Annotated in this window: 52 protein-coding genes and 1 pseudogene (2 of these 53 cut by a window edge); 21 read left to right on the forward strand and 32 right to left on the reverse strand. The window is 71.5% G+C overall.

Annotated features, from left to right (window positions below; all coding sequences use genetic code 11):
• Together ACGFR9_RS11890 and ACGFR9_RS11895 are read left to right on the forward strand one after the other, a co-directional pair.
• Positions 1-443, forward strand: the 3' portion of a protein-coding gene (locus ACGFR9_RS11890; protein WP_393205961.1) for a hypothetical protein. The gene continues 94 nt to the left of window position 1, outside the view; the window shows 443 of its 537 coding nt (coding positions 95-537); its start codon lies off the left edge, out of view; its stop codon occupies positions 441-443.
• A gap of 117 nt (positions 444-560) precedes the next feature.
• On the forward strand, positions 561-1,202 hold the full coding sequence (locus tag ACGFR9_RS11895; RefSeq protein WP_393205964.1) for a class F sortase: 642 nt from the start codon (positions 561-563) through the stop codon (positions 1,200-1,202).
• Between the two features lie 184 nt (positions 1,203-1,386).
• Here the strand turns inward: ACGFR9_RS11895 and ACGFR9_RS11900 are convergent, their stop codons facing one another.
• Together ACGFR9_RS11900 and ACGFR9_RS11905 are read right to left on the reverse strand one after the other, a co-directional pair.
• Positions 1,387-2,952 carry a PQQ-binding-like beta-propeller repeat protein gene (locus tag ACGFR9_RS11900; RefSeq protein ID WP_393205967.1) on the reverse strand — a complete coding sequence of 522 codons (1,566 nt, stop codon included), beginning with the start codon at positions 2,950-2,952 and terminating at the stop codon, positions 1,387-1,389.
• A 111-nt stretch (positions 2,953-3,063) separates the two neighbouring features.
• Entirely contained in the window at positions 3,064-3,846 is a 783-nt protein-coding gene (locus ACGFR9_RS11905) for a sulfite exporter TauE/SafE family protein (protein WP_393205970.1), read from the reverse strand.
• Positions 3,847-4,017: 171 nt separating this feature from the next.
• Between ACGFR9_RS11905 and ACGFR9_RS11910 the strand changes: the two genes are divergently transcribed.
• The 4 genes from ACGFR9_RS11910 (at position 4,018) to ACGFR9_RS11925 (ending at position 8,776) form a co-directional block, all read left to right on the forward strand.
• A complete protein-coding gene (locus tag ACGFR9_RS11910) occupies positions 4,018-5,235 on the forward strand; it encodes an NAD(P)/FAD-dependent oxidoreductase (protein ID WP_393205973.1) in 1,218 nt (405 codons plus the stop codon).
• Entirely contained in the window at positions 5,235-7,832 is a 2,598-nt protein-coding gene (gene nirB, locus ACGFR9_RS11915) for a nitrite reductase large subunit NirB (RefSeq protein ID WP_393205976.1), read from the forward strand. Before ACGFR9_RS11910 ends, nirB begins: the two co-directional genes overlap by 1 nt.
• Positions 7,829-8,179 carry a nitrite reductase small subunit NirD gene (gene nirD, locus ACGFR9_RS11920; RefSeq protein ID WP_393205979.1) on the forward strand — a complete coding sequence of 117 codons (351 nt, stop codon included), beginning with the start codon at positions 7,829-7,831 and terminating at the stop codon, positions 8,177-8,179. Before nirB ends, nirD begins: the two co-directional genes overlap by 4 nt.
• 159 nt (positions 8,180-8,338) lie before the next feature.
• Positions 8,339-8,776 (forward strand): LAETG motif-containing sortase-dependent surface protein, encoded by a 438-nt coding sequence (locus ACGFR9_RS11925; protein ID WP_393205982.1) that lies wholly within the window; start codon positions 8,339-8,341, stop codon positions 8,774-8,776.
• 31 nt (positions 8,777-8,807) lie between these two features.
• On the opposite strand, the gene ACGFR9_RS11930 is transcribed toward ACGFR9_RS11925, so the two are convergent.
• Positions 8,808-9,473 (reverse strand): hypothetical protein, encoded by a 666-nt coding sequence (locus tag ACGFR9_RS11930; protein ID WP_393205984.1) that lies wholly within the window; start codon positions 9,471-9,473, stop codon positions 8,808-8,810.
• A gap of 175 nt (positions 9,474-9,648) precedes the next feature.
• On the reverse strand, positions 9,649-12,369 hold the full coding sequence (ppdK, locus tag ACGFR9_RS11935; protein ID WP_393205987.1) for a pyruvate, phosphate dikinase: 2,721 nt from the start codon (positions 12,367-12,369) through the stop codon (positions 9,649-9,651).
• A 509-nt stretch (positions 12,370-12,878) separates the two neighbouring features.
• Between ppdK and ACGFR9_RS11940 the strand changes: the two genes are divergently transcribed.
• Positions 12,879-14,597, forward strand: coding sequence for a CDP-alcohol phosphatidyltransferase (locus ACGFR9_RS11940; protein WP_393205990.1), 1,719 nt, complete (start codon positions 12,879-12,881; stop codon positions 14,595-14,597).
• On the opposite strand, the gene dusB is transcribed toward ACGFR9_RS11940, so the two are convergent.
• Positions 14,598-15,830, reverse strand: coding sequence for a tRNA dihydrouridine synthase DusB (gene dusB, locus ACGFR9_RS11945; RefSeq protein ID WP_393205993.1), 1,233 nt, complete (start codon positions 15,828-15,830; stop codon positions 14,598-14,600).
• Positions 15,831-15,908: 78 nt separating this feature from the next.
• On the opposite strand from dusB, the gene ACGFR9_RS11950 reads away from it, so the two are divergent.
• Positions 15,909-17,354 (forward strand): MFS transporter, encoded by a 1,446-nt coding sequence (locus ACGFR9_RS11950; protein ID WP_393205996.1) that lies wholly within the window; start codon positions 15,909-15,911, stop codon positions 17,352-17,354.
• Here the strand turns inward: ACGFR9_RS11950 and ACGFR9_RS11955 are convergent, their stop codons facing one another.
• Entirely contained in the window at positions 17,355-17,822 is a 468-nt protein-coding gene (locus tag ACGFR9_RS11955; RefSeq protein WP_393205999.1) for a hypothetical protein, read from the reverse strand. It abuts the gene before it with no gap.
• A gap of 117 nt (positions 17,823-17,939) precedes the next feature.
• Between ACGFR9_RS11955 and ACGFR9_RS11960 the strand changes: the two genes are divergently transcribed.
• A complete protein-coding gene (locus tag ACGFR9_RS11960) occupies positions 17,940-18,143 on the forward strand; it encodes a hypothetical protein (RefSeq protein WP_393206002.1) in 204 nt (67 codons plus the stop codon).
• Between the two features lie 441 nt (positions 18,144-18,584).
• On the opposite strand, the gene ACGFR9_RS11965 is transcribed toward ACGFR9_RS11960, so the two are convergent.
• Complete coding sequence (locus ACGFR9_RS11965; protein WP_393206006.1) at positions 18,585-19,967, reverse strand: glycine--tRNA ligase; 1,383 nt, start codon at positions 19,965-19,967, stop codon at positions 18,585-18,587.
• Positions 19,968-20,185: 218 nt separating this feature from the next.
• On the opposite strand from ACGFR9_RS11965, the gene ACGFR9_RS11970 reads away from it, so the two are divergent.
• The 4 genes from ACGFR9_RS11970 to ACGFR9_RS11985 all read left to right on the forward strand — a co-directional run bounded on the left by ACGFR9_RS11970 (position 20,186) and on the right by ACGFR9_RS11985 (position 23,357).
• The gene (locus ACGFR9_RS11970; RefSeq protein WP_393206009.1) at positions 20,186-21,172 is read left to right on the forward strand and encodes a metal ABC transporter substrate-binding protein; all 987 of its coding nucleotides are present in this window, start codon (positions 20,186-20,188) and stop codon (positions 21,170-21,172) included.
• Between the two features lie 23 nt (positions 21,173-21,195).
• Positions 21,196-21,966 carry a metal ABC transporter ATP-binding protein gene (locus ACGFR9_RS11975; RefSeq protein WP_393206012.1) on the forward strand — a complete coding sequence of 257 codons (771 nt, stop codon included), beginning with the start codon at positions 21,196-21,198 and terminating at the stop codon, positions 21,964-21,966.
• 5 nt (positions 21,967-21,971) lie between these two features.
• On the forward strand, positions 21,972-22,874 hold the full coding sequence (locus ACGFR9_RS11980) for a metal ABC transporter permease (protein WP_393206015.1): 903 nt from the start codon (positions 21,972-21,974) through the stop codon (positions 22,872-22,874).
• A 63-nt stretch (positions 22,875-22,937) separates the two neighbouring features.
• Positions 22,938-23,357 (forward strand): Fur family transcriptional regulator, encoded by a 420-nt coding sequence (locus ACGFR9_RS11985; RefSeq protein WP_393206018.1) that lies wholly within the window; start codon positions 22,938-22,940, stop codon positions 23,355-23,357.
• Between the two features lie 79 nt (positions 23,358-23,436).
• Here ACGFR9_RS11985 and ACGFR9_RS11990 read toward each other — a convergent pair whose 3' ends face one another.
• The 4 genes from ACGFR9_RS11990 to ACGFR9_RS12005 form a co-directional block, all read right to left on the reverse strand.
• Positions 23,437-23,829, reverse strand: coding sequence for a hypothetical protein (locus ACGFR9_RS11990; RefSeq protein WP_311641261.1), 393 nt, complete (start codon positions 23,827-23,829; stop codon positions 23,437-23,439).
• A gap of 499 nt (positions 23,830-24,328) precedes the next feature.
• Complete coding sequence (locus tag ACGFR9_RS11995; protein ID WP_393206022.1) at positions 24,329-25,180, reverse strand: isoprenyl transferase; 852 nt, start codon at positions 25,178-25,180, stop codon at positions 24,329-24,331.
• A gap of 21 nt (positions 25,181-25,201) precedes the next feature.
• Positions 25,202-25,948, reverse strand: a complete 747-nt coding sequence (recO, locus tag ACGFR9_RS12000) for a DNA repair protein RecO (RefSeq protein ID WP_030218006.1) — start codon at positions 25,946-25,948, stop codon at positions 25,202-25,204.
• Positions 25,949-25,969: 21 nt separating this feature from the next.
• Positions 25,970-26,185 (reverse strand): hypothetical protein, encoded by a 216-nt coding sequence (locus tag ACGFR9_RS12005; protein ID WP_393206025.1) that lies wholly within the window; start codon positions 26,183-26,185, stop codon positions 25,970-25,972.
• An 805-nt stretch (positions 26,186-26,990) separates the two neighbouring features.
• Between ACGFR9_RS12005 and ACGFR9_RS12010 the strand changes: the two genes are divergently transcribed.
• Positions 26,991-27,701: a DUF4328 domain-containing protein gene (locus ACGFR9_RS12010; protein ID WP_393206028.1), complete on the forward strand. Its 711-nt coding sequence runs from the start codon at positions 26,991-26,993 to the stop codon at positions 27,699-27,701.
• A gap of 163 nt (positions 27,702-27,864) precedes the next feature.
• Positions 27,865-28,101, forward strand: coding sequence for a hypothetical protein (locus ACGFR9_RS12015; RefSeq protein ID WP_393206031.1), 237 nt, complete (start codon positions 27,865-27,867; stop codon positions 28,099-28,101).
• Between the two features lie 6 nt (positions 28,102-28,107).
• On the opposite strand, the gene ACGFR9_RS12020 is transcribed toward ACGFR9_RS12015, so the two are convergent.
• From ACGFR9_RS12020 to ACGFR9_RS12060, 9 genes are all read right to left on the reverse strand, one after another.
• Positions 28,108-28,770, reverse strand: a complete 663-nt coding sequence (locus ACGFR9_RS12020; RefSeq protein WP_393206034.1) for a response regulator — start codon at positions 28,768-28,770, stop codon at positions 28,108-28,110.
• Entirely contained in the window at positions 28,767-29,954 is a 1,188-nt protein-coding gene (locus ACGFR9_RS12025) for a sensor histidine kinase (RefSeq protein WP_393206322.1), read from the reverse strand. Before ACGFR9_RS12025 ends, ACGFR9_RS12020 begins: the two co-directional genes overlap by 4 nt.
• Positions 29,955-30,082: 128 nt before the next feature.
• Positions 30,083-32,164 carry an MMPL family transporter gene (locus ACGFR9_RS12030; protein WP_393206037.1) on the reverse strand — a complete coding sequence of 694 codons (2,082 nt, stop codon included), beginning with the start codon at positions 32,162-32,164 and terminating at the stop codon, positions 30,083-30,085.
• Positions 32,165-32,311: 147 nt separating this feature from the next.
• Positions 32,312-33,427: a hypothetical protein gene (locus ACGFR9_RS12035; protein WP_393206040.1), complete on the reverse strand. Its 1,116-nt coding sequence runs from the start codon at positions 33,425-33,427 to the stop codon at positions 32,312-32,314.
• Positions 33,428-33,508: 81 nt separating this feature from the next.
• Positions 33,509-34,519: an SCO2521 family protein gene (locus tag ACGFR9_RS12040; protein WP_393206043.1), complete on the reverse strand. Its 1,011-nt coding sequence runs from the start codon at positions 34,517-34,519 to the stop codon at positions 33,509-33,511.
• A 1-nt stretch (position 34,520) separates the two neighbouring features.
• Positions 34,521-35,480 (reverse strand): SCO2522 family protein, encoded by a 960-nt coding sequence (locus ACGFR9_RS12045; RefSeq protein ID WP_393206045.1) that lies wholly within the window; start codon positions 35,478-35,480, stop codon positions 34,521-34,523.
• Entirely contained in the window at positions 35,477-36,394 is a 918-nt protein-coding gene (locus tag ACGFR9_RS12050; protein ID WP_393206325.1) for an SCO2523 family variant P-loop protein, read from the reverse strand. Before ACGFR9_RS12050 ends, ACGFR9_RS12045 begins: the two co-directional genes overlap by 4 nt.
• 2 nt (positions 36,395-36,396) lie before the next feature.
• Entirely contained in the window at positions 36,397-38,238 is a 1,842-nt protein-coding gene (locus ACGFR9_RS12055) for an SCO2524 family protein (RefSeq protein ID WP_393206048.1), read from the reverse strand.
• Between the two features lie 55 nt (positions 38,239-38,293).
• Positions 38,294-39,046: an SCO2525 family SAM-dependent methyltransferase gene (locus ACGFR9_RS12060; protein WP_393206051.1), complete on the reverse strand. Its 753-nt coding sequence runs from the start codon at positions 39,044-39,046 to the stop codon at positions 38,294-38,296.
• A gap of 335 nt (positions 39,047-39,381) precedes the next feature.
• Here ACGFR9_RS12060 and ACGFR9_RS12065 point away from each other — a divergent pair, with 335 nt between their 5' ends.
• Positions 39,382-39,927 (forward strand): GNAT family N-acetyltransferase, encoded by a 546-nt coding sequence (locus tag ACGFR9_RS12065; RefSeq protein WP_393206054.1) that lies wholly within the window; start codon positions 39,382-39,384, stop codon positions 39,925-39,927.
• 13 nt (positions 39,928-39,940) lie between these two features.
• Here ACGFR9_RS12065 and ACGFR9_RS12070 read toward each other — a convergent pair whose 3' ends face one another.
• Complete coding sequence (locus ACGFR9_RS12070) at positions 39,941-40,642, reverse strand: TerB family tellurite resistance protein (RefSeq protein ID WP_393206057.1); 702 nt, start codon at positions 40,640-40,642, stop codon at positions 39,941-39,943.
• 186 nt (positions 40,643-40,828) lie between these two features.
• Complete coding sequence (gene leuA, locus ACGFR9_RS12075) at positions 40,829-42,550, reverse strand: 2-isopropylmalate synthase (RefSeq protein WP_393206060.1); 1,722 nt, start codon at positions 42,548-42,550, stop codon at positions 40,829-40,831.
• 357 nt (positions 42,551-42,907) lie between these two features.
• On the opposite strand from leuA, the gene ACGFR9_RS12080 reads away from it, so the two are divergent.
• The 3 genes from ACGFR9_RS12080 (at position 42,908) to era (ending at position 45,329) form a co-directional block, all read left to right on the forward strand.
• Complete coding sequence (locus tag ACGFR9_RS12080) at positions 42,908-43,978, forward strand: M4 family metallopeptidase (RefSeq protein ID WP_393206062.1); 1,071 nt, start codon at positions 42,908-42,910, stop codon at positions 43,976-43,978.
• 21 nt (positions 43,979-43,999) lie between these two features.
• Positions 44,000-44,266 carry a protealysin inhibitor emfourin gene (locus ACGFR9_RS12085; protein WP_393206065.1) on the forward strand — a complete coding sequence of 89 codons (267 nt, stop codon included), beginning with the start codon at positions 44,000-44,002 and terminating at the stop codon, positions 44,264-44,266.
• 109 nt (positions 44,267-44,375) lie between these two features.
• Positions 44,376-45,329 (forward strand): GTPase Era, encoded by a 954-nt coding sequence (gene era, locus ACGFR9_RS12090; RefSeq protein ID WP_393206068.1) that lies wholly within the window; start codon positions 44,376-44,378, stop codon positions 45,327-45,329.
• Here the strand turns inward: era and ACGFR9_RS12095 are convergent, their stop codons facing one another.
• The 10 genes and pseudogenes from ACGFR9_RS12095 to ACGFR9_RS12140 all read right to left on the reverse strand — a co-directional run bounded on the left by ACGFR9_RS12095 (position 45,330) and on the right by ACGFR9_RS12140 (position 54,818).
• Positions 45,330-46,643: a GH1 family beta-glucosidase gene (locus ACGFR9_RS12095; RefSeq protein WP_393206071.1), complete on the reverse strand. Its 1,314-nt coding sequence runs from the start codon at positions 46,641-46,643 to the stop codon at positions 45,330-45,332.
• Between the two features lie 129 nt (positions 46,644-46,772).
• Positions 46,773-47,252 (reverse strand): hypothetical protein, encoded by a 480-nt coding sequence (locus ACGFR9_RS12100; protein ID WP_030217949.1) that lies wholly within the window; start codon positions 47,250-47,252, stop codon positions 46,773-46,775.
• 170 nt (positions 47,253-47,422) lie between these two features.
• Positions 47,423-47,776 carry a cytidine deaminase gene (locus ACGFR9_RS12105; RefSeq protein WP_311641237.1) on the reverse strand — a complete coding sequence of 118 codons (354 nt, stop codon included), beginning with the start codon at positions 47,774-47,776 and terminating at the stop codon, positions 47,423-47,425.
• Between the two features lie 31 nt (positions 47,777-47,807).
• Positions 47,808-48,187, reverse strand: a pseudogene (locus tag ACGFR9_RS12110) (MmcQ/YjbR family DNA-binding protein).
• The gene (locus ACGFR9_RS12115; protein WP_393206075.1) at positions 48,184-49,485 is read right to left on the reverse strand and encodes a hemolysin family protein; all 1,302 of its coding nucleotides are present in this window, start codon (positions 49,483-49,485) and stop codon (positions 48,184-48,186) included. Before ACGFR9_RS12115 ends, ACGFR9_RS12110 begins: the two are co-directional and overlap by 4 nt.
• Entirely contained in the window at positions 49,482-49,979 is a 498-nt protein-coding gene (ybeY, locus tag ACGFR9_RS12120; RefSeq protein WP_393206078.1) for an rRNA maturation RNase YbeY, read from the reverse strand. The genes ACGFR9_RS12115 and ybeY overlap by 4 nt, the downstream gene beginning before the upstream one ends.
• Before the next feature lie 12 nt (positions 49,980-49,991).
• Positions 49,992-51,062 carry a PhoH family protein gene (locus tag ACGFR9_RS12125; RefSeq protein ID WP_393206081.1) on the reverse strand — a complete coding sequence of 357 codons (1,071 nt, stop codon included), beginning with the start codon at positions 51,060-51,062 and terminating at the stop codon, positions 49,992-49,994.
• Positions 51,063-51,284: 222 nt separating this feature from the next.
• Entirely contained in the window at positions 51,285-52,457 is a 1,173-nt protein-coding gene (locus ACGFR9_RS12130; RefSeq protein ID WP_393206084.1) for a carbohydrate kinase family protein, read from the reverse strand.
• Between the two features lie 94 nt (positions 52,458-52,551).
• Entirely contained in the window at positions 52,552-53,859 is a 1,308-nt protein-coding gene (locus ACGFR9_RS12135) for a glucarate dehydratase family protein (protein ID WP_393206087.1), read from the reverse strand.
• Complete coding sequence (locus ACGFR9_RS12140) at positions 53,856-54,818, reverse strand: 5-dehydro-4-deoxyglucarate dehydratase (RefSeq protein WP_393206090.1); 963 nt, start codon at positions 54,816-54,818, stop codon at positions 53,856-53,858. The genes ACGFR9_RS12135 and ACGFR9_RS12140 overlap by 4 nt, the downstream gene beginning before the upstream one ends.
• 110 nt (positions 54,819-54,928) lie before the next feature.
• Between ACGFR9_RS12140 and ACGFR9_RS12145 the strand changes: the two genes are divergently transcribed.
• Both ACGFR9_RS12145 and ACGFR9_RS12150 read left to right on the forward strand, forming a co-directional pair.
• Entirely contained in the window at positions 54,929-55,711 is a 783-nt protein-coding gene (locus tag ACGFR9_RS12145) for an IclR family transcriptional regulator (RefSeq protein WP_393206093.1), read from the forward strand.
• Between the two features lie 186 nt (positions 55,712-55,897).
• Positions 55,898-56,652, forward strand: the 5' portion of a protein-coding gene (locus tag ACGFR9_RS12150) for an MFS transporter (protein ID WP_393206096.1). Its footprint extends 574 nt past the window's final position; the window shows 755 of its 1,329 coding nt (coding positions 1-755); it begins with the start codon at positions 55,898-55,900; the stop codon falls past the right edge of the window.

A 56,652-nucleotide genomic window follows, 5' to 3' on the forward strand; every position in this document is an offset into this window, starting at 1 on the left:
GCACGCCGGACGGGACCCTGGAGGTGTACCCGTCCTCGGTCGCGCCGGGCGCGCAGGTGACGGCGAACACCGCCGGGTGCGGCGACGGCGGGACGGCGGCGGGTGACGCCACCGCCGTGGGCGCCGGCCGGTTCACGCTGACGGCGAGCGCGCGCGAACGGAACCTGATCGGAGGGTTCCAGGTGCCGCCGAGCGCGCAGCCGGGGACGTACGAGATCGTCGCGACGTGCGACGGGAGCGGCCGGCGGGTGGCCGGTGACCTGAAGGTCACGCTGACGCCCGAGGCCGAGCAGGTGATTCCCCGGGGGAGTGTGAAGACGGGGGTCGGAGGCGCGCTGGGCCCCGACCCCGTACGGACCGCGGCCGGTGTGTCGGCGCTCGCCGTCGCCGCCGCGGGCGGTACCTGGCTCCTGCATCGCCGGGCGAGAGGCGACGGGATCTGACGGGCACCCTCCGCCGCCCGTCCCGCCGGTACCGCAAGTCCCCTCCCCCTCCGGGTCCGACGCCCCTCGCGGCCCGGAGGGGGGTACGGGGCCGACTCGAGAGGAGGTCGGTCCGCCATGCGCCGCAGGTTCCGCCGGCTCGGGGGTCCGGGCAACACGGCGATAGCCGCCGTCACCGCGCTCGCCCTGTGCTCGGGCCTGTGGCTGCTGCACGACGGGGCCGGGGCGCCCGCGCCGCCGCAGCCGTCCGCCGCCCAGGCCCGCTCCGGAACCGCCGGCCACCGCACCGCGGCCCCCGCGCTGCCGCCCTCCCCGCCCTCGCGTGTCCGCATCCCCGCGATCGGCGTCGACGCGCCCCTGACGGGCCTCGGCCTGACGAGCACCGGCAGCCTCGACGTCCCCCCGGCCGACCGCGAGAACCTGGCCGGCTGGTACGAGGCCGGCACCACGCCCGGTGAGACGGGCACGGCGATCGTCGCGGGCCACGTCGACAACGCGGACGGCCCGGCGGTCTTCTACTCCCTCGGCGCCCTGCGCAAGGGCGCGCGCATCGAGGTGGCCCGGCGTGACGGCGGGACCGCGGTGTTCACGGTGGACGCGGTCGAGGTGTACGACGCCCGGCACTTCCCGGACGAGAAGGTCTACGGCGCCGCGCCCCGGCCCGAACTACGGGTGATCACCTGCGGCGGCGGCTACTCCCGGACGACCGGGTACCGGGGCAACGTCGTCGTCTACGCCCATCTGACCGGCGGCCGCTGAGCCGGGAGGCGTGGGCCGGGCCCCGTCGTCGGATTCCCGCCCGCCGCGCGACGCCGTGCGCGCTCCCCCGCCGCCTCGAGGGCGTGGGAGGTGCCCCCGGCCTTGGGCCGGGGGACCCCGGAGCACGCGCCTGACGTCGCGCGGCCCGCCCTCCGGGCGGACGACGGGTAGGTGACGACAGGACCTAGGGACGGACCGCGAACGCCGGGGGACGGCTGTCGCCGTCGGCGTTGACGATCACCCAGCCGTCGCCCGCCCGGATCAGTTGCGGGCCGCTGTCGAGCTTGAGCGAGATGTCGCGCACCATGGTGCCGTCCTCCTCGCCCACCCGGGTGCCGTCACCGGTGGTGAGCGTCCACAGGCGCTGGGACTCGCCGAGTACGGCCACCCGGTCCGGGCCCGCCGGGGCGAGGGCCGCGATCCGGGTGCCCAGATCCGCGGTCCAGCGGCGCCGGCCGTCGTCCAGCGCATAGGCCGAGACCTGCTCGGGGTAGTCACCCTCCGGCTTCGCGGCGGCCACAATCAGATCGCCGCCGGCGACCACGGCCCGGAACACCGGACGGGCGGCGAAGCCGGGGTCGGACGCGGTGACGGCCAGGTCCTCCTCGTCGGCGGTGAGCGGGATCGTCACCGGTTCCCGCTTCGGGTCGCCCGGATCGCCGTACGCGAGTACGGCGGCGAGTCCGCGCTCGTCCTTCTCCCGCACCAGCAGGGTGAACGGCTCGGCGGAGAGCACCGCGGCCGAACTCGGGTAGCTCTCGATCGGGAGTTCCCGCCGGCTCAGTTCCCTGCCCGTCGCGGTGTCGAGGGTGAGGAGATACGCCGAGTGGAAGCCTTCGTAGCCGCCGCAGGTCACGGCGACCGTGGTGGTGGCCGCGGCCGCGGACGCCGCCACCGGCTCGCACTCGACGTCGTCCTCGCCCTCGGTCCCGGCGGCGGGAACGAGTTCCGCGGTCCAGCGCACCGCGCCGTCGGCGAGCCCGTACCCGTGGACCGCGTGCTCGGCCGACGCCACGGCCACGCCCGCGTCGGCGGTGAGCAGCCCGCCGCCGCCCTGGCCGTACGGCACCGTCCTGCCGCTGATGTTCCGCTCCCACACCTTGCGTCCGCTGCGTACGTCGACGCCCCACACGGTGTCGCAGGGCTTCTCGTCCCGCGCGAAGGCGACCAGGCCGATACCGTCGGCGATCCGCTCGCTCATCGCGCACACCGACTCCCGCACGGGCGCCCGCAGCACCCATCCGCGGTCCCCGCTGCCGGAGTCGTACGCGACCAGCGCGTCGGTCCGGGCGCGCACGACGGTGGCACCGTCCTCACCCACCGTCCAGGCCCCGACGCCGCGCACGCTCGCGGGCCGGTCAGGGCCGGCCTGCCAGGCGCGGTCGAGCACCGGCCCGCGCATCCAGAGGTAGGCCTGCCAGCCGGGCCACAGCGCGATCAGCACGCCCGCCGCGACGAGTGCGCCGGGCACCGCCCTTCCCGGGCGGATCGAGTGGAACGCGGCGAGGGCGGCGACGAGCGTGACGGCGCCCGCGAAGGTGAACAGGAACGCCAGGATGAGGGTCGGCGTCGTGCCCTCGGGGCAGGGCCGGTACCTGCCGCCGCAGCTGTTGCCGGGAATGGACGTCCACCCCAGCCAGTGGAACTCCACCGCGAGCCCCATCAGGGCGCCCGCTCCGGCCACCAGCGCGGCCTTCCCCAGCGGCCGCGTCCCGGACGGTCTGGCGTCCTCGACCATCGTGTCCCCCACTCGTGTTCTGTTCCGCGGCGCTCCCCAGCACCGGCCGCCGTCATGGAGCGGCGCTGGAGCCTAACCCTCGCGAGTGGATCACGTCAGCCGGGTTGATCGGCGGTGCGCCGCTCAGGCCAGCCACTGTTCGTAGGCCAGGTTCGCCACCAGGGCGAAGACGACCGTCAGCAGGACGACTCGGACGAAGCCGCTGCCCTTCTTCAGGGCCGTGTGCGCGCCGAGGGTGCCGCCCGCCAGATTGAAGACGGCCATGAGCGCCGCCAGCTGCCACAGCACCGCGCCCTGCCAGGCGAACATGGCGAGGGCGCCCGCGTTGGTGCAGCAGTTGACGATCTTCGCGGTGGCGGAGGCGGTGACCAGGTCGAGGTGGAGCAGGGCGGTGAGCGCCAGGACGAGGAACGTACCGGTGCCGGGGCCGATGAGACCGTCGTAGAAGCCGATGCCGAGGCCGCCGAGGCCGATCGCGGCGAGGATCTGGCGGCGGGTCGCCGGGCCGGTGGCGGGGGCCGTGCCGAAGGCGGGGCGCAGGATCACGAAGGCGGCCACCGCGAGCAGCACCACCATGATCACCGGTTTGAGGACCTCGGTGCTCATCCCGGCCGCGAAGAACGCCCCGGCCGACGATCCGGCGAGGGCCGCGAGGCCGATGCGTACGGCGGTCCTCACATCGACGGGCGCCTTGCGGGCGAAGGTGACCGCCGCGCCCGTGGTGCCGACGATCGCGACCGCCTTGTTGGTGCCGAGCGCGTGCGCGGCGGGGGTGCCTGCGGGCAGGCCGAGGAGCAGGGCGGGCAGGAGCAGCAGCCCGCCGCCGCCGACCACGGCGTCGATCCAGCCGGCGGCGAGGGCGGCCAGACAGAGCAGTACGACCGTGGTCAGGGAGATGTCGGGCATGGCCATGACCCTATGGACGGGATAGATGTCACGTCCATCAAGATGAGCGTTTGTTGAGGTTGCGGGGCGTCGGCCTCCTCACATCCGCCCCCCTCCCCCGCTGAGGGCAGCGTTCCGCGCGGGAAACAGAGGGGATGCCGACGGGTAACACCCGCACCGCAGGCTCGGTGCATGACCTCGAACGAGCGTGTGGTGGTGATCGGCTCCGGCCTCGCGGGCGTACGACTCGCCCGGCGGCTCGGTGAGCTCGGTACGCCCGTGACGCTGATCGGCGAGGAGGAGCACCGCCCGTACAACAGGGTGCTGCTCGCCGAGGTGCTGGCCGGGCGCTACAGCCCCGAGGTGATCGCCCTGCCGGCGCCCGCGGAGCTGACCCGCGCCCGCGTCACCGGTGTCGACCGCGCGGCACGCACCGTCGTCTGCGCGGACGGCACATCGATCGGGTACGGCCGGCTGGTGCTGGCCACCGGCTCCAACCCGGTGCTGCCGCCGCTGCGCGGACTGTTCACCGCGGATCACGAGCTGCCCGAGGGTGTGCACGCCTTCCGCACCATGGACGACTGCCTGGGCCTCGCCAAGGCGGTACGGCCGGGAGTGCGGGTGGTGGTGATCGGCGGCGGGCTGCTCGGCGTCTCCGCCGCCCGTGCGCTCGCCGTGCGCGGCGCGCAGGTCGTCCTCGCCCAGCAGGCCGGACGGATCATGGAGCGCCGGCTCGATCCGGCCGCGTCCGCGCTCGTCGAGCGGTATCTGACCGGCCTCGGCGTGGAGGTCCACACCGAGTGCCGGGTACGGGACGTGCGCTGCGCCGGCGGCGCGGTCCGCTCGGTGGAGCTGGCCGACGGGTACGCCCTCGACGCGGACCTCGTGGTGCTGACCTGCGGGGTGCACCCGAGGGCCGGTCTCGCGCAGGCGGCGGGCCTGGAGGTCGGCAGGGGTGTCGTCGTCGACGACGAGCTGCGCACCTCCGACCCGTACATCCACGCGATCGGCGACTGCGTCCAGCACGCCGGCACGGTGTACGGCCTCGCCACCCCGGCGCTGGAACAGGCCGACGCGCTCGCCGCGCTGCTGGCCGGGGACACGGACTCCCGCTACACCGGGACCCGTTCGCTGACCCGGCTCACCCTCACCGGCCCGGACAGCCCCTTCGACCTGGCGGCGTTCGGGGAGACCGAGGCGCTGCCGGGGGACGACGTGGTCCAGCTCACCGATGCCACCCGGGGCACCTACCGCAAGGTCGTCGTCCGTGACGACCGGCTCGTCGGCGGGGTCCTGGTCGGCGAACTCGGCACCGTCGGCGCCCTCGCGCGCGCCTGGGAGGGAGCAGAGCCGCTCCCCTCCGACGGCGGGCCCCTGCTCCACCTGCTCACCCATGACGGAGGCTCCTGATGTCCACGGACACTTCGACCATCGTGCTCATCGGCCACGGCATGGTCGGCCAGCGTTTCCTGGAGGCGCTCGCCGAGCGCGGTCTGACCGGCACGCATCGCGTGGTCGTGCTGTGCGAGGAGCCGCGCCCGGCGTACGACCGGGTACAGCTCACCTCGTACTTCTCGGGGCGTACGCCGGAGGAACTGTCGCTGACGGACCTGGCGTTCATCGAGGAGCACGGCATCGAGCTGTACGTCGGCGACCCGGCGGTCGCCGTCGACCGTGAGGCGCGCGAGGTGACGGCCCGCTCCGGGCTGGTCGTCGGCTACGACGTCCTGGTGCTGGCCACCGGCTCCTACCCGTTCGTGCCGCCGGTGCCGAACAAGGACGCCGAGGGCTGTTTCGTCTACCGCACCATCGAGGACCTGCTCGCGATCGAGGAGTACGCGCGAAGGTCGACGACCGGTGCCGTGGTGGGCGGCGGGCTGCTCGGCCTGGAGGCGGCGGGCGCGCTCAAGGGGCTCGGACTCACCTCCCACATCGTGGAGTTCGCGCCCCGGCTGATGCCGGTGCAGGTCGACGAGGGCGGCGGGGCGGCGCTGCTGCGCACCATCGAGGAGATGGGCCTGTCGGTCCACACCGGGGTGGGCACACAGGAGATCGTGGTCGGCGACGACGGCGCGGTCACCGGTATGCGGCTGTCGGACGGTTCCGAACTCTCCACCGATCTGGTGGTGTTCTCCGCCGGTGTCCGCCCCCGCGACCAACTGGCGCGCGACTGCGGCCTGTCCGTCGGCGAGCGCGGCGGCATCGCGGTCGACGAGCAGTGCCGTACGGTCTCCGATCCGCGCGTGTTCGCGATCGGGGAGTGCGCGCTGGCCGCCGACGGCCGGGTGTACGGCCTGGTCGCGCCCGGTTACGAGCAGGCGGAGACGGTCGCGGCGACGATCGCCGAGGACGAGTCGTCCTTCACCGGCGCGGACCTGTCCACCAAACTCAAGCTGCTCGGCGTGGACGTGGCGTCCTTCGGTGACGCGCACGGCACCGCCGGCGACTGTCTGGACGTCGTCTACTCCGACTCCCGCTCCGGGCTGTACAAGAAGCTCGTCATCGGCCGGGACGGCACGCTGCTCGGCGGCATCCTGGTCGGCGACGCGGAGGCGTACGGCACGCTGAAGGCCTTCACGGGCTCGGTCCCGCCGGTGTCACCCGAGTCGCTGGTACTGCCGGCCGGCGCGGGCGCGCCCGTGCAGCTCGGACCGTCCGCGCTGCCGGACGACGCGATCATCTGCTCCTGCAACAACGTCCGCAAGGGCACGATCCGCGAGGCCGTCACCGAGCACCACTGCACCACCGTGCCGGAGGTGAAGAAGTGCACCAAGGCCGGTACGACGTGCGGCAGTTGCGTCAAGGTGCTCGGCCAGCTGATCAACGCCGAGCTGGAGGCGAGCGGCGTCGAGGTCGACAAGGGCCTGTGCGGCTGCTTCTCCCAGACCCGCGAGGAGCTGTACGAGATCGTCCTCGCCCTGCGCGTCACCTCCTACCGGGAGCTGCTCGACCGGCACGGCCGTGAGGCCGCCCGGGGCGGCGACGGCTGCGAGGTGTGCAAGCCGACGGTCGGCTCGATCATCGCCTCCCTCGCCCCGACGATCGGCGCCGGCACCCACGTCCTCGACGGCGAGCAGGCGGCGCTGCAGGACACCAACGACCACTTCCTCGCCAACCTGCAGAAGAACGGCTCGTACTCGGTCGTACCGCGTATCCCCGGCGGCGAGATCGCGCCGGAGAAGCTGATCGTGATCGGTGAGATCGCCCGTGACTTCGGCCTCTACACGAAGATCACCGGTGGTCAGCGCATCGACATGTTCGGCGCGCGGGTGGAACAACTCCCGGTGATCTGGGCCCGCCTGGTGGACGCCGGTTTCGAGTCCGGGCACGCCTACGGCAAGTCGCTGCGCACGGTGAAGTCCTGCGTCGGCCAGACCTGGTGCCGCTACGGCGTGCAGGACTCCGTCCGTATGGCGATCGACCTGGAGCTGCGCTACCGGGGGCTGCGCTCCCCGCACAAGCTCAAGTCTGCGGTCTCCGGCTGTCAGCGCGAGTGCGCGGAGGCCCAGTCGAAGGACTTCGGCGTCATCGCCACCGCGGGCGGCTGGAACCTGTACGTCGGCGGCAACGGCGGCGCCACCCCGCGCCACGCGGACCTGCTCGCGCAGGACCTGTCGGACGCCGAACTGATCCGTCTGATCGACCGGTTCCTGATGTTCTACATCCGCACCGCCGACCGGCTGGAGCGCACCAGTGTCTGGCTGGACCGTGTCCCCGGCGGACTGGACCACGTACGGGACGTGGTCGTCCACGACTCGCTCGGCATCTGCGACGAGCTGGAGTCCCTGATGGCGGCGCATGTCGCGCACTACCGCGACGAGTGGGCCGAGACCCTCGACGACCCGGAGAAGCTCGCCCGGTTCGTGTCCTTCGTGAACGCCCCCGACACCCCCGACCCGGTGGTCGCCTTCGTCCCCGAACGCGACCAGATCAAGCCCGACCTGCCGCTGCTGCACATCGGCCTGCGCCCCGCCGACGACCTCCTGGAAGGAACCGCGACGCGATGACCCTGACCCTCGAGACCACCGACCTGAAGGTCCAACTCCGCCTCACCGACGCCTGGTTCACGGTCTGCGACCTCAGCGCCCTGCTCCCCGGCCGCGGTGTCGCCGCCCTCCTCCCCGACGGCAGCCAGGTCGCCGTCTTCACCGACCGCACCGGCCGTCTCTACGCCATCGACAACCGTGACCCCTTCACCGGCGCGGCAGTCCTCTCCCGCGGCCTCACCGGCACCCACCAGGGGCACCCCTTCGTCGCCTCCCCCCTCCTGAAGCAGCGCTTCGACCTGGAGTCGGGCCGGTGCCTGGACGACGAGACGGTCCGGGTGACGACGTACGAGGCGAAGGCGGCGTAACGCGCCCAGCATGCCGGGCTGTTGCGGAGAGTTACCTTCCGGTCACGTCACGTTCGTATCACGGGTCCCTCATATCCCCCACACGCCATCGGCACCCCAGTAACTTCGGGCACCTCGTACCAAGCACACGCAATCGCCCGATCTGGGGGGCTCTCCACCATGCATCCGTTCCGTACCTCCGCCGCCACGCTGCTCGCCGCGCTCGCCCTGGCCGCCGTACCGGCCACCGCCGTGGCACACGGCGGCAACACCCCGTTCAAGAACTGTCCCGAGGCGTACAGGAACGGGCACGCCAACATCCCCGCGAGCAGCCCCCACTACGGCAAGCACCTGGACCGCGACGGCGACGGCATCGGCTGCGACCAGCCGCCCGCCGACTTCACGCCCTACAAGGAGGCCAAGAGCGAGACGGGGACCGGGGCCGGGACCGCGGAGAGCACCGGCTCCGACGGCAAGGAGCAGTCCGGCGGCACCGATCTCGCCGAGACCGGGGGCAGCAACGCCACCCCGTACATCGCGGCCGGCGGTGCCGCCGTCGTGCTCCTCGGCGGCGGTGTGATGATCGCGGCCCGCAGGCGGCGCGGCGGCACCGACTGACGGTGCTCCGCGCGAAGGCCGGCTCCCCGTTCTACAGGGACAGCAGCAGGGAGTCGGTCTTCCCCCGCCGGCGGCGTACGTGCCCGCGCCACCCGGCTAGGACCGCCAGCAGCGTCCACGCCACCAGTCCGGCGACCAGGCCGCCCAGCCGGCCCGCGGCGTCCACCTCGCCGGCCTGTTCCATGGGCACCACGCCCTCCGGGTCACGGATGACGTCGAGCCGCTCCCCCACCCTCGGCGCCCCGGAGCCGTTGTAGGTGAACCGCTCCTCGAGTTCCTCGCCGTCCGCCGTCCGCAGCGTGAGCCGGTGGTTCTTGCCGTCCTTCCCGGTCGCGCTGTCCGCGACGACCACCACGCCCTCGCGCACCCCGCGCGCCTCCAGCGCCGCCTCGGGCGCGTACTGGACGGCCCCGACCAGGATGAACAGCGCCGGCACCACCGACAGCAGACCGATCCAGGCCGCCCGGTGCAGCAGTATCAGCAGGACGACGAACGCCAGCCCCAGCACGACCCCCACGGCGATGGGCACCCACACCCACCGCAACGCCAGGTAGGACACGTAGGCGGTGACCAGTGCGGTCAGCCACCCGAACCCCGCCACCCCGAGCGTGCGCCGCAGGGACTTCCATGGGTCGACGGCGTAGCCGCCCATGGCGCTCAGCGGCCTGATCGTGCTCCTGCGTATCCGAAACGGCACTGCGTCCCCCGTGTTCCCCGCCCGTGGCGGCTTCGTAGATCCCGGTTCCCGGACCTTACACACGCGAGAGGACGGCACCCCCGCACGGGTGCCGTCCTCTCCCTCGATGGTCCGGAACCGTTGCCGATCGGTGAGGGTCGGGTGACAGACAACGGCTCCGGGGCTTCGCGTGCCCCTACCGGTGGTCGCTGCCCGTCGACGTGACGGCAGCGCGGCCGGCTTCCAGGCGGGCGACCGGGATGCGGAACGGGGAACAGGAGACGTAGTCCAGGCCGACCTCGTGGAAGAAGTGGACCGACTCCGGGTCGCCGCCGTGCTCGCCGCAGACGCCGAGCTTGAGGTCGGGGCGGGTGGCGCGGCCGGCCTGCGCGGCGGCGGCGACCAGCGAGCCCACGCCGTCCCTGTCGATCGTCTCGAACGGCGACACCCCGAAGATGCCCTTCTCCAGGTACGCCGTGAAGAAGGAGGCCTCCACGTCGTCGCGGGAGAAGCCCCACACCGTCTGTGTGAGGTCGTTCGTGCCGAAGGAGAAGAACTCCGCCGCCTCCGCGATCTGGCCGGCGGTCAGCGCGGCGCGCGGCAGCTCGATCATCGTGCCGATGGCGAGCCTGAGCGAGGTGCCGGTGGCCTGCTCGACCTCGGCGATGACCTGGTCGGCCTCCTCGCGGACGATCTCCAGCTCCTGGACCGTGCCGACCAGCGGGATCATGATCTCCGCGCGGGGGTCGCACTTGGCCGCCCGGCGCTCCGCGGCCGCCTCCGCGATGGCCCGTACCTGCATGGTGAACAGGCCCGGGATGACCAGGCCGAGGCGCACGCCGCGCAGGCCCAGCATCGGGTTCTGCTCGTGCAGCCGGTGCACGGCCTGGAGCAGGCGCAGCTCGTTCTCGTGCGGCTCCTGCCGGGACTCGGCGAGGGCGACCCGGACCGACAGTTCGGTGATGTCGGGCAGGAACTCGTGCAGCGGCGGGTCGAGCAGGCGGACGGTGACCGGGAGGCCGTCCATCGCCTCGAAGAGCTCCACGAAGTCCCGCTTCTGCAGCGGGAGCAGCGCCTTCAGGGACTCCTCGCGCTCGGTCTCCGTGTCGGCGAGGATCAGCCGTTCGACCAGTTCACGGCGGTCGCCGAGGAACATGTGCTCGGTACGGCACAGCCCGATCCCCTGTGCGCCGAACCGCCGCGCCCGCAGCGCGTCCTCGGCGTTGTCGGCGTTGGCCCGCACCCGCAGCCGGCGCTTGCGGTCGGCGAAGGCCATCATCCGGTGCACGGCCTCGACGAGCTCGTCGGCGTCGTCGGCGCCCGGGTGCATCCGCCCCTCGAAGTACTCCACGACCGGCGACGGCACGACCGGCACCTCGCCGAGGTACACCTTGCCGGACGAGCCGTCGATGGAGACGACGTCGCCCTCCTCGACGACCTGCCCGCCGGGCACGGTCATCCGGCGGCGCTTGGTGTCGACCTCCAGCTCCTCCGCACCGCAGACGCAGGTCTTGCCCATGCCGCGCGCGACCACGGCCGCGTGGGAGGTCTTGCCGCCGCGCGAGGTGAGGATGCCCTCGGCGGCGATCATGCCGTCCAGGTCGTCGGGGTTGGTCTCGCGGCGGATCAGGATGACCTTCTCGCCGGACCGGGACCACTTCACGGCGGTGTACGAGTCGAAGACCGCCTTGCCGACCGCGGCGCCCGGCGAGGCGGCGATACCGCGTCCGACCGGAGTGACCTTCGCGTCCTCGTCGAAGCGGGGGAACATCAGCTGGGCGAGCTGTGCGCCGTTGACCCGGCACAGCGCCTCGGCCTCGTCGATCAGCCCCTGGTCCACGAGCTGGGTGGCGATCCGGAAGGCGGCGCCCGCCGTGCGCTTGCCGACCCGGGTCTGGAGCATCCACAGCTGACCGCGCTCGATGGTGAACTCGATGTCGCAGAGGTCCAGGTAGTGGTTCTCCAGCGTCTCCATGATCTGCATCAGCTGGTCGTACGACTTCTTGTCGATCTGCTCCAGCTCGGCGAGCGGCACGGTGTTGCGGATGCCCGCGACGACGTCCTCGCCCTGCGCGTTCTGCAGGTAGTCGCCGTAGACGCCCTGCTGGCCGGAGGCGGGGTCGCGGGTGAAGGCGACACCGGTGCCGGAGTCGGGGCCGAGGTTGCCGAAGACCATGGAGCAGACGTTGACGGCGGTGCCGAGGTCGTGCGGGATGCGTTCCTGGCGGCGGTAGAGCTTGGCGCGGTCGCCGTTCCAGGAGTCGAAGACCGCCTTGATGGCGAGGTCCATCTGCTCGCGCGGGTCCTGCGGGAAGTCCCGGCCGGCCTCGGTCCTGACGATCTTCTTGAACCTGGTGACGAGCTTCTTGAGGTCGGCGGCCTCCAGCTCGGTGTCGACGGTGACCTTCTTGGCCGTCTTCGCCGCCTCCAGCGCGTCCTCGAAGAGGTCGCCGTCGACACCGAGGACGGTCTTGCCGAACATCTGGATGAGGCGCCGGTAGGAGTCCCACGCGAACCGGTCGTCGCCGGCCTGCCGGGCGAGGCCCTGGACGGACTTGTCGGAGAGGCCGATATTGAGGACGGTGTCCATCATGCCCGGCATGGAGAACTTCGCCCCGGAGCGGACCGACACGAGGAGGGGGTCGTCGGCCTGGCCCAGCTTCTTGCCCATCCGGGCCTCGAGGGCGTCGAGGTGCGCACTCACCTCGTCACGCAGTGCCGCCGGCTCCTCGCCACTGTCGAGGTAGGTCTTGCACGCCTCGGTGGTGATGGTGAAGCCGGGCGGGACGGGAAGGCCCAGGTTGGTCATCTCGGCGAGGTTGGCGCCCTTGCCGCCGAGCAGGTCCTTCAGGTCTTTGTTGCCCTCGGTGAAGTCGTAAACGAACTTCGCTACGTGGGGATCTTTGTTTTCCGACACGGGTCTCGACTCCTCGAGGACGCGGTGGCTGCCCTGACGGCGAGGAATGTACCCAGATCAAAGGCGTCTGGGTACGTCCACTTGTGCGTCATGCGCCTGTAACCACCCATCCGCCAGCGGATCGAAAGTCAAAGCTTGGCAAGCCGCGACGGCCGAATGTTTTCACTTCTTGAACGCATCGACGCTCCCAAGAGCATCCGTCATGCTCATATGAGCGACATTCGTCACGTATGATTTCGCTCGCTGAACGTTCAAAAGATGGCACCGAGTGCCACCCTTTGAGAAGTGCAGTCGCTCATGATCCGCTCATCTGAGCGCTACCCCTATCAAGGGTGGCGAGAATCACGCTGCCACAGCGGACCGGGTTCCACCATGCGGACCCGTCGAACCCACGCTTCGCGCCGCCGGATGAACACACGGTTCGTCCCGCCCGTACGGAACGGCGGCGGACCCGGACCCCCACGCCGGGTCCGCCCTCCACCGGGCTCGGTACGGAAGGGATCTCCGGGTTGCCTGTCCTCACACGCCTGACCTCCATACGCGCACGCCTGTCCTCCCCGCGCACGCGCCTGCGCGCCGCACGCGACGCCCACCCCGCCGCCGCGCGGACCGCCCGCCGGACGCTGCACGCCCTCTCGGCCGCCCTCGTCGTCGGCGCCCTCCTCATGCCGAACACGGCCCCCGGACTGCGGCCCGACGGCTTCACCCGCATCCCGGCCGAGGCGATCATCGGCGCCGTGCTGCTGATCGCCCTGCCGCGCCGCCCGCGTATCGTCGTGGCCGCGCTGTACGGCGCCGGCATCGGTGTCCTGACCGTGCTGAACCTGCTGGACATGGGGTTCACGGAGTATCTGGGCCGCGGCTTCAACGTCGTACTCGACTGGGGCCTGCTCGACGACGCCCAGGCGTACCTCGCCGACTCGATGGGCTCCACGGCCGCCATCGCGGCCGCCGTCGGCGCGGTGGTCCTCACCCTGCTCCTCGTGACCGTGATGGCGCTGGCCACCGTCCGGCTCGGCAACCTCCTCGCCCGGCACCGCCCCCGCGCCACCCGGGGCGCGCTGATCGCGGGCACCGTGTGGGTCACCTGTACCGCGCTCGGCGTGCAGATCTCCGGCATGCCGGTCGCCTCCGAGCAGGCGGCCGGCGCGCTGAAGGAGCAGACGGAGCGCGTGGTGGCCACCCTGCGCGACGAGGCCGCTTTCGCGAAGGAGGCGCGGGCGGACACCTTCGGCGCCACTCCCCCTGGCCAGCTCGTCCCCGATCTGCGCGGCAAGGACGTCGTCTTCGCCTTCATCGAGAGCTACGGCCGCACCGCCACCGAGGACCCGCTGATCGCGCCCGGCGTCATCGACACCCTCGACACCCGCACCGCCGCGCTCGCGAAGGCCGGCTTCCACGCCCGCAGCGGCTGGCTCACCTCGGCGACGTACGGCGGCAGCAGCTGGCTCGGCCACTCCACCGCCCTGTCCGGCCTGTGGATCGACAACCAGCAGCGCTATCGCACGGTCACCTCGGGCGACCACCTCACCCTCACCAAGGCGTTCCGGAAGACGGGCGCCTGGGACACCGTCGGCGTCATGCCGGGCGTGCAGAAGGGCTGGCCGGAGGCGAAGTGGTACGGCCTCGACAAGGTCTACGACGCCTTCGAACTCGGCTACCAGGGCCCGAAGTTCAGCTGGTCGACCATGCCGGACCAGTACGCCCTGGAGGCGTTCCAGCGCCTGGAGCACGGCCGGAAGCGCGACAAGCCGCTGATGTCGGAGGTCATCCTCACCTCCAGCCACCAGCCCTGGGCGCCGGTCCCGGAGATGGTCGGCTGGGACGAACTCGGCGACGGCTCGGTCTTCGACGCGATCCACAAGGCGGGGAAGAAGCCCGCCGGCGTGGTCGCCGACTCCACCGAGTCCCGGCGGGAGTACGGAAAGTCGGTCCAGTACTCGGTCACCGCCCTCACCGAGTGGCTGGAGCGCTACGGCACCGACGACACCGTCCTCGTCTTCCTCGGCGACCACCAGCCCATCGCCCGCGTCAGCGGCGACGGCGCGAGCCGGGACGTGCCGGTGTCGGTCGTCGCGAAGGACCCGAAGGTGCTGGAGAGGATCGACGACTGGAACTGGACGGAGGGGCTGCGCCCGGCGAAGGACGCACCGGTGTGGAGGATGAGCTCGTTCCGCGACCGCTTCCTGACCGCCTACGGCTCCACCCCGCACCCCACCGGGGAGTGATCAGCCCCCGGAGGTGTCCAGTTCCGCCTCCTCGCCGACGCCCGCGCAGTCGTACGGGTCCTTCAGCCAGCCGTCCGGCAGCACCACCCGGTTGTTGCCGGACGTACGGCCGCGCGGTCCGTCGGCGCCGGTGGGCCAGGCCTGGTCGAGGTCCAGCTCGTCCAGCCCGGACCGCAGTTCCTCCAGCGAGGAGGTGATCGCGAGCCGCTTACGCATCTCGGAGCCGACCGCGAAGCCCTTCAGATACCAGGCGACGTGCTTACGGAAGTCGATCACCCCGCGCGACTCGTCCCCGATCCACTCCCCGAGCAGCGTGGCATGCCGGACCATGACGTCGGCGACCTCGCGCAGGGCCGGCCGTACGCCGTATCCGTCAGTGCCCGCGGCACGGGCGCCGGCGCGTCCCTCGAAGGCGGCTACCAGGTCCGCGAACAGCCATGGCCGGCCGAGGCAGCCCCGGCCGACGACCACGCCGTCGCAGCCGGTCTCGCGCACCATCCGCAGCGCGTCCTCGGCGGACCAGATGTCGCCGTTGCCGAGCACCGGGATCTCCGGGACATGCTCCTTCAGCCGGGCGATGGCGTCCCAGTCGGCGGTGCCTCCGTAGTGCTGGGCGGCGGTACGGCCGTGCAGCGCGATCGCGGTGATGCCCTCCTCGACGGCGATCCGGCCGGCGTCCAGGTAGGTCAGGTGGTCGTCGTCGATGCCCTTGCGCATCTTCATCGTGACCGGCAGCTCCCCGGCCCCGCTGACCGCCTCGCGCAGGATGGACCGCAGCAGGTTCCGCTTGTACGGCAGCGCCGAACCGCCGCCCTTACGGGTCACCTTGGGGACCGGGCAGCCGAAGTTGAGGTCGATGTGGTCGGCCAGGCCCTCCTCCGCGATCATACGGACGGCCTTGCCGACGGTCGCGGGGTCGACGCCGTACAGCTGGATGGAGCGGGGCTTCTCGCTCTCGTCGAAGCGGATCAGCTGCATGGTCTTGTCGTTGCGTTCGACCAGCGCCCGGGTGGTGATCATCTCGCTGACGAACAGGCCCTTCCCGCCGCCGGCTCCATCCTCTGCGCCTCCGGCGAAGGATCGGCACAGGGTGCGGAAGGGCGCGTTGGTGATCCCGGCCATGGGGGCGAGCACGACGGGGGGCCGCACGGCGTGCGGGCCGATGCGCAGGGTCGTGTCCGGGGTCGTGTCGGCAGGAGGTGTGGGCGTGGGCATTCCCCCATTGTCCCGCATGCGGGACGGCACCCGGGGCATGACCGTGTAATGGTCATTAGTTAGCCGCACTATCGATATGTGCGTACGATGGAGTGCATGCCCGAGCTCAGCCATGGCCGACGCATGCTGGTGCTCGCGATCTGCTGCATGAGCCTGCTGATCGTGAGCCTCGACAACACGGTCCTCAACGTCGCCCTGCCCTCCCTGCAGCGGGAATTCGACGCCGGTACCTCGGGTCTGCAGTGGACCATCGACGCGTACACGCTCGTCCTGGCCTCGCTGCTGATGCTCGCGGGCTCGACCGCCGACCGGATCGGCCGCAGACGGGTGTTCATGACGGGTCTGGTGGTCTTCACCCTGGGCTCGGTGCTGTGCTCGCTCGCGCCGGACCTGAACTCCCTGATCGTGTTCCGCATGGTGCAGGCGGTCGGCGGCTCGATGCTGAACCCGGTCGCCATGTCGATCATCACCAACACCTTCACCGACCGGCGTGAGCGGGCCCGTGCGATCGGTGTGTGGGGTGCGGTCGTCGGTATCTCGATGGCCGCGGGGCCGCTGGTCGGGGGGCTACTGGTGGAGTCGGTCGGCTGGCGCTCCATCTTCTGGATCAACCTGCCGGTGGGGCTGGCGGCACTGCTGCTCACCCGGCGGTTCGTGCCGGAGTCCCGGGCGCCGAAGGCCCGCCGGCCCGACCCGGTCGGCCAGGTGCTGGTGATCGTGCTGTTCGGCTCGCTGACGTACGCGATCATCGAGGCGCCGCACGCCTCGTTGTCGGTGCTCGCGCCTTTCGCTCTGGTCGCCCTGGCCGCGCTGGTGGCTCTCCTCCGTTACGAGCCGCGCCGCCCCGAACCGCTGATCGATCCGCGGTTCTTCCGGTCTGCGCCGTTCAGCGGGGCGACGGTGATAGCGGTGAGCGCGTTCGCGGCGCTCGGCGGGTTCCTGTTCCTGTCGACGCTGTATCTGCAGAACGTGTGGGGGCTGAGCGCGTGGGACGCGGGGCTGTGGATGCTGCCAATGGCCGTCCCGACCTTCCTGTGCGCCCCGCTGTCCGGGCGGCTGGTCGGCAGCCGGGGGCCGCGGCTGCCGCTGCTGATCGCCGGCGGTGCGATGACGGTGAGCGGGTTCCTCTTCGCCCTCCTCGAGGCCGAGACGTCGGACGTCACGCTGTTCATCGGGTACGTCCTCTTCGGCATCGGCTTCGGCTTCGTGAACGCGCCGATCACCAACACGGCGGTGTCCGGCATGCCGGTGGCTCAGGCGGGGGTGGCGTCCGCGGTGGCGTCCACCAGCCGTCAGCTGGGGCAGGCGCTGGGGGTCGCGGTGATCGGGGCGGTGCTGGCGGCGGGGGTGGGGTCGGCGCCGTACGCGTCCGCGTTCGTGGCGGCGGCGCGGCCGGGGTGGTGGATCCTCGCCGTGTGCGGGCTGGTGGTGCTGGTCGTGGGTCTGCTGACGTCAGGCCGCTGGGCCCACCGCACCGCCGAGCGGGCGGCCCGGGGGCTGGAGACGGCGGAGGTCCGGCAGGAGGCGGGAGCGCACGCCTGATCAGCCCGGCGGGAGCAGCCGGGCGAGCGGGGGCCACCACGCGGGGTGCGCCCGCACCAGGTCACGCATGACCGGGCTGCTGTCCAGGGTGTGCCGGCAGTAGTCGGTCCACGGCTGGGCGCTGGTGCTGTCGGGCACCTTGTCGTGGACCACGAGACCGCTGCTCATGACGTCCGCGAGCAGCTCGGCGATCGTGGTGATCGCGTCGCGCTCGTCCTGGTGTCCCGGCTGCTCGGGCAGCGGTTTACCGGCGTAGAAGTACGCGCGGGAGCCGGGGCGTTCGAGCAGGAGGAGGTGTACTTCGCGCAGGGCGCGCAGGGCCATGTCGTTCGCGGAGACGGCGGCCACCGCGTTGCTGATCTTCGCCTGTTCGGCGGCGGCTCTGGTCTGGCGGGCGAGGTGGAAGACGGACCACACGGACACGGCCAGTGCGATCGCGGCGACGAACACCCCTATCGCGTCCGCCATTTCGTTCTCCCCCTCCCGAACGGCCCCTGGGGCACGAGCGGAACGGTACCGTGCCGGGCGGTGGTGTGGGCAGGGGCGTGGGCAGGGGTGCCGTCGGAGGGGCCTGGAGGAGTCGTCGTGGAGATCGATGCGAGTAAGGTCAGCCGGCTGGATCCGGACGGGCGGGAGCACGTCGTGCGGGTACGGCGCACCGGTGGGCAGCGGACGATCAGTTGTGACACGTGCGGCTGGCGCAGGAGCGCGCAGTTCCTGCCGTGGCTCAAGGCGCAGGAGCATCTGGCGGAGGCGCACGGGGCGACGGTGGACCCGCCGGAGCGGTGAGGGCCGGCGGCACGCCCCGGCCCTCGTGGGGGACGTCGCGTTGGCGCGGCCCGGTGCTTGTGGGGGCCGGGGGGTGTTCTCGCAGCCCGGCGTTCACGGGGTGCCGTCGCGCCCACCCGTGCCGCCCTGCGGCACGACCGCCCGCGGGAACGAAGGAAGCGGGGTGGGATCGCCGCCCCAGCGGCACGACCGCCCGCGGGAACGAAGGAAGCGGGGTGGGATCGCCGCCCCAGCGGCACGACCGCCCGCGGAAGCGGAGGGCGAAACGGGGGCCCGGGGGCGGAGCCCCCGGGGGACGGCGGCCCACCAGCCAACCGAGTCGGGTGGCGGGTGGGCGAGGGCGGGGGGTCCGGGGGGCGGAGCCCCCTGGGACGGTCACCGTGGCCGACGGCCGCATCGGATCAACAGGGGATCAAACCCCGTACCCCCCGCGGCCGGCGGTTACGCGCCGACGAGGCGTGAGGCGAGGTACCCCTCGATCTGGTCCAGGGACACCCGCTCCTGCTTCATCGTGTCCCGCTCACGCACGGTCACCGCGTTGTCGTCCAGCGTGTCGAAGTCGACCGTGACACAGAACGGCGTACCGATCTCGTCCTGCCGGCGGTAACGCCGACCGATCGCGCCGGCGTCGTCGAACTCGATGTTCCAGTTCTGCCGAAGCGCCTGCGCGAGCCCCTTCGCCTTCGGCGACAGCTCCGCGTTGCGCGACAGCGGCAGCACCGCGACCTTCACCGGCGCGAGCCGGTGGTCCAGCCGCAGCACCGTGCGCTTCTCCATCTTGCCCTTGGCGTTGGGCGCCTCGTCCTCGATGTACGCGTCCAGCAGGAACGCCAGCATCGCGCGGCCGACACCGGCAGCCGGCTCGATGACGTACGGCGTCCAGCGCTCCTGGGCCTCCTGGTCGAAGAAGGAGAGGTCCTGGCCGGAGGCCTTGGAGTGCGCGCCGAGGTCGTAGTCCGTGCGGTTGGCGACGCCCTCCAGCTCACCCCACTCGCTGCCGCCGAACTGGAAGCGGTACTCGATGTCGGCGGTGCGCTTGGAGTAGTGGGAGAGCTTCTCCTTCGGGTGCTCGAACCACCGCATGTTCTCCTCGCGCAGGCCGAGACCGGTGTACCAGTTCCAGCGCTGCTCCATCCAGTACTCCTGCCACTCCTCGTCCTCGCCCGGCTTGACGAAGAACTCCATCTCCATCTGCTCGAACTCGCGGGTGCGGAAGATGAAGTTGCCGGGCGTGATCTCGTTGCGGAAGGACTTGCCCATCTGGGCGATGCCGAACGGCGGCTTGCGGCGCGAAGTGGTCTGCACCTGGGCGAAGTTGGTGAAGATGCCCTGGGCGGTCTCGGGCCGCAGGTAGGCGACGGAGCCGCTGTCCTGGGTCGGGCCGAGGTGGGTGGAGAGCAGACCCGAGAACTGCTTGGGCTCGGTGAAGGTGCCCTTGTTGCCGCAGTTGGGGCAGTTGAGGTCGGCCAAGCCGTTCTCGGGGGCGTGGCCCTTCTTCTCCTCGTACGCCTCCTCCAGGTGGTCCGCGCGGAACCGCTTGTGGCAGGAGGTGCACTCGGTCAGCGGGTCCGTGAACGTGGCGACGTGACCGGAGGCGACCCACACCTCCGGGGCCAGGATCACGGACGAGTCGATACCGACCACGTCCTCGCGCGACGTCACCATGTAGCGCCACCACTGGCGCTTGAGGTTCTCCTTGAGCTCGACACCCAGCGGCCCGTAGTCCCAGGCGGCACGCTGGCCGCCGTAGATCTCACTACAAGGGAAAACGAAGCCACGGCGCTTGCTCAGGCTGACGATGGTGTCGATCTTGTCGGCGGCCACGGTGCTCTCTTCATTACGACGACGGTGACTGACTGGTGCGGCGCGAAGCGCCTCGATGAGGGGTGGTGATCGGGAGACGGGCGGGCGAAGCGAGATTGCTTCCAGCGAATGACTCAGGTTACCGGCGGGGACTGCCTCACGGCCAAATCGGGGCCCCGTTCCGGATCTCCGACCAGGCTTGTTGACAACGGTTTCCATCTTCGTTGAAAATGACTGTCATGAACGTACGACGACACTACATATCCACGGCCGCGCTGGCCGCGGTCGCCGCCCTCGGGCTCGGCACCCTGACCGCCTGCTCCTCCGACAGCGCCGCCGCGGGCAACACCGACAAGTTCGACGTCGTCGCGTCGTTCTACCCGATGGCCTTCCTCGCCGAGCAGATCGGCGGCGAGCACGTCAACGTCACCAGTCTGACCCAGCCCGGCCAGGAGCCGCACGACCTGGAGATCAGCGCCAAGCAGACCGCGCAGCTCGAGGAGTCCGACGCGGCGCTCCACCTCAAGGGCCTGCAGCCCTCCGTCGACGAGGCCATCGGCCAGTCCCCCGTCGCCACGAAGATCGACGCGGCCACCCTGACCACCCTGGAGGAGCACGGCTCCGAGGTCGGCGGACACGCGGACGAGCACGCGCACGAGGAGGAGGAACACGGGGAGGAGGGGCACGACCACGAGCACGAGGGCGGCAAGGACCCCCACATCTGGCTCGACCCGGTGAAGTACGCCGAGGTCGCCGAGGGGGTCGGCAAGGCCTTCGAGAAGGCGGACCCGGACCACGCCGCCGACTACAGGAAGAACACCGCGACCCTGGTCGAGAAGCTGGGCGAGCTCGACACCACGTTCAAGACCGGCCTCGCGGACAAGAAGAACGACGTCTTCATCACCACGCACGCCGCCTTCGGCTACCTCGCCGAGCGCTACGGCCTGACCGAGGAGGCCATCAGCGGCCTGGACCCGGAGTCCGAGCCCAGCGGGGCCCGCGTGAAGGAACTCCAGAAGATGGCGAAGGCCGACGGCGTCACCACCGTCTTCTACGAGACGCTCGTCAGCGACAAGACCGCCAAGACCCTCGCCGGGGACACCGGGCTCAGGACGGACGTCCTCGACCCGGTCGAGGGCATCACCGACAGCTCCCGCGGCGACGACTACTTCCAGGTCATGGAAGCCAACCTCAAGGCCCTGCAGACGGCCCTGGGCAGCAAGTGACCGACGAACCACCGGAGGACGGCATGACGACCGAGCCCGTCATCTCCCTGCGCGGCGTCCGCGCCGAGCTGGGCTCCCGCCCCGTTCTGCGCGGCATCGACCTCACCGTGCGCCGCGGTGAGGTCGTCGCCCTGCTCGGCGCCAACGGCTCCGGCAAGTCGACGGCCGTACGCAGCGTCATCGGCCAAGTACCGGTCAGCGCCGGGGAGATCGAACTGTTCGGCACCCCGCGGCACCGGTTCCGCGACTGGGCGCGCGTGGGCTACGTCCCGCAGCGCACCACGGCCTCCGGCGGCGTCCCGGCGACGCTCACCGAGGTCGTCTCCTCCGGCCGTCTCTCCCGTACCCGCTTCGGCCTCTTCCGCAGGGCCGACCACGAGGCCGTACGGCATGCCCTGGACCTCGTCGGCATGGCGGACCGGGCCAAGGACTCCGTGGACGCCCTCTCCGGCGGCCAGCACCAGCGGGTCCTGATCGCCCGCGCGCTCGCCGCCGTACCCGAGCTGCTGATCATGGACGAGCCGATGGCGGGCGTCGACCTGGCCAGCCAGGAGATCCTCGCCGAGACGCTGAAGGGCCAGGTCGCCGAGGGCACCACGGTCCTCCTCGTCCTGCACGAGCTGGGCCCCCTGGAGCCCCTGATCGACCGGGCGGTCGTCCTGCGCGACGGCTGCGTCCTGCACGACGGCCCGCCCCCGAAGGCTGTCGGCCAGCACGCCCTGCCCGGCCACGACCACGTCCACCCGCACGCCCCCGCGGGCACCGAACCGATCCGCACAGGACTGCTGAGCTGAATCCGATGGACATCCTCGACTACGCCTTCATGCAGCGGGCGCTGCTCGCCGCCGTCCTGGTCGGCATCACCGCCCCCGCCGTCGGCATCTACCTCGTCCAGCGCCGCCAGGCCCTCATGGGCGACGGAATCGGCCACGTCGCCATGACCGGTGTCGGCCTCGGCTTCCTGCTCAGCTGGTCCCCGGTATGGATGGCGACGCTCGTCTCCGTCCTCGGCGCCGTCTTCATGGAACTGGTCCGCTGGTACGCCAAGACCCGCGGCGACATCGCCCTCGCGATGCTCTTCTACGGCGGTATGGCCGGCGGTGTCATGTTCATCAACATCGCCCCCGGCGGCTCCACCACGAACCTCTCCTCGTTCCTGTTCGGCTCGCTGTCCACGGTGTCCGAGTCCGACGTGACCGCGATCTGTCTGCTGGCCGCGTTCGTGGTGCTGATCACCGTCGGTCTGCGCCGGCAGCTGTTCGCGGTCAGCCAGGACGAGGAGTTCGCCCGGGTCACGGGCCTGCCGGTGCGCTTCCTGAACCTGCTCACGGCGATCACGGCCGCCGTCACCGTCTCCGTCGCGATGCGCGTGGTCGGGCTGCTGCTGGTGAGCGCGCTCATGGTGGTGCCGGTCGCGGCCGCCCAGCAGCTCACCCGCAGCTTCGCCGCCACCTTCGCCATCGCCGTCGCGATCGGCGTGAGCGTGACCATCGGCGGCACGGTCACCTCGTACTACCAGGACGTCCCGCCCGGAGCGACGATCGTGCTGCTGACCATCGCCGCGTTCATCGCGCTGACCGCGCTGGCCACCCCGCTGGCCCGCCGCCGCGCCCGGGCACTGGCCGCCGCACAGCCGGGCGGCGATCCCGCGGAGTGTGCGATTCCGGCCGGCCGCAGATCGGGGGACCCGGCCGGCGCCTGACTCCCCGCTGCCCGGACTGGCACAATGGCCCCGGCAGACGGCCCGATGTGAGGAGGCAATCCCGTGACGACCGCAGGACCGCCCGTGAAGGGCCGTGCCACCCGGCAGCGTGCCGCTGTGTCGGCGTGCCTGCAGGAGGTCGACGAGTTCCGCAGCGCGCAGGAACTCCACGACATGCTCAAGCACAAGGGCGACTCCGTCGGCCTGACCACGGTCTACCGCACGCTCCAGTCCCTCGCCGACGCCGGCGAGGTCGACGTCCTGCGCACCGCCGACGGCGAGTCCGTCTACCGCCGCTGCTCCACCGGCGACCACCACCACCATCTGGTCTGCCGCACCTGCGGCAAGGCGGTGGAGGTGGAGGGCCCGGCGGTGGAGAAGTGGGCGGAGGCCATCGCGGCGGAACACGGCTACGTCAACGTGGCCCACACGGTCGAGATCTTCGGCACCTGCGCGGAGTGCGCGGGGGTGGCGAAGGGCTGAGCCCTTCCCCGAAGAACGCACGCGGTCCCGCCCCATGTCGGTGAGCACGGAGCGGGACCGGTCTCGACAGAAGTGGCGGTCAGAAGATGTCCACGTTCGCGACGACCGTGTTGCCGGCCGGCCGTGCGAGCGTGAAGTTCTGCACGATCGTCCGCTCCAGCCCGGTCTGGCTGTTGGTGCAGGTCAGGGTGGCGCTCGCCGGGACGCCCGGGCCCGCCGCCACCGGGCTCAGCACCAGCTGGCTGTAACTGGCGCTGGGCTGTCCGGCCGAGTTGATGACCCTGCTGTTGGACACCCCGCCGCCTGAGGCGGACACACTGGTGGGCGCGAAGTTCGCGCCGAACTTGCTGCAGTCCGCCTGGCCCGCCAGGACCACCCGATCGATATTCGGATCGGCGGACGCGTTGGTGGCCGCGGCCGCCGGGAAGGCCAGTGCCAGCGCGAACACGCTCGCCACGGCTCCCTTGGACATCTTCCTCTTCCTCGCGTTTGTCGAGCGAACGGCCATGACAGCCTCCAAAGCGTGGATGATGAGAGGGTGCGAGGATCCGCACCGGGAGGTGTCGGCTTCGGCCGACCGTCCCGTCTCCCGGGCCTCGAAGGACCCTCGATTTCCACCATTGCGCAGCTCTTCCCCGAGTGCAAAAGATGGCTCCGGACCAGGCCGGACAATGAACGGTCAAGCACCTGGGAGTTTCGTCCGACGTGGCACCGGATGGTTGCCGGATCACACAAGTCGCCGGTGATCGAGACCATTTGACCGTCCCGGACCGGCAGCCGGGGCCACCGCGGGAGGCCCCGGCCGACTCTCCGGGGCGCCCCCTGTTCCCTTCCCCGGCAAGGCTGTTCACGCCTCCCGCGCCCACCAGGGCTCCCTGCCGACGAGGTTGGCAGGGAGGGGGCGTCACATCCGTACGAGAGCGCTCCGGTGGACGCGGGCGGCGGGCCGTCGGACTCTCGACGACCAGCTGTCAGGACTCCGTCGTACGGCCCCTCATCGCCGCCTCCATGGCGGCCAGTTCCTCGTTGGGGACGGCGCCGCCGAAGCGGCGGTCGCGGGAGGCGTACTCGATACAGGCCCGCCACAGGTCGCGGCGGTCGAAGTCGGGCCAGAGCACGTCCTGGAAGACCATCTCGGCGTAGGCGCTCTGCCAGAGGAGGTAGTTGGAGGTGCGCTGCTCACCGCTCGGCCGCAGGAACAGGTCCACGTCCGGCATGTCCGGGTAGTACATGTACCGCTGCAGCGTCTTCTCGTCGACCTTCGACGGATCGAGCCGCCCGGCCTTCACGTCCTCGGCGAGCGCCCGCGCCGCGTCCGCGATCTCCGCGCGCCCGCCGTAGTTCATGCAGAAGTACAGCGTCAGCCGGTCGTTGTCCTTCGTCTGCTCCTGGGCGACCTGGAGCTCCTTGGCCACCGACTTCCACAGCTTGGGCATCCGCCCCACCCAGCGCACGCGGATGCCGAGCTCGTCGAGCGTGTCCCGCGTCTTGCGGATGAAGTCCCGGTTGAAGTTCATCAGGAAGCGCACCTCGTCCGGCGACCGCTTCCAGTTCTCGGTGGAGAAGGCGTACAGCGAGATCGCGCCGACCCCCATCTCCACACCGCCCTGGAGCACGTCCAGCACCCGCTCGGCGCCGACCTTGTGCCCCTCGGTGCGCGGCAGCCCCCGCTCCTTCGCCCACCGCCCGTTGCCGTCCATGACGATCGCCACATGCTTCGGGACCAGTTCCCCGGGGATCTTCGGGGGCCGCGCGCCCGAAGGGTGCGGTTCCGGCGTCCTGTACTCCCGTCGCTGACGCCCCAGGAACCCGCGTACGGCCATGTGTCTCTCGTCTCCTCGTGCTTACTTTTCGACGTACCGGAGCGAACGGAGCCCGCGCTCCAGATGCCAGTGCAGGTACGCGGACACCAGCCCGCTCCCCTCCCGGACGTACCGCGCCTCGCACGCGTCCGCGGTCCCCCAGTCTCCCGTAAGCAGCGCTCCGAGGAGTTCCAGGGCCTGCGGCGAGGGTACGACGCTGCCGGGCACCCGGCAGTCCACACAGACGGAACCGCCGGACGCGACCGAGAAGAACCGGTTCGGACCCGGCATCCCGCACTTCGCGCAGTCCGTGAAACTCGGCGCGTACCCGTTCACCGCGAGCGACCGCAGCAGGAACGCGTCAAGCACGAGATGCGGCGCGTGCTCGCCCCGCGCCAGCGTCCGCAGGGCCCCGACCAGCAGCAGATACTGCTGCACCGCCGGCTCGCCCTCGTGGTCGGTGAACCGCTCGGCGGTCTCCAGCATGGCGGTGCCGGCCGTGTACCGCGCGTAGTCGGTGACGATCCCGCCACCGTACGGCGCTATCGTCTCGCTCTGCGTACACAGGGGCAGCCCGCGGCCGATCAGCTCGCTCCCCTTCGAGAAGAACTGCACGTCCACGTGCGAGAACGGTTCGAGACGCGCACCGAACTTCGACTTCGTCCGGCGCACGCCCCTCGCCACCGCGCGTACCCGGCCGTGACCGCGTGTGAGCAGTGTGATGATCCGGTCCGCCTCACCCAGCTTCTGGGTGCGCAGCACGATGCCGTCGTCGCGGAACAGACTCATGGCATCCATTGTCGCCTACGCTCACGACACCTCACCGCGACTCCGGGCATCGGTGTACACCGTCGCCGCAAGCAGCCGCTCGGCCGCCGTCGCCCGCCGTACGGCCTCGGGGTCCGCGTCCCACTCCCGGCCGCCGCCGTACGGTCTCAGCTGGACGTAGGGCCCCTCATGCCCCATCACGACGCCGATCCGCTCGGTCCGGGTGTCCACGACATGGGCGCCGACGGGAGGCTTCACCGCACCACCGCCGCGATCCGCCGCGCGGTCTCCACCGAGCACCGGCCCGGTTCGACGAGCGGACAGGGCACCTTCCGCGCAGGACTCACCGGGTCCGGCCCCGGTGACGGCAGGGCAATTCCGGCCTCCGCGAGTGCCGCCCGCAATTCCTTCATCACTTCCTCCGCTTCTCCGACGCAGAGCGCCGAGTGTCGTGCCTCCACGGTGATCCCCTCGCTTTTCCGGTTTCATTCTTCGGCCCCCCGGAATGACGCGTCACGTCTACACTCGGCAGAAGGCCGTGCAACTACAAGTGCGGGTCAGTACAAGGGGGTTGGTTATGGCCAATGGTTCGCGTCGGGCGGCATGGGGGTTCTTGTTCACGCAGGTCGAGCCGGGTACACGGGTGTTCGTCCCGGGCGGCTGAATCGGCCGGTTCGAACAGGCCGTCCGCACGCCGCAATTGGACGTGACCCGGCGGATCGACGGCGCGCCGGAAACCGACGGCGATTTCGGGCGGACGCGGCGCAAGCTCACCAAGGTACAGCGCTTTGCCGATTGCTTCGCGCGCGCCGCAGAACTGGAGCGGCCGGCAACACGAATCCGATAATGGGCACCCACGGTCCTGCCGGGGCTCATACGGAGGCTGTGCGGCAAGGTGGCCGGCGGACCGGCGATCGCCGTCGGGCCGGCCGCACGGACGGGGTTCATGGGCGCCGTCCGACGGCGCATTGTGCTGGACGGGCCTCCACCGTCCGGCATACCGTGCGTTCGCGCGCGATTCCGCGGGTGATCATCGTCTTACCGCCCGTGGGGGGCCTTCGTCATGCTCGAATCCAATGGTGGGACGCGCCCGCCCTCCCCGCTGCCCGGCAGCGTTCCGCTCGCCTCGCGCGGTCTCCTCACCGCCGTGGTGGCGGCGTTCGCGGCGGCAGCGCTCAGTGACCTGTTCGCCGTGTACACCGGTGTCCGGCTCCGCATGCTGGCCGACGACGACACGACCGATCCGACCGCCTCGAGCCTGGACTCCGCATACTCGCTGTACGAGAGGGCGGGTCAGGTCCAGGTGTCCACGACCCTGCTCTGCGCGGTGCTCTTCGTCACCTGGTTCTTCCTGATGCGCCGCCGCACCGGGCTCCTGGCACCGGACCGGTTCGGCATGGGGCAGGGGTGGGCGATCGGTGCGTGGTTCATCCCCATCGCCAACCTGTGGCTGCCGTACCGCGTCGCGGTCGACATGTGGGGGGCCTGCTCACCGCTGTCGGCCGAGGGGGAGACGCGCCGGGTCCCGATGTGGCCGGTGAACCTGTGGTGGGGCCTGTTCGCCGGGAACGCCCTGCTCGGCCGGTACGCCGCCTCGCGCCTCGACACGGCCGACTCACTCACCGAGATCAGCGACGCCGTGACGCTGTACCTCGCGGTCGACCTCCTGTACGTGGCCGCCGCGGGGGCCGCCGTCCTGTTCGCGGTACGACTGACAGCCCTGCAACGTCTGAAGGCGACCGAGGGCCCGTACTGGACACCGCCCGGCTCGTGACGCCGGGTCACCGGGGCTCGAGCGTTCCCCGGGCCGCTCGTCCGACCGGACGATGAACTGCCGATGACGCCGTTGGCGTGACGTTTCGCCCCATTCGCAACCGGGGCTCCCGCAGTCGGCCTCCTGTCCTGCAGTAGCGACACCTCAGGGTGAGGAGACCGATATGACCGCGACCGCGTTCACGCTGGACGGCGACTACCTGCTGGCCCCGCCGCGCCCGGCCGACCGGATCGGCGCCGGTATCGACCCGCGCGACCGGCGCCGGCTGGAGCTGCACGCGGCCCTGACCGCCGCCGGCATCCCGCCCCGGCCCGAGGACCGTGAGGCCATCGAGAGCCTGAGCGCCCTGTCCGGCAGTATCAACAGCACGATCCAGCGCTGGCTGCACCACACCCTCTGAACCGGCTCACGCCCTCCCCGGCGCCACCAGCCCCGACTCGTACGCCACGATGACGAGTTGAGCCCGGTCCCGTACCCCGAGCTTTCCCATGGTCCGGCTGACATGGGTTTTCGCGGTGAGCGGGCTCAGCCCCAGGGCGTCGGCGATCTCGGCGTTGTTCAGACCGCGCGCGACCAGCGCGAGCACCTCCCGCTCACGGTCGGACAGGCACTCGGGTCCGGCCGCGACCGGTGTGGAGGGGCTGCGCAGGAAGCGTTCGATCAGACGGGCCGTGGGGCCGGGTGAGAGCAGCGCCTCGCCGGCCGCGACCGTGCGGATGGCGTCCAGGAGTTCGGCGGGCCGGGTGTCCTTCACCAGGAATCCGGAGGCCCCGGCGCGCAGCGCGTCGACGATGTTCTCGTCGGTGTCGTAGGTGGTGAGGACGAGCACCTTCACCCCGGCGAGATCGTCGTCGGCGGCGATCAGCCGGGTCGCCTCGATGCCGTCGAGGTCGGGCATGCGGATGTCCATGACGACGAGGTCGGCCCGCTCGGTGCGGGCCAGTTCCGCCGCCTGACGGCCGGTGGCGGCCTGGCCGACGACCTCCATGTCGGGCGCCGACTCGAGGAGGAGCGCGAACGCCTCCCGTACCAGGGTCTGGTCGTCGGCGAGCAGCACGCGAATGGTCATCCGGTTCCTTCCCGGGTCGCGGGTGTCAGTGGCAGGCTCGCGGTGACCTCGAACCCGCCGCCCGCCCGTGGTCCGGCGTCGAGTGTGCCACCCACGCTGCGGGCCCGCTCCCGCATGCCGACGACACCGAAGCCGGGTGTCCCGCCGGGCGTGGGTCCGGTGCCGTCGTCGGTGACGGACAGCCGCAGTACCCCGTCGTCGTCGCGCAGCTCGACCCGTATCGCCGGTCCGGGGCCGGCGTGCCGGACCGCGTTGGTCAGCGCCTCCTGAACGACCCGGTAGGCGGCGGCGCCGACGGCGGGCGGCACCGGACCGGCCACCCGGACGGCCGGTTCGACGCGGGCGCCCGCGAGCCGCGCGGCCTCCACCAGGTCGGGCAGGCCGTCGAGGCCGGCCAGCGGGCCCCGGGTGTCCGCGGGGCCGCCGTTGTCACGCAGCACCTCCAGGGTCGTACGGAGTTCACCGCGGGCCGTACGGCAGGTCTCGGCGATGTCGTCGAGGGCCTTGGCGACGGTCTCCCGGTCGAGACGCTCGGGGTCGGCGGCCAGCACGTGCGCGGCGACGGACGTCTGCACACCGATGAGGGTGATGCTGTGGGCGAGCAGGTCGTGCAGGTCGCGGGCGATGCGCAGCCGCTCCTCGGCGACCCGGCGGCGCGCCTCCTCCTCCCGGGTGCGTTCGGCCCGCTCGGCGCGTTCGACGATGGCGGTGACGTACTGGCGGTAGAAGCGGACGTCGACGCCGAAGACGAGGACGGCGACGACCCAGCCGGTGATGCGGAACAGTTCGACGAAGCCGTCGGGGTTGGTGAGGGCGTTCACCGTGAGGGTCGCGCCGATGACGGCGGTGCCGAGGAGGAGGGTGCGGCGGGGCGTGGTGTTCGACGCGATGGTGTAGAGGGCGACTATGGTCGCGGCGACGGGCGCGCCGTGGTTGTTGTCGAGGGCGTGGTACGGCACGACCGGCAGCAGGACCAGCAGCAGGACCGTCAGCGGGCGGCGCCGCCGCCAGGCCAGCGGCACATGGGCGGCGAGGAGCAGCGTCCAGCCGAGCGCGTCGGGTGCGCGGCCGTGGTCGACGAGCAGCGCGAGGGCGACGGCGACCGCGGCGGTGAACGCGGCGAGGACCGTGTCGTTGCGGACCGCGTGCGGGGCGGTCAGCGGGTCGCGGTTGACCGCGGCCATGATCCGCTCCCCGAGGCGGGGGCGGTGCGCGCTCGGTGTCGTGGTGGGTGCCTGCACGGCTCCATCCTCCGGGAGGAGGGCACCCCCTCGGCAGGGAGGGGGTGCCCGGGGGTGGTACGGCCGGCCCGCTACACCGGTTCCGGTTGCCGTTCGCGCGGGACCGGCCGGGGGGCCCTGGAGAGCCTGCCGGGCCACCACATCCACCGGCGCAGCAGCACGCTCGCCGTGGTGACGAGGTAGGTGCGCACCAGGAAGGTGTCGAGGAGGACACCGACCGCGATGACGAAGCCGAGTTCGACGAGGCCCACCAGGGGCAGCGTGGTGAGCACGGCGAAGGTCGCGGCGAGGACGACTCCGGCGGAGGCGATCACGCCGCCCGTGGTGCGCAGGGCGGTGAGCGCGGCGGCGTCGGGTTCGGCGCCGTTCAGGGACTCCTCGCGCATCCGGTGCATGAGGAAGATGCCGTAGTCGACGCCGAGGGCGACCAGGAACACGAAGGACAGCAGTCCGAGTCCGGGGTCGGTGCCGGCGAAGCCGAACAGCGGCTCGAAGACCAGTCCGCCGATGCCGAGGGCCGCGCCCCACACGGCGACGACCGCGGCGAGCAGCAGCAGGGGTGCGACGAGGCTGCGGAGCAGGACCATGAGGATCACGAACACGGCGGCGAGGACGAGCGGCACGATCACCCTGCGGTCGCGGGACTCGCTGTCGGCGAGGTCGAGCTGCTGGGCGCTGAGGCCGCCGACGTAGGCACCGTGGTCGTCGTCGAGTCCGGCGCGCAGGGCCTCGATGGTGCGGGTCTCACCGGCCGTCTCGGGGGCGGCGGTGGCGAACACGGAGATCTCGGTCCAGCCTTCGCCGCTGCGTCCCTCGGTGGCGTCGGCGACCCCCTCGGTGGTGCGGGCCTCCGCCAGGACGGCGCCGGCCCGGTCGGTGGGGGCCATCACGGTGAGGGGGCGGCTGCTGCGCTCGGGGTAGGCGTCGGCCAGGGTCGCCATCGCGGTGATGGACTCGGGCCGGTCGGTGAAGGAGTCCTCCTGCTTGAGTTCGCCGGTGAGGTTGAGGGTGCCGAGGGCGAGGGCGCCGAGGAGGGCGGCGCCGCCCGCGAGGACGGCGGCGGGACGGCGGGCGGCCGAGGTGCCCATGGCCGCGAACAGCGACCGGCGGGCCTTGGGCGTACTGCCGTAGGCGGGGATCAGCGGCCAGAACACGCGCCGGCCGAGCAGGACGAGGACGGCGGGCAGCAGGGTCGTCATGGCGACGAGCGCGGAGAGCACCCCGACCATGCCGACGGGGCCCATGCCGCTGCTGCTGTTGAGGTCGGCGGCGAGCAGGCACAGCAGTCCGGCGGCGACGGTGCCGGAGGAGGCGAGGACCGCCGGCCCGCAGCCGCGCAGGGCGGCCCGCATGGCGTCGTACGGCCGTTCGTGGCGGCGGAGTTCCTCGCGGTAGCGGGAGACGATGAGCAGCGCGTAGTCGGTGCCGGCGCCGAGGACGAGCACCGTCATGATGCCGCCGCTCTGGCCGGTGACGGTGACGTCGAGGAGTTCGTGCATGCCGTATCCGGCGGCCATGGCGAGGGCGGTGGCGACACCGGCGACGGTGAGCGGGACCAGCCACAGGAACGGGCTGCGGTAGATCAGCACGAGCAGCACGGTGACGACGCCAAGGGTGGCGAGCAGCAGGGTGCCGTCGATGGTCTCGAACACCTTGCCCATGTCGGTGCCGAGGGCGCCGGGCCCGCCGACCTCCACGCTCAGGCCGCCCGTGCCGTCGGCGATCTCGCGCACCCCGTCGACGAAGGCGTCCCTGGCCTTCTCGTCCTGGCCCGGCTGGGTGCTGGAGACCGGGTACATGAGGGTGGTGCCGTCCTCGGACGGGATGCCGCGCGGGGTGCCGGTGAGGTCGTACGCGCCCCGGACCTCGGCGACGTGTCCGGCGGCGGCCTGCCGGTCGGCGGCGGTCAGCCCGCCGTCGCGGTGGTAGACCAGCACCAGGTCGGTGGCCTCGCCGCCGGGCAACTCGTCCTGGATACGGGCCACCTGGGTCGAGTCGGCGCCGTCGGGCAGATAGTCGACGGCCCGGTTCTGCTGGACGTCGCCGAACTTGCCGGCCAGCGGCCCGACGAGCACGAGCGCGGCCAGCCACAGCCCGACCACCGCCCACGGCACGAGACGCCGCCGCCGTGCCTGTGTCCTTGCGTCCCCCATGAGTCGGGGCTCCCCTCCGGTCGGGTGTCTGGGTCGCCTCCCAGACTCCCGCCAGATGGGGCGCGGATCGTCGGACGCGGGACCGAGTTGAGGGGTACTGCGCGGGGTGGCCCGGGGGCGGTGCTACTCCCCCGGGAGTAACCGGGGCTACGCCCGGTCGACCATCCAGGTGCCGTCCTCCTCGTCGTCGATCCGTACCTCCAGTTCACGGATGTTCATGCCGGCCTCCCACAGTTCCCGGAAGCGTTTCATCCGGTCCTGGACGTGGTCGCGGCGGGCGATGAGCCGGGTCCTGACGTTGACGTCGCGCAGGTCCTGCTCGATCTCGAAGGAGACCACCTCGTCGTAGACGATGAAGTCGTCGGTGGTGCCGCGCTGGAGGTGCGGCGGCAGTTCGGGCAGCACCGCCACCCGGACCTCGATGTGCAGCGCCTTCTGCTCGTCGCACAGCCGCAGCAGCCGGTCGTCGAGGTCGCCGGCGCTCTCCAGCAGGAACAGCCGCCGTACCGGCACGCCGTGTTCCTCGATCGCCTCCCGCTGGGCGGCGAGGTAGCGGCTGGCGGGTTCGCTGTTCCAGAACTCGCGGTCGACGGATGTGCTGATGGCGTCGACGGAGAGTTCGGCGGCGTGGGTGAGGCTGAGCATCCAGTCGTGGTTCTCTCCGTGGCACTCCACGGTCATGCTGTTCAGCGCCGCCATGTGCCCGACCACGCGCTGCATCTCCAGGCGGACGAACGTGTAGAGGATCGACGGTCCGGGCGAGAGGGCCTCGGCGAAGCGCTTGGCGAGTTCCGGTACGCCGTCGGTGCGGACGCGGTCGAGCGGCGGGTAGGACTCGGGCGGCGGGTCCTGGCGGGCCAGGCGGGTCTCGACGAGTTGCCGCATGTCCTCGGTGTGCCGGGCCAGACCGGTGCGCAGATCGTCGTCGTGCCGCTCCAGCCCGTCCCGTACGGCCGTGGCGGTCTCGGTGAGGACGCTCCGCGTGCGCAGGGCGTCTTCGTCGGGTTCACGGTCCGGGGTGAGGAGGTGTGTGAGGGCCACCGTGGCGGCGGCGCAGAGTAACGCGGCGGCGAGTTGCCGCGGCGCCGCGCCGTCCGGGTCCAGCAGTGCGGCGACGCCCCAGACGACGAGACCGACGGTGAGGCCGGTCAGGAGTCTGCGCGTCCACTCGGCCCGGTCGGGCGACCGGGGTGTGCCGGGGGCGGCGCCCGCGCCGGGCGGGGGTGCCGTCTCCTCGGGCTGGGGTGACTGTGCCGTGCTCATCTCGCTTCTCCCCCCGTTGGGATACGCGTCGGATCGGGGTGCGGGGATGTGCGTCGGGGCCGTGGCGGCGCGCTCAGGGGCTCAACTCGCCTCCCGGTGGGGGATCGCGTGCAGGGCGAGCTGGTCCCGGATGCGCTGCACCAGGGTGCGCCACTGGCGGGTGAAGCCGGGGCGGTCCTCCAGGGCCTCCCAGAGGGGGGCGAGTCCGTGGGCGACGCGGGCGCGTGGCATCCACAGGTGCAGCAGGTGGTCGACGGCGGGCCGCAGCGCGGCGACGACGGCGGGGCGGTCCTCGCCGGCCCGGGGGCGGGTCCGGGCGGGCGGTTCGGCGGCGCCCAGCCGGATGCCGTCCAGGATGCGGACGACGGTGGTGAGCAGCCAGTCGTGCAGGGCGAGGTCGTCGCAGAGCCCGGCGATGTCGCCGGCCGGTGTGCCGGCGGGGACGCGGAGCCGTACGGTGCGCAGCTCGTCCTCGGCGAGGGTGAACCGCTCGATCGACGGGCCCTCGCCGAGCTCGGCGGGCAGGGCGACCCAGCGCAGCCGGGTGGGGCGGGACTTCAGGGGCGGACGCTGGTCGAGCAGGGGGTGGCGCAGCAGACGGGTGAGGAGTCCGTCGGCGATCAGGCCGACGTCGAGTTCGCCGTGCCGCCCGCCGTTCAGCAGGCCCTGGGCGACGGCCTCGTACGGCAGTTTCCCGAACGGTTCGACGGTGCCGGGCCGCACGAGGTAGTGGCCCCAGGGGCGCCGGTGGTCGGGCCCCGCGGCGGGGACCCGGAAGTAGGCGGAGGACTGCAGGACGCGCCCCTCGGTGAGGGCGGCGCGGGCGGCGACGGTGCCGACGGCACGGATCCGGGCCCCGTTGGCACTGGGCAGCGGGCAGTCGACGCCGGTGAGGGTGTCCGGGGAGCGGCCGTAGAGGTTGGGGCGCTCGGAGAGCAGGACGCGTGCGTCGGCGCGCAGTCCGAGGAGCTGGGCGGCGGCGCGGCTGTCGAGGGCCTGGAGGGCGGGCAGCAGACAGGTGCGGACCTCGCCGCAGGCGAGCACGACGGGCGGCTGCGGCTCCCCCTGCCCCTGCCCCTGCCCCGGCGTCATCTCACTGCCCCGCGTAGAAGACGTAGGAGACGCGGTCGGCCACCGAGTCGGGGACGGCCGTGTCCTCCCGGGCGGAGCGCTCGGCGGTCTGGGCCAGGGCTCCGGGGTCGACCTCGATCTGGTCGAGGATCACCCGGACGGCGTGCTCGACGGGTAAGAACCGGCTGGGGATCACCGAGCAGGTGCGGTAGGCGGCGAACGGGTCCGCGCGGGGGTTGAGGCGGAGCAGCGGGGGGAGTTCGTCCCAGTCGTCGGGGAAGGAGTCGCCGGTGTGCGGCTGGGGGACGAGGACGGCCTCGCCGTCGTCGCGCAGCAGTCCGAGGCGGGCGAGCTGCCAGACGGCGGCGAGGAAGGGGCAGGACCAGGTGCGGTGTCCGTCGGGGCCGTCGTCCCAGAGTTCGACGTCGAGGAAGACGGAGTGGCGGCGGGCGGCGGTCTCCTTCGGCGGCTGCCAGGCGGTGGCCTTCTGCATGGCCTGCGGGGCGCGTGCGACGGGGCTGCGCTCCCCGTTGGCCAGCCAGCCGGTCTGTGTGACGGGCGGGCGCAGGCCGTAGCTGCCGGGCGGCGGTTCCTCGACGATCCGTCCGGCCACGGCCTCGGCGACGGGTGTCTTCCCGGCGACGGCGCACCCGGACTCGCGGGCCAGGTAGTCGACGGTGAGCCCGGCCCGCCCGGCCTCCTCGAGCAGCATGGGGACGACCTCGGACGGTGAGGCGAACCGGGTGAAGTAGTCGTCGATGAGGAAACAGGTACTGATCCGCGCCCGCCTGCCACCGCCGCCGGCCCCGGCACGCGCCGCCTCGGCCCAGGGCCGCACCCGCTCGAAGTGCCGCCGCAGATGCTCCGGACCGGCCTCGAAGTCCTCCATGTAGAGGTGGCCGAGCTCCAGGGAGAGGTGGGACAGGGGGACGGCCTGGGTGCGTGGTTCGGCGGCCGTCTCGCGGAACACCGCTTCCGTCATGGCAGCCCCCAGCAGTCGTCGTCGGTGAGACGTCGCGCGATCTCCTCCAGTGCCTCCAGTGTCTCCTTGTTGGCGATCTGTGTGGAGAGGACGTCCTCTTCGGTGATGAGCTGTTCGCGCCACTGCAGGATGGGTTCGAGGGGTACGACGCCGAGCACCACGCTGTCGCCGATGCGGTGTTCCGCGGCAAGCCGGCGCAGTGCCTCGTCGCAGGACTGCATCCAGGCGGCCTGGGCGGGCGTGCCCTGCGCCCACAGCGGCGAGTCCGGATCGGGTACGGCGGCCCTGACGAAGCGGACGGCGCCCTGGAGCGCCTCCTCGTCGTGGCCGCGTTCGACGCCGCCCCGGATGATGCCGTGGTCCTTGTGGACGAGTCCGGCGGCGGCGATCACATGCTGCCGGGTCCAGCGGTGGAACACCAGCCAGCGGAACGGGACGTAGCGCATCCGGGGGTGGGCGGTGGCGGCGAGGGCCATGTCGACGGCGTAGCTGCGGCCGGCGCTGAGGTCGACGACGACCAGGTCGAACTCGCCGTGCAGTCGCAGCAGAAGGTCGACGCAGCGCTCGAGCGCGTCCTCGCCGACGGCGAACTCGCCGCCGCCCGCGTCGCCGGGGAGCAGGACCAGCCGGCCGGCCTGGTTGGGACGGGCGCGGAGCTGGGGGTGCTCGGTCTGCCGCCAGATGTCGATCCTGGCCGGTTCGGGGACCCCGCCCTCCAGATAGGAGTGCAGTCCGCTTTCCTCGGTGCCGCGCATCGCGCCGGGCACGTCGAAGACGGCGGCGGCGGTGGGCGAGCCGAAGTCGAAGTCGACGTAGGCCACATGGTCGCCGGCGAGGGCGCGCTGGTAGGCCAGGTTGGCGCTGGTCACCGAGCGGCCGGTGCCCCCTTTGTCGGAGGCGGCGAAGACGAGCACGCTCACACCTCCTGGGCGGCGGCGCCCCGCGCCTGCGCCAGGGTGTCGAGTTCCTGGAGCACGGGCAGGGCCAGTGCGAACGCCGTCGCGGGCCGGTCGTCGACCAGGCTGCGGGCGTGGTCCAGGCGGCTTTCTATGCTCCGCATGGCCCGGCCCCGGCTTCCGTCGGCGCTCGGCGAGGCCTCCAGCTGTTCCTTGCCGAACAGGTGGGTGGCCTCACTGAGCAGGTCCCGGGCCAGTTCGGCGAGTTCGGGGCTGCGGATGGGCTGCTGTTCGTAGAGGTTGCGGGCGGCGACCAGGCACTCGGTGACACGTTCGGTGATGCTCCAGGAGAGCCGCTTGCTGACCCGGGAGTCCGGGTAGACGGCCCGTGCGTGGTCCCAGAGGCCGGCTCCGTCGCCGTCCTCGATCCTCCGGTTCCACAGATGCTCGAAGGCCTGTTCGCCGAGGCGGAGCAGCCGGTCCTGTGCGTCGATGTTCCGGGAGAGTTCGGCGAGCTGGATGATCCGCTTGAGCAGCTGGGCGGAGAAGTCGGTCATCCGCCACATCAGCGGGGCGCCGGACCGCTCGGACCCGGCGAGCGGCATGGTGACGCCGGGGTTGTGCAGCTCGATCGCGGGATCCCTCCTGGTCATACGGCTGGTGACGCGGCCGCGGTCGGCGAGACGCTCCATGATGGCGACGGTGCGGGTGAGGTCGTCGTCGGTGGCTTTCCGCCGGACCAGGTCGTGGACGAGGATGGCCGCGACGGTGAGGGAGAAGTACTCGGACTCCAGGCGCAGTCCGGTGGTCTGCCAGGGCAGGTCCTCCAGGGGCCAGCGCTCGGTGCCGAAGCGGGCGATGGCCGACCAGTACTGCTGGCTCAGCTCCCAGCGCAGACGTAACGCCTCGGCGAGCTTCTGCTGGTCGGCGTCGAGCAGTCCGAGGGTGAGGGTGCGGTCGGAGAACAGGTCCTGGATGCCGTCGAGGGCGATGACGGTGAAGTACACGTACGGCAGCCGGTCGGCGATGCCGTCGGGCTGGCCGGGGACCTGGATGTCCAGGTCGGTGATGGTCGGGGCGTCCTTGACGACGCCCCAGGCCCAGCCGCACTCGAAGAGCTGGCTCTCGTCGCGGATGCTCTCGTCGACCTGGATGCCGCGGCTGAGGCTTTCGATGATGGTGGCGCGCAGCGGGCGGAAGCGGCGGGAGAACTGCTGGAGGGCGGCCCGGTCGGACTGTCTGTCCTGGCCGATGACCTGGATGAGGCGCTGTCCCTGTTCGGACTCGGCGTCGAAGACGTTGACGGTGAAGGAGCGCAGCAGGCTGATCATGGCGGCGGTCAGCCGGGTGTTCGTGGCCGCCCGCAGTTCGCTGAGGGCCTTGCGCACGTCGGGGCGGGTGGTGCTGGGTTCGTAGACCTTGAGGAAGCCGAGCGTGGCGAGGCAGAGCGTGACGGACATGGAGTAGGAGTCGACCACGCCCAGCTGGTACTGCTCGTGGGTGAGCTTCTGCTGGGGGTCGCCCGGCCTGAAGTAGTGTCCGCCGGCGAAGGTGGGGCTGTCGTCGGGGCCGGTGTGGCTGCGCATGAACTGGGAGAGCGCGGTGATCAGGTTGGGCGGGATCTCCAGCCGGCTGCCGACGCCCTCCAGGGCGCGCAGCACGTCCCGTTCGGTGGTGTCGGGCTGGTCGAGGCGGAAGGCGGGGACCTCGGTGGCGGGATAGAGCAGGCACAGCAGCCGTTCGGCATCGGCGACGCTGCTCAGCCCGTCGGTGTCCTCCCAGACGAGCTTTCCGTCGTCGAACGAATGGCGGGCCATCGCCCGCCAGATGTCCAGCATGTGCTGCCGTGGCTTGATCTGCATCCCCGCACCCCTCGTACAGATCTCGTTGCCCTGTGTTCAGACATGGTCCCCGTTCCTACGGGGTGGCAATCGCCTGATTCCGCCGCCCCAGGGCGAGAATCATCCCCTCGTGTCCCGGCCGCACCATGTGGTCCATGTCGTGGATCTCCAGATCGGCGGTGAACGGCAGAAGGCTCTCCCGGACCCGGTCCGCGTTGACCCGGTAGGCCGGATACCTGTGTGCGCCGACCTGGTATCCGAGGGATTCCTTCATGAAGGCGGCGGCGAAGGGCGCTCCCCCGTTGAGCGCGTCCATGAAGCACTCGACGCCGCGCTGGAACTCGTCGGCGCACTCGGACATCGAGTCGGCGACGAAGAACATCGTGCCGATGTCCCAGCGCCGCTGTCCGTCGAGGTCCAGCAGGTTGGCGCGCTCCACCCGGACGATCTCGCCGAACCGGCTCCTGGGTTCGACGTCCCGGTAGGCGGGGGCCTCACGCAGTTCGTTCCAGAACGCGTCCCACGCCGTGTCGTAGCCCCCGCCGGACGCCTGCCCTTCCAGGTACTCGACGTTCGGGGTGGCGTATTCGAGGAGGAGGATCTTCTCGCACCAGGGGAGCATGGAAAGGGCCGGGTAGAGGTTCGCGCCCGCGCCCACGTCGACACCGCGGACCGACGCCGGGACGCCCTGTGCGTAGCAGCGGCTGAAATAGTCGCGCATGAGCCGCACGATCAGCAGATCGACCTCGAGCGGGGTGCGGTAATTGAGGTCGACGTACACCTCCGGATCGAACTGCGACCAAGGCGCGTCGGCGTTGCGATCCATCATCACCCTGCCAAGTTCCATTCAGTGTCGGACAAGACCGTGTGCACGAGTCCGGCGTGGACGTCGACGGACGGAGAAGCGACTCCGGTGCTCGCAAGGTAAACCCGGTGGACGGGCGGAGACAGCCGGGAACGCGCCAGACCTCCGCGACCGGGCGCACATCAGGCGCACGTCAGCACAGTCCTGTCACACATGAACTCGCCCTTGCACACGACGAGTTGGACGCTCACTCTAGCCAGAAGCAGCCACCGGCCGCCACCGGGGTCTCCGTTACCTCCTTCGTGTGAACGGCGGTCGTGGGCGCCGCATTGACGTCTCACGTCCCGACTGGGGGTGGCATGACCGCCGAACCGCTTGAGCGCGCCCTGGACCACGACGAGCGCCTCACCCGGCCGACACCTCCACCGGAACCACCGCTCCCGCTGCTGAGGACGGCACGGGAGTCGGACCTGCCCGAGCTGCGGCGGCTCGACGGAGAGGTCTTCCAGGAGGTCGCCTATCCGGCGTTCCTGCTGCGGCAGCTCCACGACCTGTACGGCGGCCGGGGCGGTCATCTCCTCGTCCTCGACGACGGTGACGGGCGGCTGCGCGGCTATGTGCTGGCGGCCACCACGGCGTTCCACTCGGACAGCTGGATCCTCGGTCTGTGCGTGGCCGAGGACCGGCGCCGGCACGGGCTGGGCCGGGAGCTGATGGTGGAGGTGCTGGCGCGGCTGCGCCGCTGCGGGACCGAGCGGGTCCGGCTGACGGTGGAGCCCGGCAACGACGCCGCGATCCTGCTCTACCGCTCCCTGGGTTTCCGGCCGGAGGGGCCCGCCGGGGGGCTGCGCCGGGACTACTTCGGCCCGGGTGAGGACCGCCGGGTGATGTGCCTCGTGCTGTGAGACGCCCGTGCGGTCAGGACGGTGTCCGGGCCGCCGCCAGCAGGCGGGTGACGTCGTTCGAGCAGATGGTGAGGGCCGCGCCGACCGTGGCGAGGGCGTCGCGTTCGGCGGGGGTGTAGGGGCCGTCGGCGAGGGCGATACGGGCGCCCTGGAGAAGGATCGACTCGCGGCCGGGGGCGGCGAGGTGGGGGGCGAGGGGGTCCAGGGCCTCGTGGAGTTCGATGGCGAGGCCCGCCGTGCAGGGTTCTCCGGTGAAGCGGCCGGTGTCCGCCTCCAGCGCCTCGACGAGCGCGGCCAGCTGCTCCTCCGTGCAGTCGTCGAAGCCGGCGGCTCGCACCCCGACCGCCGCCGTCTCCAGGGAGGCGCGCGAGCAGATGCCGCCCGCGGCCAGCACCGCGAGGGCGACGGTGTGCACGGCGTCGCGCAGCATCGCGGAGAAGCGGGTGGTGGTGGGGTGGTCCAGGACGTCGGTGCCGAAGTGGCGGCGGCAGGAGGCGCATTCGACGGTCGGCGCGGACTCGCCGCGCGGCAGCACGGGCACGCCGAGCAGGGTGAAGCGGCGGCGTCCGGTCAGCCGCTGGTAGTTGCGGTCGCCGCCGCAGCCGGGGCAGAAGAACTCGCCGTCACCGACGGCCGTCCACGCGGTGCGGGTGCCCAGCAGGCGCGAGAGTCTGGCGGCAGCGGCACGGCCGTTGGGTCCCCGTCCTGGCTGCACGTCGCACCTCCATAACCGCCACAGCATCATCGCCGCGCTTGCGTGATGTTAGCCACATCAGGGAGCCGGAGTCAGTACCCCGGACGAGACCTTTCCGTGACCCGCACAGGGAGATGGCCGGTATACGACGGGGCCCCGCCCGCCGATTTCCGGCGAGCGGGGCCTTCGGCCGTTCGATTCGGCTGGTCAGCGCGATGCGCGGTTGACGGCGGAGACGACCGCCTTCAGCGAGGCGCGTGTGGTGTTCGCGTCGATTCCGATGCCCCACAGCACCTTGTCGCCGATCGCGCACTCGATGTAGGAGGCGGCCTGCGCGGAGGCGCCCTCGCTCATCGTGTGCTCCTGGTAGTCCAGCAGCCGTACGTCGATGCCGATGCCCTGCAGCGCGTGGAAGAACGCGGAGATCGGGCCGTTGCCGCTGCCGACCAGGGTGGTCTCCGCGCCGTCGACCGTGGCGTCGACGGTGAGGGTGTCCACGCCGTCGCGGTCGGTGGTGGACTGCCCGTTGGCGACCTGGATACGGCCCCAGGGGTTGCCCGCGTTGGGCAGGTACTCGTCCTGGAAGACCGCCCAGATGTCGGCCGGGGTGATCTCGCCGCCCTCGGCGTCCGTCTTGGCCTGGATCAGCCTCGAGAACTCGATCTGCATCCGGCGCGGCAGGTCCAGCTTGTGGTCGTTCTTCAGGACGTACGCGATACCGCCCTTGCCGGACTGCGAGTTGACGCGGATGACGGCCTCGTAGGAACGGCCGACGTCCTTGGGGTCGATGGGCAGGTACGGGACGGCCCACTCGATGTCGTCCACCGTCACACCGCGGGCGGCCGCGTCGGCCTCCATGGCGTCGAAGCCCTTCTTGATGGCGTCCTGGTGGGAGCCGGAGAAGGACGTGTAGACCAGGTCGCCCACGTACGGGTGGCGCGGGTGGACCTCCATCTGGTTGCAGTACTCCCACGTACGGCGGATCTCGTCGATGTCGGAGAAGTCGATCTGCGGGTCGACGCCCTGCGAGAACAGGTTCATGCCCAGGGTGACCAGGTCGACGTTGCCGGTGCGCTCGCCCTGCCCGAACAGGCAGCCCTCGACACGGTCGGCGCCGGCCATCAGTGCCAGCTCGGCCGCCGCCACCGCCGTACCGCGGTCGTTGTGCGGGTGGACGGACAGGCAGACGTGCTCACGGCGGGACAGGTGGCGGCCCATCCACTCGAAGCGGTCGGCGTGCGTGGACGGGGTGGAGCGCTCGACGGTGGCCGGCAGGTTGAGGATGATCTCGCGGCCCGGACCGGGCTGGTAGGTGTCCATCACCGCCTCGCAGACCTCCAGGGCGAAGTCCAGCTCGGTGTCGGTGAAGATCTCCGGCGAGTACTGGTAGCCGAACACCGTCTCGGGGCCCAGCAGCTTCTCGGCGTACTCCATGACCAGGCGGGTGCCGTCGACGGCGATCTGCTTGATGTCGTCCCGGGAGCCGCGGAAGACGACCCGGCGGAAGACGGGGGCGGTGGCGTTGTACAGGTGGACGGTGGCCCGCCTGGCGCCCTTCAGGGACTCCACCGTGCGCTCGATCAGGTCCTCGCGGGCCTGGGTCAGTACGGAGATGGTGACGTCGTCCGGGATGGCGTCCGGGTCCTCGATGATGGACCGTACGAAGTCGAAGTCGGTCTGGCCCGAGGCGGGGAAGCCGACCTCGATCTCCTTGTAGCCCATCTTGACCAGCAGGTCGAACATCGCCCGCTTACGGACGGGCGACATGGGGTCGATCAGGGCCTGGTTGCCGTCGCGCAGGTCGGTGGAGAGCCAGCGGGGGGCGGTGGTGATCCGCTGCTGCGGCCAGCTGCGGTCGGTGATGTCGACCTGCTCGTAGCGGCCGTACTTGTGGATCGGCATGGGGCTGGGCTGCTGGCGGTTGGCCATGATGCGTGGGCTCCTCGGTGGTCCGCGGTGTGTCCTCGACGGGACGGCCGACGGCGCAACGCCAAACTCCGCGGGGAGGGGGTCGGCCTAGTACAGGCCCTCGCCGCGGCAGCTAAGGAGGAGCAGCCCGAAACGCATGATGCGCAGCATGCTAGCCGAGCTTTCCCTGACGCGGGCCGCGTGTATCAGTATGCGGGACCGCGACACCCGAAAGGGGCGCGGGGAACTGCGCGATACGCCACAAACCACCCGTCCAGGTAGCACACGGCGACCCGCACGGCGTCGGATTCCCGACATTTCACCCAATCAAAGTCACGCCTGGTGACAACCCTCCAACACAGTGTCATCGTGCCGGACATGACCACAAACGGGGGCTCCGAGCCCGTCTTCTGCACGATCATCCCGCCGCACGTCCTCGACCGGCTCGCGCAGGCCGACGACCCCGTGCTGCACGGCCCCGCGCGCCGCACCCTCAGGCGCGACGCCTACGAGCGCACCCAGCGCCGGCTGACCACGGTCGTCGGCGCCCCGGCCGTCGCCACGCTCACCGACGCCGAGGCGGGCAAGCCGCGCCGCACCGTCCACGACGCCCGGCACGGCACCGCCCTGCCGGGCACGAAGGTGCGCGGCGAGGGCGACGCGCCCGGCCAGGACGCCACCGTCAACCGCGCCTACGCCGGGCTCGGCGCCACGTTCGAACTGTTCCTGAAGGCGTACGGCCGTGACTCCATCGACGGCAGCGGACTGCCGATGGACGCCACCGTGCACTACGACGAGGACTACAACAACGCCTTCTGGAACGGCGAGCAGATGGTGTTCGGCGACGGGGACGGCGAGATCTTCCTCGACTTCACCATCCCCATCGACGTCATCGGCCACGAACTCGCCCACGGCGTCACGCAGTACACCGCGAACCTGGACTACTTCGGCCAGTCCGGCGCGCTCAACGAGTCGGTGTCGGACGTGTTCGGCGCGCTCATCAAGCAGTACACGCTGGGCCAGAGCGCCGAGGAGGCCGACTGGCTGATCGGGGCCGGACTGCTCGCCCCGCGCGTCACGGGCACGGCGCTGCGCTCCATGAAGGAGCCGGGCACGGCGTACGACGACGACGTGCTCGGCAAGGACCCGCAGCCGGCGACGATGGACGACTACGTCCGCACCGGCCGCGACAACGGCGGCGTGCACATCAACTCGGGCATCCCGAACCACGCCTTCTACCTCGCCGCCACCACTCTCGGCGGGCACGCCTGGGAGCGGGCGGGGCAGGTCTGGTACGACGTGCTGACGGGCGGCGACCTCGACCAGGACGCCCAGTTCACGGACTTCGCGACGCTCACGGTGAAGGCGGCGCGCGCCCGGTTCGGGGAGGGCGAGGAACTGCAGGCGGTGTCGAAGGCCTGGGAGCGGGTGGGGGTGCGGACGCTGTAGTTCCGTACTAGACACGGACCCATGCGTATCGAGGTGAGTCGCACAGGCGGTTTCGCGGGCATCGAGCGGCGGGCCGAGGTGGACACCACGGGCCGCCCCGACGCGGCGGAGTGGCACACCCTGGCCGAGCGGTCCCTGTCCGCCGGCCGGGGCACCCCACCGCCGGGAGTACCGGACGGCTTCGCCTACCGGATCACGGTGGACGGCAGATCGGTGCACTGCGCGGACCCCCACCTGACGGATGACCAGCGCACGCTGATCAGGAGAGTCCTGAAGGAGGGCGCCTGACGTACTCCCCGGTCACCCCTCGCGGGGCGCCGGGCCCGGCCGCGTGTTCCGGGCCCGGTGGCGCGGCCGCTGGTGCGGCGGGCTTCGTGGATCAGGGAGAATGGGCGGCATGAGCGTTCGTACCCAGTCATCCGAGCAGCCGGCCGAGGCCGTCCACAGGGCCGGTTTCGCCTGCTTCGTGGGCCGCCCCAACGCGGGCAAGTCCACCCTCACGAACGCTCTGGTCGGGCAGAAGGTGGCGATCACCTCGAACCGGCCGCAGACCACCCGGCACACCGTGCGCGGGATCGTGCACCGTGAGGACGCGCAGCTGATCCTCGTGGACACCCCCGGGCTGCACAAGCCGCGCACCCTGCTCGGCGAGCGGCTGAACGACGTGGTCCGCGCCACCTGGGCCGAGGTCGACGCGATCGGCTTCTGCATTCCCGCCGACCAGAAGATCGGCCCAGGTGACCGGTTCATCGCCAAGGAACTCGCCGGGATCAAGAGGACCCCGAAGATCGCGATCGTCACCAAGACCGACCTGGTGGACGGCAAGGCACTCGCCGAGCAGTTGATCGCCGTGGACCAGCTGGGCCAGGAGCTGGGCATCACCTGGGCGGAGATCATCCCGGTCTCCGCGACCGCGAACCAGCAGGTCGGTCTGCTGGCCGACCTCCTCATCCCGCTGATGCCGGAGGGCCCCGCCCTCTACCCCGAGGGCGACCTCACCGACGAGCCCGAGCAGGTCATGGTCGCGGAGCTGATCCGCGAGGCGGCCCTGGAGGGTGTCCGCGACGAGCTGCCGCACTCCATCGCCGTGGTCGTCGAGGAGATGCTCCCCCGCGAGGACCGCCCCGCCGACAAGCCCCTCCTCGACATCCACGCCAACCTCTTCATCGAGCGCCCCAGCCAGAAGGGCATCGTCATCGGCCCCAAGGGAAAGCGCCTGAAGGATGTCGGCATCAAGTCCCGCAAGCAGATCGAGGCACTTCTCGGCACCCCGGTCTTCCTGGACCTCCATGTGAAGGTCGCCAAGGACTGGCAGCGCGACCCGAAGCAACTGCGACGCCTCGGGTTCTGATCAGCTGCCGTGCTGCTCGCGCAGTAGCTCTCCGAACCAGGCGTACGACGCCTTCGGGGTCCGTTCCTGCGTGGCGAAGTCGATGTGGACGAGGCCGAAACGGCGGGCATAGCCCTCCGCCCACTCGAAGTTGTCCATCAGGGACCACACGAAGTAGCCGCGTACGTCCACGCCCGCCCGCATCGCACCGTGCAGCGCGCGCAGGTGGCCGTCGAGGTAGGTGATGCGGTCGTGGTCGTCCAGGCCGTCGTACGCGCAGCCGTTCTCGGTGATGACCACCGGCGGGAGGCGGTCGCCGTAGCGGGCGCGGAAGGCGGTGAGGAGTTCCGTCAGGGCCTCCGGGACCACCGGCCAGCCGAAGTCCGTCACCGGGTATCCCTCGATCTCCCGTACGGAGAAGGGGAGTTCGGCCGGCATCCGGACACCGCCGAAGGCGGTCTCCGTGCCCTGCGGCGCGCCCACGCGGGTCGGCGCGTAGTAGTTGACGCCGTACCAGTCCAGCGGTTCGGCGATGATCTCCAGGTCCCGCTCGACGTCGCCGGGCATCAGTTCGCCGATGCCTTCCGGGTAGCGGCCGAGGAGCAGCGGGTCGGCGAAGAGGCGGTTGAGGAGGAGGTCGTAGAAGTCGGCCGCCGCCCTGTCCGCCTCGTCGTCGGAGGCGGGCCAGGTCGGGCCGTGGGAGTTGGCGATGCCGATGTCGTCGGCCCCGGCCGCCCGTAGCGCTCGTACGGCGAGGCCGTGGGCGAGGAGTTGGTGGTGGGCCACCGGGAGCGCGTCGAAGAGCAGGTTCCGGCCGGGCGCGTGCACGCCCAGGGCGTGCCCCAGCAGGGTGTGTTCGGCGGGCTCGTTGAGGGTGATCCACTTCGTCACCCGGTCGCCCAGCCGCCCGGCTGCCTCCGCGACGTACTCCGCGAACCGCTGCGCCGTGTCCCGCTCCAGCCAGTCCAGGCCGGCCGGCAGATCCCAGTGGAACAGCGTCGGCACCGGCCGTACGCCCGCCGCGCACAGTTCGTCGACCAGTCGGTCGTAGAAGTCCAGACCGCCCTTCGCCCGCACCCGCGGCCAGGAGACGGAGAAGCGGTACGCGTCCACGCCCAGGTCGGCCAGCAGCGCCACGTCCTCGCGGTAGCGGTGCACATGGTCGCAGGCCACCGCCGCCGTCGATCCGTCCCGCACCCGCCCCGGCCCGTCCGTGAACACGTCCCACACGGACGGCTCACGCGCCTCCACCGCTCCCTCGATCTGGTGCGCGGAGGTCGACACGCCCCACAGGAAACCGGCCGGGAAACGGGGTATCGGGTTCGTCGTCACCATGGCCCGGATCATCCGCACCTCCGGTCCCTCACGTCAACGCCCTTGAGCCAAAAGGGCGTCGCCGGGCCGGGAGGGCAGCGGGCCGGGCGCCCGTGGGGTGCCCGGCCCGGCCGGCTGTCCCTCCGCGGGTCAGTCGAAGACGAACGGGCCCGGGGCCTGGGGGGCCGTCGCCGTGCAGGTGATGGTGATGAAGCCGAAGGCCGTGACCTTCAGGGTGCCGCCGAAGGCCTCCAGGCTGTCGCCGGAGGCGACCGTGCCGGTGAGGGGGCCGACCTGGAGGTCGTCACCGCTGGACATGGCCGGGTTCTTCGTGCCCTTGAAGACCGTGGTGCCGCCGCTCGCCTTGACCAGGGTCAGGTTGGAGACCAGGGAGTCCTTGCTGATCGACAGGGGTGCGGTGACCGAGGACGTGGTGAGGGTGACGGTGGCGGACGTGCCGTTCTGGGTGGCCGTGAGGGTGGCGTCGCCGCCGCCCCAGCTTCCGCAGTCGGCGTTGACGGTCGCCGTTCCGGGGGCGACGGCGGCGGCCGTGGGGGCGAAGGCCAGGCCGCAGACGGCGAGCACGCCGGCCGCCAAGGACACACCTGTTCCGAATCGTTTGCCTCTCATGGATTCCGGTCCCTTTCCGTGTGGGGGGAACTGCTCGGCAGCGTGGGTCCGGACCCGCCGCGATCGCACCGGCTGACGTGCCGTCAGTACCGGCGGTTCCATTGATGCGCGAGAGGCAGTGCGCGGCAAGGGGGAAATCCGGCCTACTTACCGCCGGTAACAGAGGTGGGTCAGCCCGCCGTGAGCGTCTCGCGGACCGTGCCGTCCGGGCCGGCCACCAGGACCGGCGTCGCGGGGCCGCCGAGGTCCCGTACGGCCGCGCGGTCCTCGGGGGACGCGGACTCCGCCTCCGTCACCACGGCCGCCGCCTCCAGCGACGTCGCACCGGACGCCACCGCCATCGCCACCGCCGTCCGCAGCGCGCTCAGCTTCAGGGAGTCGAGGGCGACCGTCCCGGCGACGTACGTACGGCCCGTCTCGTCGCGTACGGCGGCGCCCTCGGGCACGCCGTTGCGCGCGCGGGCGGAACGGGCCAGGGTCACGATCTTGCGGTCCTCGGGGTCGAGGGCGGTGGTGTCGGTCATGATCCGAGCATAAGGGGGCGTGCCACCGGGCCTAGGGGCGGTCGAGGCGGAGACGGTCGGCTCTCGGGAGACCGGCCACGACCAGGTCGTACGAGTCCTCGACCAGTTCCCGGACCAGGTGGTCGGGGAGGGGGCCGACCGTCACCGTGTTCCAGTGGCGTTCGGGGGTCCGGGGGCTCCCCCCCGGAGAACACAGCATGTGGTGGCCGGGGGCGATCTGGTCCGGGTGTTCGGCGCGGAGGCGGATCGCGTCCTCGGGGGCGCACTTGAGGTTGACCGTGAGGGGGGTGGCGTCGAGGTTCGTCAGGGCGAAGAGCTTGCCCTGGACCTTGGAGACGGAGGGTTGAAGGGGAACTCCTCCACCGCCGCGTTGAAGGAGAGGCAGAGGGCGCGCAGTTGCCGCGGGGTCACTCCGGGGCCTCCGGGTTCTCGGCGGGAGGACCCACCGGCTCCACCAGGACCGTCACGACCTTGTTCCGGCGGCCCGCCGCCGCCTCGGCCGTGAGACGCAGTCTGCGGTCGTCGGGGAGCTCGACCACCGACGAGGCGCCCGCGATCGGCACCCGGCCCAGGTGCTTGGCGAGCAGTCCGCCCACGGTCTCCACGTCCTCGTCGTCGTACTCCTCCAGGCCGTACAGCTCGCCCAGGTCGGTGATGTCGAGACGGGCGGTGACCCGGTAGCGGTCCTCGCCGAGCTCCTCCACGGGCGGGAGTTCACGGTCGTACTCGTCGGTGATCTCGCCGACGATCTCCTCGAGGATGTCCTCGATGGTGACGATGCCCGCGGTGCCGCCGTACTCGTCGACGGCGACGGCGACGTGGTTGCGTTCCTTCTGCATCTCGCGCAGCAGATCACCGGCGTTCTTGGTGTCGGGCACGAAGAACGCGGGACGCATCGCCGTCGACACCAGCTCGCTCTCGGCGTCGCGGCTGATGTGCGTCTTGCGGACCAGGTCCTTGAGGTAGACGATCCCGACGATGTCGTCCTCGCTCTCGCCGGTCACCGGGATACGGGAGAAACCGGAGCGCAGGGCGAGCGTGAGGGCCTGGCGGATCGTCTTGTACCGCTCGATCACCACCAGGTCGGTGCGCGGCACCATCACCTCGCGCACCAGCGTGTCACCCAGTTCGAAGACGGAGTGCACCATGCGGCGTTCCTCGTCCTCGATCAGCGACTCCTTCTCCGCGAGGTCGACCATCGCGCGCAGCTCCGCCTCGGAGGCGAAGGGGCCGCGCCGGAAGCCCTTGCCGGGGGTGAGCGCGTTGCCGATGAGGATGAGGAGCGAGGGGATCGGGCCCATCACCCTCGCGAGCGGGACCAGGATGTACGCGGCGGCCGTGGCCGTGTTCAGCGGGTGCTGGCGGCCGATGGTGCGCGGGGAGACCCCGACGGCGACGTACGACACCAGGACCATGATCGCGATGGCGATGAGCAGGGCCTCGGTGGTGCCGTCGAACTCGCGCAGACAGCCGTACGTGATCAGCGCGGCGGCGGCCATCTCGCAGGCGACACGGACCAGCAGCGCCACGTTGAGGAAACGGGTGGGGTCGCCGGCGATCTGCGCCAGCCGCTCGCTGCCCCGGCGGCCGGAGCGTACGGCCTCCTCGGCGCGGAAGCTGGAGACGCGCGCGATGCCGGCCTCGGCGCAGGCGGCCAGCCAGGCGACGACGACCAGCGCGATCGCGCCGAGGACGAGTGTCGGACTCATGACACGGTCGGCGCCGGCGACGGGCCGGTGAGGCCCTTCTCCGCGCGCCAGCCGTCCACGATGGCGGCCTGCAGGCCGAACATCTCGGCCTTCTCGTCCGGCTCCTCGTGGTCGTAGCCCAGCAGGTGCAGCACACCGTGGACGGTGAGCAGCTGGAGCTCCTCGTCCATGGTGTGCCGCGTCTCCGCCTCCTGGCCCTGCCGGGTGGCGACCTCGGGGCAGAGCACGATGTCACCGAGCAGTCCCTGCGGGGGCTCCTCGTCGTCCTTCGACGGCGGCCGCAGCTCGTCCATCGGGAACGACATGACGTCCGTCGGGCCGGGCAGGTCCATCCACTGGATGTGCAGCTGCTCCATGGCGTCGGCGTCCACGACGATCACCGAGAGCTCGGAGAGCGGGTGGATACGCATCCGCGCGAGCGCGTAGCGGGCGATGTCGAGGATCGCCTGCTCGTCGACCTCGGTTCCGGACTCGTTGTTGACGTCGATCGACATCTGGTGCTCGGTCTACTTCCCCTTGGGCCCGGACCGCCCCCGGCCGCCCTTGTGCGTGCCGTTCTCGGTGCCGTGCGTGCTGTCGTACTGCTCGTACGCGTCGACGATACGGCCCACCAGCTTGTGCCGGACGACATCCTGGGACGACAGCCGGGAGAAGTGGACGTCGTCCAGGCCCTCCAGGATCTCCTGCACCTGCCGCAGCCCGGACTTGGTGCCGCTCGGCAGGTCCACCTGCGTCACGTCACCAGTGATCACGATCTTCGAGTCGAAGCCGAGGCGGGTGAGGAACATCTTCATCTGTTCGGGGCTGGTGTTCTGGGCCTCGTCGAGAATGATGAAGGCGTCGTTGAGCGTGCGGCCCCGCATGTAGGCCAGCGGGGCGACCTCGATCGTGCCCGCCGCCATCAGGCGGGGGATCGAGTCCGGGTCGAGCATGTCGTGCAGCGCGTCGTAGAGCGGGCGGAGATACGGGTCGATCTTCTCGTAGAGCGTGCCCGGGAGGAAGCCGAGCCGCTCGCCGGCCTCGACCGCGGGGCGGGTCAGGATGATGCGGTTGACCTGCTTGGACTGCAGGGCCTGCACCGCCTTGGCCATGGCGAGGTACGTCTTGCCCGTACCGGCCGGGCCGATGCCGAAGACGATGGTGTGCTTGTCGATCGCGTCCACATAGCGCTTCTGGTTGAGCGTCTTGGGGCGGATCGTACGGCCGCGCGAGGACAGGATGTTCTGCGTGAGCACCTCGGCCGGGGTCTCCTGGCCGTCGCTCTCCCCGTTCTCGCTCGCCTTGAGCATGGCGATCGAGCGTTCCACTGCGTCCTCCGTCATCGGCTGCCCGGTGCGGAGCACCAGCATCATCTCGTCGAACACGCGCGAAATGAGGGCGACCTCCGCCTTGTCGCCGGTCGCGCTGATCTCATTGCCCCGGACGTGGATGTCCGCCCCCGGGAAGGCTTTCTCTATCACGCGCAGGAGGGAGTCTCCGGAGCCCAGCACGGTCACCATGGGGTGCTGGGCGGGGACGGTGAGCTGCACTCTCGCCTGCTCCTGCGCGGGGGTGTGAGCTGTGGGTGTCTGAGTCATGGGCCGGCTCTGAAGGCCTGCGGATCCTCCTGGTCACGGCCGTCTGGCTGAGAACGGCCTCGCGGGTTCCAGGGTACGACGCGGGGGTGACAAGCCCGTAGGGCTTTTACGGGACCACTCGGCCTACCGGGTCGGGTGGTGAGCGGGCACGGGCCGGGGATCCGGGGGCGGGAGCCCCTCGGCGGGGGTGTGGGGGCGGAGCCCCCTGCGACGGCTCCCGTCTCATGCCGACCTGCGGAAGCCGATCGTCGGGACCGCTCGCCTCAGTGGCCAAGGCCGTACCGGGTCGGCCGGGGCCAGGGCTGTCAGGAAGTCGTAGCGGCGCAGGGCCTCCGGGTCCTGGCCCTCCGCGCAGCCCACCCTCCGCCACCATGCCCCGATCTCGGCCCACCCCGGCGCCGACAGGGAGCCGCCGAACTCCTGGACGGACAGGGCCGCCGTGAGGCCCGCGAAGGCGAGGCGGTCGGCCAGGGGCCAGCCCGCCAGTGTCCCGGTGACGAATCCGGCGACGAACACGTCGCCCGCGCCCGTCGGGTCCAGCGCCTCGACCTCGATCGCCGGTACCGAAGCCGTCTCCCCCGTGCGCCGGTCCACCGCGTAGGCGCCCTCCGCGCCGAGGGTGACCACGGCGACCGGCACATGTTCGGTCAGGGCGTGCGCGGCCGCGCGGGGGCAGTCCGTGCCGGTGTAGCGCATGGCCTCCTGCGCGTTCGGCAGGAACGCCTCGCAGTGCCGCAGGTCGGACAGCGCGGTCAGGTCCCACGCCCCGGTGTCGTCCCAGCCGACGTCGCCGAAGATGCGGGCGCCGTCGCGCGCGGCCTGCGCGATCCACGGGGCGCTGCGGCCGGGGGTGAGGGAGGCGACGGCGGCGCGGGCGCGGGGCGGGCACGGAGGCGGGTCCGCGGCCGGAGGGCGTCGTTCGAGGGTGGTGGGCGACGGGCGGGAGGGTTCCTCGGGCGGGGGTTCGTGGCCGTGGGAGACCATCGTGCGCTCGCCGTCGTACGCCATGGAGACGGTGACCGGTGAGTGCCAGCCGGGGACGGTGCGCGAGGGCGAGAGGTCGATGCCCTCGCCCTGCTGCAGCGTGTCCCAGCAGTACTCGCCGTAGTGGTCGTCGCCGAACGCCGCCGCGAGGGAGGTGCGCAGGCCGAGGCGGGCGAGCGCGGTGGCCATGTTGGCGACGCCGCCGGGGCTCGACCCCATCCCGCGTGCCCAGGACTCGGTCCCGCGCACCGGGGCGAAGTCGAGCCCGGTGAAGACGATGTCGAGGAAGACGGTGCCGGTGAGGTAGACGTCCCAGGGCGGGTCGTCCGGGGTGCGCAGGGCGGCGAGGGGATCGGTGAGGGGCGGGCGGTGCGGCCCTTCGACGCGTGCCTTCCCGGTGGACGCCTTCACGGTGCGCTCCCTGACGTGGTGCGGTTTCAGCCAGTGTGCACCACGGGACCGACAACGTGACGGCCGTCACTCCCCACCGCGCCTCCCGGGAGGGTCACCAGCGCGGTACGGCCGGTGTCTCCCACTCGGGGTGGGCGACGCGCATGGCCGCCGCGTCGTCGCGGTCGCGCAGCGTGCCGTCGTCGTCGAGCCAGCGGCGGTGCAGGGCCGCCAGCCGGTCGCGGTCGAGTTCCACGCCGAGGCCGGGCGCGTCCGGGACCCGTACGGCGCCGTTCTCGAAGGTGAGGCGCTCGGTGAGGACGTCCTCCGACTGCCAGGGGTAGTGGGAGTCGCAGGCGTGGTGGAGGTTGGGGACGGTCGCCGCCACGTGGGTCATCGCGGCGAGGCTGATGCCGAGGTGGGTGTTGGAGTGCATGGAGACGCCGACGCCGAAGGTGCGGCAGACGGCGGCGAGCTGCTGGGTGTTGCGCAGTCCGCCCCAGTAGTGGTGGTCGGAGAGGACGACCTGGACGGCGTTCCGGGTGAAGGCCTCCTTGATCTCGGCGAACGTCGTCACGCACATGTTGGTGGCGAGCGGTACTCCGGTGCGGGCGGCGACCTCGGCCATGGCCGGGGTGCCGAGGGCGGGGTCCTCCAGGTATTCGAGGACGTCCCCGAGTTCCCCGGCCACCTTCAGCGAGGTCTCCACGGACCAGGCGCCGTTGGGGTCGAGGCGCAGGGGATGTCCGGGGAACGCGGCGGCGAGGGCGCGTACGGCGGCGATCTCCTCGTCGGGCGGGAAGACACCGCCCTTGAGCTTGAAGGAGGTGAAGCCGTAGCGCTCGGTGAAGGTCCGGGCCTGCGCGACGACGCCGGCCGGGTCGAGGGCGGCGCCCCAGTCGTCCTTCTCGGCCCGCACGCCCTCGGGGTGGGCGGCCCATTTGTAGAAGAGGTAGGCGCTGTAGTCGACGGTGTCGCGGACCTTGCCGCCGAGGAGGGCGTGCACGGGCAGCCCGAGGCTCTTGCCGAGGGCGTCGAGGCAGGCGACCTCGAGGGCGGAGAGCACGGACAGGCGTAGTTTGTCGGCGGTCTGGACGCCGCGCAGTCCGCCGACGTCGACCTTGCCGGAGACCTGGTCCGCGTCGACGGCGACCGCGTCGGCCTCGGTGAACAGCCGGTTCAGGTCACCGGCCCGGCGGCCGACGAGCCGGTCCGCGAGGGGGCGTGCCAGGTCCAGGTACTTGGTGTCGCCGTAGGTCTCGCCGAGGCCGGTGGTGCCGTCGGCGGTGACCACCTCGACGATCAGCCGGGGGGTGTACGGCTGGTGGACGCCCTGCGTGTTGAGCAGGGGCGGGTCGGCGACGAGGATCGGCGTGAGCCGGACCTCGGTGACGGTCAGGTCGCGGGACGTCGGCGTGGTCACAGGGCGGCTCCTACGAGGTCGAGTCCGGCGGTGAGCAGGGTGCGCAGGTCGGTGAGGTCGGCGGGGGTGGGGTCGGTGAGGGGGGCGCGTACCGGGCCGACGGGGCGGCCGCGCAGCCGGGCCGCCGCCTTGACCAGCGAGACCCCGTAGCCGGGGACGCGGTCGCGCAGTTCGACGAACGGCACGTAGAAGTCGCGCAGGAGTGTGTCGACGGTGCCGTGGTCGCCGTCGCGCAGGGCGGTGAAGCAGGCCCCGGCGATCTCGGGGGCGAAGGCGTGGACGGCGGAGGAGTAGGCGGGGACGCCGACGGTGGCGTAGGCGCGGGCCTGGATCTCGGCGGTGGCGGCGCCGTTGAAGAAGAGGAAGTCCTCGGGGGCGGCGAAGGTGAGGCGCTGCAGCCGGTCGAGGTCGCTGTGGCCGTCCTTGAGGCCGATGACGTTGGGCAGGGCGGCGATCCGCCTGAGCGATCCCGCGGTGTAGGCGACCTGGTCGCGCTGGTAGGTGATGAGGGGCAGCGGGGTGCGGGCGGCGACGGCTTCGAGCTGGGCGACGAGGCCGTCCTGCGGGGCGGCGACGAGGTAGTGCGGCAGGACGAGGAGGGCGTCGGCGCCGGCCTGCTCGGCGATGCGGGCGAAGCGGGTGGCCTGGGCCCAGCCGTAGCCGATGCCGGCGACGACCGGGGTCCGTCCGGCGCTCTCCTCGACGGTGATGGTGACGACCTGCCGGTACTCGTCCTCGTCCAGCGAGAAGAACTCGCCGGTGCCGCAGGCGGGGAAGACCGCGCCGGGGCCGGTGGCGAGGCGTTCGGCGACGTAGGCGCGGAAGCCGTCCGGGTCGAGGGAGCCGTCCTCGCGGAAGGCGGTGAGCGGGAAGGACAGCACCCCGTTCGCCATCCCTTCCCTGAGACGTCGCGCCACGGAGGCGGTACCGCTGGGGTCCGTATCGGGACTCACCCTCACTCATCTCCCTATGTAGACGTCATCCATGTATGAAAATGAAGGTTAAGTAGGCGAACCAGAACCGTCAATGGCCCGTCCTGGACCTCATCGGCCCGGTTTACGATCGGCGCATGTCGGAGACAGGGGGCGTGCGCGAGGTCAAGTCCGCCGCGCGCACGATGGAGGTACTGGAACTGCTCGCCGCGCGCGGTGACCGTCCGGCTCGCCTCCAGGAGCTGGCGGACGCGCTGAGCGTGCCGCGCAGCTCGATGTACGCACTGCTGCAGACCCTGATCGCCCGCGGCTGGGTCCGTACCGACGTCACGGGCTCGCTGTACGGCATCGGCATCCGCGCCCTGCTCACCGGCACCAGCTATCTCGACTCGGACCCGCGCGTGCGGGCGGTGCGCCCGTATCTGGACGAGGCGTCCGACGCGCTGGGCGAGACGATCCACATGGGACGGCTGGACGGCCACGACGTGGCGTATCTCGCGACGCGCGAGTCGCACGAGTATCTGCGGACGATCAGCAGGGTGGGGCGGCGGCTGCCGGCGCACGTGGGCGCGCTCGGCAAGGCGCTGCTGGCGGAGCGTCCGGACGAGGAACTGCCCGAGGGCCCGTACGAGGCGGCCACGGCGAACACCCACACCTCGCGGGAGTCGCTGGCCGCGGATCTGGCCGGGGTGCGGGAGCGCGGTTACTCCGTGGACCGGGAGGAGGGGGTGCCGGGGATCATCGGTTTCGGGTTCGCCCTGCGGTACGACTCCCCGGCCCGGGACGCCATCAGCTGCTCGGTGCCGGTGGCGCGGCTGACGCCGGAGCGGGAGGAGCGGATCGTCGCCGTGATGCGGGAGATCCGGACGAAGCTGGAGACCACGGTTCCCGCAGGTGGCGGGGCTGTTCACTGGCGTTAGCGGACGCTGGTACCCGCCCTTCCGATACCCCAAACGCAAGAGTGACTTAGATCACAGCTTGCGCGCTCCCGTTGCCCTGCCCGCGCTTGATACAAATTGGCCGCGCGCCCCCGTCGGTCGACGGTCGCCGCTCCCCCTTTCCCACGGTCTTTCGCACCGTCCCTTCCGCACGCCCTGGGACCGCCCGTGTTCGCCCCTCGCACCACTCCCTGGCCTCTCGTCGCCCTTTTCACGGCCGGGTACCTCGCCCCGTATCTGCTGCCGACCACCGTCGGCCGTCTCGAACGCGGGCTCGGCCTCTCCGCCACCCAGGCGGGAGCCGTCGGCAGCGCGCTGCTGCTGAGCTCCGCGGCCGCCGGTTTTCTGCTGGCCTCACGCGTGGAACGGACCGGGGCTCGCGCCCTGGCCCGGCTGGGCCTGCTGCTGGCCGCCGTCGGCTACGGCGCGGCCGCCCTCACCACCTCCGTACCGGCCGTCGTCGCCGGTGCGGTGATCGGCGGCGTCGGGTCGGGTACGGCGACGACGGTCGCGGCGACCAGGATCGCCGCCGAACGCGATCCGCACCGGGCGTCCACGCTGGGGCTGCTCAGCGTGTCCGCGCTGGCGGGCGTCGTGTATCTGACGGTGCCGCATCTGCCGGGCCACGGGCTCACCCTGGCCGCGATCGCCCTCACCGCGCTGGCGGTGTGGCCGCTGACGTCCCGGCTGCCGGGCGGTACGGCCGGTCCGCGGGTCGCCGGGCCGGAGGCGACCGCGCGTCTGCCGCACCGGCGTTCGGGTGCGGTGCTCGCCGGCGCGATGCTGCTGTGGTCGCTCGCGCAGAACGCGCTGTGGGGCGTGAGCGGGCGTATCGGGGTCGGGCAGGCGAACCTGTCCGAGCCGACCGTGGGGGTCGTCTTCGCGGTGGCGCTCGGGGCGGGGCTGCTGGGTGTCCTGGGCGC

The sequence above is a fragment of the Streptomyces sp. NPDC048584 genome, assembly GCF_043199595.1.
Taxonomy (GTDB): domain Bacteria; phylum Actinomycetota; class Actinomycetes; order Streptomycetales; family Streptomycetaceae; genus Streptomyces; species Streptomyces edwardsiae.

Coding starts and splice junctions, on each gene's coding strand:
- ACGFR9_RS12105 (WP_311641237.1), bottom strand. CDS start 47,776: ATGACCGACACCACCGCCCTCGACCCCGAGGACCGCAAGATCGTGACC.
- ybeY (WP_393206078.1), bottom strand. CDS start 49,979: ATGTCGATCGACGTCAACAACGAGTCCGGAACCGAGGTCGACGAGCAG.
- ACGFR9_RS12145 (WP_393206093.1), top strand. CDS start 54,929: ATGTCGGAGACAGGGGGCGTGCGCGAGGTCAAGTCCGCCGCGCGCACG.
- ACGFR9_RS11980 (WP_393206015.1), top strand. CDS start 21,972: ATGGACATCCTCGACTACGCCTTCATGCAGCGGGCGCTGCTCGCCGCC.
- ACGFR9_RS11975 (WP_393206012.1), top strand. CDS start 21,196: ATGACGACCGAGCCCGTCATCTCCCTGCGCGGCGTCCGCGCCGAGCTG.
- ACGFR9_RS12100 (WP_030217949.1), bottom strand. CDS start 47,252: ATGAGAGGCAAACGATTCGGAACAGGTGTGTCCTTGGCGGCCGGCGTG.
- ACGFR9_RS11995 (WP_393206022.1), bottom strand. CDS start 25,180: ATGGCCGTACGCGGGTTCCTGGGGCGTCAGCGACGGGAGTACAGGACG.
- ACGFR9_RS12015 (WP_393206031.1), top strand. CDS start 27,865: ATGACCGCGACCGCGTTCACGCTGGACGGCGACTACCTGCTGGCCCCG.
- ACGFR9_RS11905 (WP_393205970.1), bottom strand. CDS start 3,846: ATGCCCGACATCTCCCTGACCACGGTCGTACTGCTCTGTCTGGCCGCC.
- ACGFR9_RS12115 (WP_393206075.1), bottom strand. CDS start 49,485: ATGAGTCCGACACTCGTCCTCGGCGCGATCGCGCTGGTCGTCGTCGCC.
- ACGFR9_RS12055 (WP_393206048.1), bottom strand. CDS start 38,238: ATGCAGATCAAGCCACGGCAGCACATGCTGGACATCTGGCGGGCGATG.
- ACGFR9_RS11955 (WP_393205999.1), bottom strand. CDS start 17,822: ATGGCGGACGCGATAGGGGTGTTCGTCGCCGCGATCGCACTGGCCGTG.
- ACGFR9_RS11990 (WP_311641261.1), bottom strand. CDS start 23,829: ATGTCCAAGGGAGCCGTGGCGAGCGTGTTCGCGCTGGCACTGGCCTTC.
- ACGFR9_RS11925 (WP_393205982.1), top strand. CDS start 8,339: ATGCATCCGTTCCGTACCTCCGCCGCCACGCTGCTCGCCGCGCTCGCC.
- ACGFR9_RS12030 (WP_393206037.1), bottom strand. CDS start 32,164: ATGGGGGACGCAAGGACACAGGCACGGCGGCGGCGTCTCGTGCCGTGG.
- dusB (WP_393205993.1), bottom strand. CDS start 15,830: ATGCGGGACAATGGGGGAATGCCCACGCCCACACCTCCTGCCGACACG.
- ACGFR9_RS11970 (WP_393206009.1), top strand. CDS start 20,186: ATGAACGTACGACGACACTACATATCCACGGCCGCGCTGGCCGCGGTC.
- ACGFR9_RS12010 (WP_393206028.1), top strand. CDS start 26,991: ATGCTCGAATCCAATGGTGGGACGCGCCCGCCCTCCCCGCTGCCCGGC.
- ACGFR9_RS12085 (WP_393206065.1), top strand. CDS start 44,000: ATGCGTATCGAGGTGAGTCGCACAGGCGGTTTCGCGGGCATCGAGCGG.
- ACGFR9_RS12060 (WP_393206051.1), bottom strand. CDS start 39,046: ATGATGGATCGCAACGCCGACGCGCCTTGGTCGCAGTTCGATCCGGAG.
- ACGFR9_RS12125 (WP_393206081.1), bottom strand. CDS start 51,062: ATGACTCAGACACCCACAGCTCACACCCCCGCGCAGGAGCAGGCGAGA.
- ACGFR9_RS11950 (WP_393205996.1), top strand. CDS start 15,909: ATGCCCGAGCTCAGCCATGGCCGACGCATGCTGGTGCTCGCGATCTGC.
- ACGFR9_RS12045 (WP_393206045.1), bottom strand. CDS start 35,480: ATGACGGAAGCGGTGTTCCGCGAGACGGCCGCCGAACCACGCACCCAG.
- ACGFR9_RS12080 (WP_393206062.1), top strand. CDS start 42,908: ATGACCACAAACGGGGGCTCCGAGCCCGTCTTCTGCACGATCATCCCG.
- leuA (WP_393206060.1), bottom strand. CDS start 42,550: ATGGCCAACCGCCAGCAGCCCAGCCCCATGCCGATCCACAAGTACGGC.
- ACGFR9_RS12025 (WP_393206322.1), bottom strand. CDS start 29,954: ATGGCCGCGGTCAACCGCGACCCGCTGACCGCCCCGCACGCGGTCCGC.
- ACGFR9_RS11910 (WP_393205973.1), top strand. CDS start 4,018: ATGACCTCGAACGAGCGTGTGGTGGTGATCGGCTCCGGCCTCGCGGGC.
- ACGFR9_RS12095 (WP_393206071.1), bottom strand. CDS start 46,643: ATGGTGACGACGAACCCGATACCCCGTTTCCCGGCCGGTTTCCTGTGG.
- ACGFR9_RS12020 (WP_393206034.1), bottom strand. CDS start 28,770: ATGACCATTCGCGTGCTGCTCGCCGACGACCAGACCCTGGTACGGGAG.
- era (WP_393206068.1), top strand. CDS start 44,376: ATGAGCGTTCGTACCCAGTCATCCGAGCAGCCGGCCGAGGCCGTCCAC.
- ACGFR9_RS12035 (WP_393206040.1), bottom strand. CDS start 33,427: ATGAGCACGGCACAGTCACCCCAGCCCGAGGAGACGGCACCCCCGCCC.
- ACGFR9_RS12040 (WP_393206043.1), bottom strand. CDS start 34,519: ATGACGCCGGGGCAGGGGCAGGGGCAGGGGGAGCCGCAGCCGCCCGTC.
- recO (WP_030218006.1), bottom strand. CDS start 25,948: ATGAGTCTGTTCCGCGACGACGGCATCGTGCTGCGCACCCAGAAGCTG.
- ACGFR9_RS12065 (WP_393206054.1), top strand. CDS start 39,382: ATGACCGCCGAACCGCTTGAGCGCGCCCTGGACCACGACGAGCGCCTC.
- nirB (WP_393205976.1), top strand. CDS start 5,235: ATGTCCACGGACACTTCGACCATCGTGCTCATCGGCCACGGCATGGTC.
- ACGFR9_RS11895 (WP_393205964.1), top strand. CDS start 561: ATGCGCCGCAGGTTCCGCCGGCTCGGGGGTCCGGGCAACACGGCGATA.
- nirD (WP_393205979.1), top strand. CDS start 7,829: ATGACCCTGACCCTCGAGACCACCGACCTGAAGGTCCAACTCCGCCTC.